We start from the raw sequence: 56,096 nt of genomic DNA, 5'->3' as shown, positions 1-56,096 counted from the left end.
GGCGGCGGCCGCCTCGACCAGCACGTTGCCGAAGCCCTCGCGCAGCGACGGGAGCAGCACGACGGCGTTCTCGTCGAAGTGGTGGAACCAGTCCTCGACCCAGCCCATGTCCTGGAAGTCCACGCCGCGCGCGGTCGCCTCCGCCTTCATGCTGCCGAGCAGCGGGCCGCCGCCGAAGGAGACGACCTTCGCGGGGATGCCGCGGCGCTCCAGCTCCTCGGCCGCGAGGATCGCGAGCTCGGGGCGCTTCTGGACGACGAGGCGGCAGGGCAGCACGATCTGCAGGCCCGCCGCGGTGCCGGGGGTGCGCGAGACCTGGCGGGAGCGGTCGACCTTGGCGGTCGCCGGGTTCGGCACGACGGTGCAGCGCTCGCCCGAGACGCCGAAGCCGGCGACGAGCTCGCCCGCGACGGGGTGCGAGATCGCGATGACGTGGTCGGCGCGTCGGTAGAGCGTCTTGGCGAGCCCGAGCTGCACCTTCTGGGTCCTCGAGAAGCCCGGGATGCCGAGCGAGACGAGGTTGCGCTCGCTCACGATGGTCTTCGGGCAGTCCGCTTTCGCGGTCATCTCGGCCGAGGCCAGGAGCACGATGTTCGGGTAGCCCTGCAGGGCGACCGCGACGTCGGGGGTGCGGCGGCGGAACAGCTCCTTGAGCATCCGCGCCTTGCCGACGTGGCCCTTGCCCTCGCCGATGCGGTGCAGCACCGCGCCCTCGGGGAGGTACTCGTCGGTGCCCTTCACCGAGGTGGTGACGACGTCGACGTGGTGGCCCTGCTCGAGGAGCCAGCCCATCCAGGTGCGGGCGACGAACTCGGCCCCGCCGCCGTGCAGCGACGTGACGACGAACATGATCCGCATGCGCGGTCCCTTCTCCTGGGCCGCGCTCATCGCACGACCTCCGCGCCGAGGCCGCGGGTGTTGAGCGCCGAGAGGCGGCGCACCTCGGGCATGGCCGCGTCGATGGTGGCGCGCACGCCGCCGTCGCCCGGCTCCGCGAGGATGCGGTCGATCACCGGGAGGACGCGGTCGGCGAAGCCGGGGATCGGCTCGACGCACAGCTGCGGCAGGCCGATGAGGCGCATGATGCCCTCGACCTTGCCCTGGGTGGCGAGGGTGATCGCGGGGACGCCGAGCGAGAGCGACATGATCGCGAGGTGCATGCGGCCGGTGACGGTCAGCAGGGCGTCCTCGGCGAGGCCGCGGATCTCTGCGGGCATGAGCACGCGGTCGACGACGGTGACGCCCTCGGACCCCACGCGCTCGGCGACCGCGCGGACGGCCACCTTGTCGTCGCCGATGGGGCGGGAGACGTGAGGGAGGAGCACGACGTGCACGCCGGCGGCGCGGAGGCGGTCGACGATGCGCTCGTACTCCGGCACCTGGTCGACCATGCCGGCGACGAGGGCGCTCGCGTTCACGAGCGCGAAGGGGACGCCCTCGGGCAGCCCCAACCCCTCGCGGAAACTGCGGTCGCGGGTGCGCGCCGAGAAGACGATGTCCGTGACCTCCTCGACGCGCTGCACGCCGATGCTCCGGGCGCGCTCCGCCGAGAGCGGGTCGCGGAGCATCGGCACGACGCCCGCGCGGGAGGCGGCGATCAGGGAGCGGCGGGCGGCGAGGCGGGCCGCCGCGTTCCAGGAGAAGCCGAGGATGCGCGTGGGCACCCCTGCCTCGGCGGCCGCCTGCGCGAGCAGGGAGCGGCGGACCGAGCCGCGGAGGCTGTACTTGCCGTCCATCATGTCGGCACCGACGACCGAGACCGAGCGGGCGCGGCGGATCAGCGCGGCGTAGGCGCGGAGGTCGGCGGCGTGCGCGTCGCCCACTCCGTAGACCAGGTGCGGGAGCTCGACGACCTCGACCCGGTCGGCCTGCTCCTCGGGGATCACGACGTCGCCGGCGTAGCGCTGGACGACCACGACGGGACCGGTGGTGTTCTCGAGGAACGCCTCCAGCATCGCCTGGTCGCCGATGTTGCCGCTGCCGGGAGCGGCGATCACGAGGTGCGACTCGGGCTCGGGTCGGAGGTCCGCGAGGGCGGCGCGGAGCACCGCCGCGTCGCGGCGGGCGGGCAGGCGGGTCGTCGTGACGAAGTCCTTCTTCCAGGACTTGACGACGCCGAGCTTGAGTTTCATCGATCTCTTTCGGTGGGGGGAACGGCGGCGGGAGGCCGCTCGGAGTCGGGGGTGCCGGCCGTGACGGCTCCGTCGACCAGCGCGCTGTCACCGGTGGGGCTGGTGGCGTCGACCGTGGCCGGGGCGGGAGCGGCGGCCGGGCGGCTGCGGCGGAAGTGGCGGCGCAGGTCGGCGAGGCCGAGGATCTGGCGGCGGAACGCGGGGAGGATCAGCATCCAGAGCCCGACCCCGACCAGGACGGCGGCACCGCCCACGAGGAGGCGGAGGACGGGCTGGTCGGCGGCGATCCAGACGGTGGAGAAGGAGGAGCCCACCGTTATCGAGCCGAACGCGATGCCGCTGCGGAGGCCGTTGGTGAACATCTCGCGGGCGGGGGCGTCGGAGGTGCGGCCGATCCAGATCAGCGCGATCGGCCAGGTGAGGGCGAGCGAGCCGGCGTACGCGACCGCGACGCCCGTCACTCCCCAGTTGGAGCCGAGCAGGATCAGGACGACCATCAGCGGGCGGGTCGCCAGGCTGTACCAGACGCTCTGGCGCACGAGGCCCTTGGAGAGGAACACCCACCAGGAGCAGTACGCCGTGGCCTGGAAGAACCCGGCCACGAGCAGGATCTGGAAGATCGGGACCGAGGCGAGCCAGCGCTCCCCCAGCAGGATCCGGATGACCGAGTCGGACTGGGAGCCGAGGACGGCGAGCACGAGGCCCATCACCGTCAGCATCGCCGACTGGCCGAAGAGGATGAACGTGCGGAACCGCTCGCGCTCGTCCTGCAGCTTGGAGAGCACGGGCAGGGCGACGCGCTGCGCCGGGGCGTTCAGCTGCTGCAGCGGCAGCATCATCAGCTGGAACGCGCGGTTGTAGAGGCCCAGGTCGACCGGGCCGAAGCGCGCGCCGATGATGACGGAGTCGACGTTCTTGCTCGCGTAGGTCAGCGCCTGGGTCGCGAAGACGCCGCCTCCGTAGCGGAGGAAGTGGCCCATCGCCTCGCCGCGGCGGTAGCGGCCGGGCCGCCAGCCCGTGATGAAGACCAGCATCAGCACGCCGATGAGCGGCTGCACGACCTGGCTCGCGGCCAGCGCCCAGTAGCCGGCGCCGCCGAGCGCCATCAGCACGCCGACCACGAGGCCCAGCACCTGGCCGACGATGTCGACCAGGGTGAGCTTCACGAAGCGGAGGTGCCGGGCGAGGTCGGCGCGGAACTGCGTCGAGATCCCGTTGAGGAGGAACGTCGAGGAGAGCACGACGGTCAGCAGCTGGAGCCGGTCGTCGCCGTAGAGGGCGGCGATCGGCCACGAGGCCGCGATGACCAGCAGGGTGAGGGTGAGGCCGATGCCCGCGTTCATCCAGAACAGGTTGCTCTTCTGGCCCGGTGTGATCTCCTTCGCCTGGATGGCGGCGGAGGAGAGGCCGAAGTCGCGGAAGATCTCGCCGATGCCGATGATCGCCGTGACCATCGCGAGCAGGCCGTAGTCGGCCGGCGCGAGCAGGCGCGCGAGGACGACGATGCTGCCCAGCTGGACGGCGATGCGGATCGCCTGCCCGCCGATCGTGACGGCGGCGCCGCGGCTCGCGGAGCGGCCGAGGCTCGGAGACGGCTTCTGCGTGGTCCCGGTCATCGGGTCGAGCCCTTCTTGGTGGCGATCGCGCCCTCGTAGGCCTTCTTGAGCTGGAGTCCGAGCACGTCCCAGTCGCGACCGGAGAGGGCGGGGAGCCCCTCCGGCGGACGGGTGCGCGTGCGCTCGAGGGCGGAGGTGATCAGCTCGGGCGTGAGATCGCCGTCGTACTCGATCACCCAGTCGCTGCCGACCTCCTCGGCCAGGGCCGTGTTGGTGGGCGTGCGCGGCACCAGGATCGGCCGGCCGAGCGAGAGGGCGACCAGGATCGAGCCGGAGTTGTGCATCTCGCGGTAGGGCAGGACGATCAGCTCGGCCCGGCCGATCTCGTCGACCATCTCGGCGTCGTCGACCCGGCGGAGCGTGGTGCGCACCCGGGTGTCGCGGGCGGCCCGCTCCTCGACCAGCTCGCGCTGGCCCGTGCTGGGGCTGCCGACCACGTGCAGGGAGAGGGAGTCGTCCTCCACGCCGCGGAACACGTCCATCAGCTCGACGACGCCCTTGTACGGGCGGATGATGCCGAAGTAGAGGACGCGGCCGTGCTCGCGCTCGGGCAGCGGGTGCTGGGCGAACTGGTCGCGGTAGTGGCCGTGCAGCACGGTGACGGCGGGCGCCCGGCCGGGAGTGACGGTCGTGGGGTTCAGGCGGACGAACAGGTCGGTCGCGCGGTCGATCCGGGCCAGCGAGCGGCGCTCGGCGGCGGGACCGAGCTCGTGCGGGTGCAGGTTGTGCACCGTGCGCACGAGCGGGATGCGCTGGAGCGCGAGGCGCACCAGCAGCACGTCGAGGGCGCGGCGGCGCAGGAAGCGGTGCAGCGGGCTGCGGCCGCGGATCATCAGCTCGGGCCAGTGCACGTGCAGCACGTCGTAGTCGGCGAGCAGGGCGCTGCGCCAGGAGAAGAACAGCAGCTCGACGCCGGGCGCCAGGCCGTCGACGATCGAGTCGACGTACTGCGTGGTCGAGTCCGGCGGCGCGAGCGACTGCTGGACGACGAGCGCGGCCGGCGACGAGTCGTTCCTGCGGGAGCGGCGGCTCACCGGTCGCCCCGCATCCCGACGGCCATCGGCGCGTCGAAGATCCGCGCCCCGAGAGGCTGGCGCATCCGGATGCCCTTGGAGAAGTCGGGGACGTGCACCGGGTTCAGGCAGATGATGACGAGGAAGCCCAGGAGCAGGTGGCTGGGGCGGACCGCGTCGATGGCGTTGTAGCCGGCGAGGCAGACCATGAAGCCGAGCAGACCCGCCGCGGGGCCGACGTCGCGACGGCTGAGCGTGGCGCCGAACATCGCGGCCACCATGATCACGAAGAACAGCAGGCCGGGGATGCCGACGCTGATCAGCAGCTGCAGGAACGAGTTCTCGATGACCACGTCCGAGAACCGCCTGCCGCTGATGCCGGACGTCGCCGCTCCGGAGCCGAGCCAGTGCGTGAGCTCGGCCGCCTTCAGCGACACGGTCACCGCGAGGTCGCGGGCGCCGGCCGAGATGGAGGCGTCGAGGTTGTTGTTGCGGGCGGTGACGGGCTCGAAGTTCAGGACTCCGACGCCCGCGATGAGGCCGGCGATCAGGATCGAGCCGGGCCGGAGCAGCGAGCGGTCCGGGTTGAGGAAGCCGACGGCGACGAGCGCGACGACGACCGCGACGGCGATGGCCGCCATCGGTCCGCGCGAGACGGTCGCGACGACACCGCCCGAGGCCAGGATGCCCAGCAGCAGGTCCGACTTGCGGGAGCCCTGGAGCCAGGAGCCGAAGGCGAGCCCGGCGCCCACGGTGAGGAAGGTGCCGGCGAGCAGCGGGTGGCCGAAGGTGATCTCGGCGCGGTAGAGCGACCAGTGCTGGTCCTGCTCGTAGCCGAGGGCGCCGTAGACGGCACCGAGGATCGGGGAGCTCTGCGCGACCAGCTCGAGGGCGGCGTAGAGGGCGAGCAGCCCGGAGAGGATCACCCACGTCTTGCGCAGCAGCACGGCCTCGCGCTGGGCGTCGAAGACGAGCATCGGCACGCCCACGCAGATCGCGAAGCTGAACAGCCACGAGACGCCCTCGCTCGCGAAGGAGCCGCGCACCGTCGCCACGGCCGACCAGAGCATGAGGGCGATGAACGCGAGGATCACCACGGCCCGCCACGGGGAGAGCACGAGCTCGCGGGTCCACGCCTTGACGGGGGCGCGCCACAGCTCGGGAGCGAGCCCGCGCCGGATCGCCCAGATCACGAGGATGACCGCCCAGAGCGTCATGCGGAACGTCAGGGTCGAGGGGGTGAGCGGCGTCGGGACGAGCGCGAAGAACGCGAGCGCCATCGCCGGCAGCCAGTGCGCGGGGACCCGCAGCAGCACGTAGGCGCCGACGATGCCGCCGACTCCGGCGGCGATCACCAGGAGGCCGGTGGCCGGCTCCCGGGTCGAGAAGATGTACCCCATCCCGAGGACGATCACCAGGGCGACCGAGAAGAGCGCGCCGACGAGGAGTCGTCGCGGGAGGATGTCGATCACGTCAGGGAGTCCTTCTGGCGTCGGAGCGGAGTGGTGGAGGAGGGGGCGGGCGGTGCGGCGCTCACGGGAGTGGTCCCGTCGGCCTCGATGAGGATCGCGATGCCCTCGCGAGCCGCCTCTCGGCGGCTGGGACGCCTGCGATGCCGTGCCCTCCTCCTCCACTGCTCGACCCTGGCGCCGACCCCCGGGGAGGAGGGGTCGCGTCGGTCCTGCCGCGGATCAGGCGGGGCCCTCCTGGAGCCAGCGGCGGAAGGTCTCGACCGAGTCCTTGTTGGTGGTGGTCGGGACGATGTGGCCGCCCTGGTAGCCGTCGCTGCTGTGGTACGCGATCGTCGCCTCCTTGGCGACGGGCAGCGCCAGGCGGCGGAGACGTCCGCCGTGGAGCTCGGCGGGAGCGAGCTGGTCGGCCGTGCCGGCGCTGACGCGCAGGCGGATGCCCTTCCACGCGTCCTGCGGCAGCCGGGCGGGGTTGGTCGCGCGCATCAGCGCCCGGTCTCCGCCGTACACCGCGAGGACGCGGTTCGGCTGGGTGTCGTCGCGCGCCGCGAGGTCCTCGACGTCGAAGACGCTGCTGGCGTGGTACGCCCCGTAGATGTTCGGCACCATCTTCTTCGCGTAGGCCCAGCACATCATCGCTCCGCCGCCGGAGTTCGAACGGAGGAAGCTCGCGCGGACGTTCCAGAGGCTCTGCACCCAGGCCGTGGCCGCCGTCTGCACGGCGAGCGCGGTGGGGTTGGTGTAGTTGCTCGGGCCGCCGAAGTCGGGGCTGATGCTGACGAAGCCCAGGTCGACGAGCGGATCCGCCGAGTAGCTGTACGCGTTGTCGAGAGCTTTGTAGCTGCTGCCGCTGGCGTGGTAGAACCAGGCGACCGGCACCGAGGAGCCTGAATTCGGCTTCGCCGAGTGCGGGACGAAGAGACGGGTGGAGTCGTTGCCGATCTTGACGTCGATGATCTCGTACGGCTTCCTGCCGTTCCTCGAGATCGCGGTGTCGAGGCGCGAGACCTCGCCCGGGAGCCTCGGGATCACGCTGTAGTTCGGCGCGGCGAGCGCCGGGGTCGCTACGAGAGCGGAGGCGGTCGCGGCGGCTCCGACAGCGGAGGCGGCGAGCAGGAGGCGGCGCGAGAGGCCGCGCGGGGTGTCAGTCATATCGAGAATCCTTCGGAGCTTTCGCCATCAGTGTCGAGTCGGCCGACCATTCCGAATTCGACGCACATGAAGTGACGTCCGGCCCCCCAACCCATTCGAGAGTGTACGGGCCGCGGATGACGCGTGGATGTCGTTCTCATCACGTCTGGTCGCTCGGGCGGGGATCAGCGGGAGGAGGGGAAGAGTCGGCGGGAGAGGCCCCAGGACTTCTCGGCCGTCTCGTGCACCACGAAGGGCACGGCGGAATCGGCGGAGACGACCCGCCTCGCCGCGGCGAGTTCGAGCGTCTCGCGGGAGAGGCCCTCGATGTCGACGGTGACCGCGAGGCCGGAGTCGGCCAGGCGGGTGGCGATCTGCACCTGGTGGTCGTCGACGTGCTCGCCGAACGAGGCGCGGCGCGGGACCAGGATCGGCACCCGGCCCTGCTCGATGGCGCTGAGCGCGGTGCCCACTCCCCCGTGCGCGATGACGACGTCGGCCGCCTTCATCGCGGCGTTGAGCTCGTCGTGCGGCACGGAGTGGCGGCCGTCGATCCCGAGCCCGGAGACGTCGTTCGCTCCGGTCTGCCAGAGCACCTCCACGCCCTCGAGCAGCGGCGCGAGCGCGGCGAAGAAGCGGGGGAACGGGTAGCCGTCCTGCGTGCCGACCGAGACCACGGCGCGGCGGATCGGCTGCGGGACGACGTCCTCGACGCGGTAGGTGTCGAAGATCGAGCCGCCGAAGCTCCAGCGGTCGTCGGCCCAGGAGCGGTACTGGGTGTAGGTCGAGACGGCGGGGACCCGGGCGAGGATCCGACCGGTCATCGACGGGCCGAGCACGCGGGCGGCGCTCTCGATGTAGTGCGCGGGAATGCCGCGCGAGGCCGCGAGCGGCAGGAAGGAGAGGGCGGGGCTGGCGCCGGTGCTGAAGACGGCGTCGAAGGACCCGCGGGCCAGCAGGGAGCGGCCGATCATCGCGTTGCGGAGCACCGGCACCACGGCGCGGGGCGGCGGATCGGCGAGGTGGGTCACGCGCCGGTCGGCGAGGAGGGTGCGGCTGAGGGCGCTGTCGACGGTCGCCCAGTGCTGCTCCTCCGGGTCGACTCCGAGGAGCCCCGAGAGGGCGAACATCTCCTTGAGATGCCCGCCGCCGGAGCAGACGAAGAGATACGAAGCCATACGCGCCTTCACTGGTGATGATCGAGATAACAGGCGTGTGGATGATCGATCGTCCGCCGAGAACGACCCCCCGGTCCCTGGTGCAGAAGTCGCCCGATCATAGCAGGGAGGGTCTCCGAGGGGCACTTCTCTGAGAGAACTGTTCACCTCGCCGGAAAGCGATAGGGGCTCATTCGACAGGCGATATCCGCTCACTTCTCCGGAGGGTGGAAAGCGATATCCGCTCGATTCGGGGATGACCGGGAACGTCGCTCGGCACCCCGATAGCGGACCGGCCGATTCCCGTCGATCACCTGCACCGCACGGGCCGCGCGCGTAGCGTCGGACCACCGGCGCAGAGGCCGGTCGACCCAGGAGGAGCGCCATGAGCGACAACGAGCAGAACAGCCCCGTGATGGACGGAGCCGAGGACGCCAGCAACGACGAGAAGCTCGGCGGCCTGATCGACCAGGTCGAGCACGACCACGGAGCCGAGGGCGCCGGCGCGATGGCCGACGCGCTCCGCGACCGCGCCGACGAGACCGACACCGAGATCACCGAGGAGTCGGACGCGTCCGGCCCGGTCGAGGACAGCGGCACCGCCCAGGTCTGAGCGACGGGGCCCGGAGGACGACTCCGGGCCCCGCTCCCTGATCGCTGGGGAGAGCGGTGGGCCCTCCGGATCGCTCGTCAGAGCGGCCCGGCGAGCGCCGCCCGATGTGCACCGGAGCGGCCCGGTGAGTGCCGCCCCACCCCCAAAGCTCTGTTTGACGGTGCGGGAGCCGCCGGTCACCATGGCCGCATGTCCTCTCTCGACGAGCTGCGCGCCACCGCGCATCCGATCCGCCTCCGCCTGCTGTCCCTGGTGACGGGAGCGGCGATGAGCGCCGCGGAGGCCGCCCGCGAGCTGCAGCTGTCGCAGGCGACGGCGAGCTACCACTTCCGCGTGCTGGAGCGCGCCGGGCTCGTGGCCGTCGTCGAGACCGTGCGCCTGCGGGGCGGCGAGGCGAAGCGGTACCGGCACGAGGCCTCCGGAAGGCCCTTCGACGTGACCGCGTCAGTGGACGCCGGGCCGGAGGAGGAGCGGGACCTGCACCTCGAGGCCCTGATCGAGGAGCTCCGGCGGCGCTCGTCGAGCCGGGCGGACGGTCCTCAGCTCTCGACGGACGCGGAGCTCTGGGTCGACCCCGAGGTCTGGCGGCGGGTGGTGCGGCACGTCGGGGAGGCGTCCGCGCTGCTGCACGCGGCGGCCCGGCCGCCGAGGACGCCCGGGACCGCGCCGGTGTCGATGACGACCGCGATGTTCCCGCTCCGCCGGCCGTGACCCGCGACGGGCGCGGGCCGCTCGCGCACGGTGCTCTCGCGCACGGCCCCTTCCGCTGGCTCCTCGCCGCCCGCACGACCGGCGTCCTCGGCAACGCCGTCGCTCCGATCGCCCTGGCCTTCGCCGTGCTGGACCTGACGGGCTCGCCGACGGACCTCGGACTCGTCGTCGCCGCGCGCTCCCTCGCCAACGTCGCCGTCCTGCTGCTCGGCGGCGTCCTCGCCGACCGGCTCCCCCGCTCCGTGATCCTCGTCGGCACCTCGCTCGCGGCGGCGGCCACTCAGGCCGCGGTCGCCGTGACGGTGATCACGGGGACAGCGACCGTCGCGGCCCTGGTCGTGCTCAGCGTGCTCAACGGCGCCGTCGCGGCGATGAGCCTGCCCGCCGCGGCCGCCCTCGTCCCCGAGACGGTGCCGGTCGGCGAGCTCCGCCCGGCCAACGCCCTGCTCCGCCTGGGCCTGAACGCCGGGAGCATCGTCGGCGCCTCGGCCGGGGCCGCGCTCGTCGCACTGGTGGGTCCCGGGTGGGGGCTGGCGGTCGACGCCGCGGGCTTCGCCCTGGCCGCGGTCCTCTACTCCCGTGTGCGGCTGCCGCGGACGGTCCGCTCGGGCCCGGGCGCCTCCGTCCTCGCCGACCTCCGCGAGGGGTGGCGGGAGTTCACGAGCCGGCGCTGGGTGTGGATCGTCGTGGCGCAGTTCACCGCCGTCAACGCCGCGTTCGTCGGCGCGACCACGGTCCTCGGCCCGGTCGTCGCCGACCGGTCCTTCGGCCGAGCGGCATGGGGACTCGTGATCGCCGCGCAGACCGTCGGCCTGGTGATCGGGGCCGTGATCGCGCTGCGCTGGCGGCCCCGCCGTGCGCTGGGGGCGGGCGTCGCCCTCATGGCGGTGACGGCCGTCCCGGTCGCCGCCCTCGGGATCCTCCCGGCGCTCCCCGCCCTCCTCCTCGCCTTCGCCCTCGGCGGAGTCGCGCTCGAGATCTTCGCCATCGCCTGGGACCAGTCGCTGCAGACCCACGTCCCCCGCGAGGCGCTCGCCCGGGTCTACTCCTACGACATGGTCGGCTCCTTCCTCGCCGTGCCGCTCGGGGAGGCGCTCGTGGGCCCGCTCGCCGACCTCGTCGGGCTCGACCGCACCCTGCTCGGCTGCGCCGCGGTCGTCCTCGTCGCCTCGCTCCTCGCGGCTTCCAGCAGGAGCGTCCGCGGGGTGGGCACGGACCGTCCGCGGCCGCAGACGCTCTAGCGCGTCACGGGAGGCGCGGGTGAGGGGACGACCGGTCGGAGGTGCCGGAGGATCGCGGCCGCGACCGCCCCGGGGGCCTCGCGCTGCACGAAGTGGCCGACGCCGTCGAGCTCGATCAGCTCCCGGCCTGCGGAGAAGTACCGGCCGTTCGCCCGCGCGAGGGCGGGCGTCTCGCAGCCGTCGGCCGTCCCGAGGAGGAAGGTCGTCGGCGCGTCGATGCGCGGCCAGACGTCGAGGGCCTCCTGCGCGGCGCGGTGCACGGCCCGGCCGGGCGCCTCCCCGGCGCCGTGCCGGTAGTAGTCGACGACCGTGTCGGCGAAGCCGCTGGTCGCCGTCGCCGCGAGGACCTCCTCCAGGGCCTCAGGCGGGAGGGAGCCCGGAGGCGACCACTCCCGCCAGGCCCAGCGGACGAGCTGCGCCGGGTCGCCCCGGAACGCCTCCGCTCCCGCGGCCGTGCAGAGCCAGTAGCGGTACCAGGCCGCGGCGGCGTAGTCGAGGACCTCGCCGCCGCTCAGCTCGCTCGACGGTCCGTACGCGGTGACTCCTGCAGCGTCCTCCAGGTCAAGCGGAACGGCTGTCCCTGCTCCATCCGCGCGCGCACCGCGATCCGCACGTGCGCGAGCGTCCGGTCCTCGAATTCGATCCGGCGCCGCCAGGCGCCGAAGATCAGCACTCCCACGGGGCTCTCCTCATCGTGTCGGTCGAGCAGCCCGCAGAACGGCGGGGGCGGCGGGCGCGAGGCTCGCAGGGCCGGACCGCCATCGGACGGTCCGGTCGTGGGGACCGGAGTAGAGGTGGGTCCGAGGCTGGTCCCTTCCCGGAGGTGTGCGGACGGAGTGCGCTCCCGCGTCAGTCGGCGAAGATCGCGCCGACCGGCTCGCGCTTCTCGGCCTGGAAGCGGTCCTCGGCGCGGCCGAGAGCCCAGTAGGCCGAGAGCGAGAGCGCCCGGCGCTCCACGCCCCACTCGTCCTGCAGGAGGGCGCGCAGCTGCTTCATCGCGGTGCGCTCGCCGTGCGCGAAGACCTCGAGCACGCCCTCGGGCCTCGGCTCGGCCCGGACGGCCGCGACCAGCGCCCGGCCGGCCTCGAGACCGCCGCGGTGCAGCCAGCGCACCTCCACTCCGGCCGGGGCGGGAAGATCGAGCTCGTCGGCGGCCGAGTCGACCTCGATCAGGACCAGGCCGCGGGCGTGCGCGGGCATCCCCTCGAGGGCGGAGGCGATCGCCGGCAGAGCGGAGTCGTCGCCGAGCAGCAGGTGCACGGCCTCGGGGTCGGCGCTCGGCGACCAGGCGCCGCCGGGCGCGGAGAGGGCGATCCGGTCGCCGGGAGCCGCGGCGAGCGCCCACGGTCCCGCCACTCCCTCGTCGCCGTGCACGACGAAGTCGACGGCGATCGAGCGCCGCTCGAGGTCGACCGAGCGGACGGTGTAGGTGCGGCGCACGGGCAGCTGCTCGGGGGCGACGCTCGCCCGGAGCGCGTCGAGGTCGAAGGGCGGCTGGAGGTCGGAGCCGCGCGGCGGGAGCAGGAGCTTCACGTAGCGGTCGGTCGCGGCGAGGCGCTCGGGGTCGGACTCGGCGAGGAACGCGTCGAGCCCGTCGCCGCCGAGGTGCACGCGGACGAGGTGGCCGGTGAGGCGCTCGGTCCGCAGCACGGTGAGCACGTGCTGGCTGCGGGCACGGCGCGGGCGGTCGGGGGACGGGGCGGCGTCGGTCATCCGTCCAGCATGCCCGGTCGTGCTCGGTGCGGGCCGAGTGCGGGCCGCTCCCGGGCGGGTGGGCGCCGAGGGGTCACGAACGGCCGCTTCGGGAGGGAGGAAGGGACCTTTCGTGACGCATCGGAGCAGGCCGGAGGCACGGCCGGGACGTCGCGGCGGCGCCGAGCGCGAGGCGGCGGCGCGGGCGCGCGTACGGACGAACGGGCGCCGAGGGGTCACGAACGGCCGCTTCGGGAGGACGGAAGGAGCCGTTCGCGACGCATCGGAGCAGGCCGAGGCGGGACCGGGACGTCGCGGCGGGGATCCGCGCGAGGCGGCGGCACGGGCGGGCGTGCGGACGAGCGGGCACCGAGGGGTCACGAACGGTCGCTTCGGGAGGACGGAAGGAGCCGTTCGTGACGCATCGGAGCAGGCCGGGGCGAGGCCGGGGCGTCGCGGCGGGGATCCGCACGAGGCGGCGGCGCGGGTGGGCGCTGATCCGTCGCTCACGGCCCGCGGAGGAGCGCAGGACGGGCCGTTCGCGACGGATCGGCGCGGGCCGGGCGCGACTGGGCGCCGCATGCGGAGCGAGCGCGGGCCTGCCGGAGGGCGCCGGGCGTCGATCCGTCACGAACGGCCCGTGCGGGAGGACGGAACGGGCCGTCAGCGACGGATCGGAGCGGGCGGCCGGAGGCCGGGCCGACCGAGCGGAGCGGACAGCAGCGCACGTCGGCGGAGCGGGCGGCGCCGCGGCCGGTCAGCGACGGGTGGGAGCGGGCCGCCGGAGGCCCGGACCGACGGAGCGGAGCGGACAGCAGCGCACGTCGGCGGAGCGGGCGGCGCCGCGGCCGCCCGTGGGCGGGGCGGCCGGCGCCGCGGCCGACGGCCCGGCGGGCGGCCGGTGGCGCGAGGTGCGCTCGCGCGGGGCGCGGCGGCGGGGGCGCGCCTACTCTCGCGGGATGACTGCGACCGCTCCGCGACTCCGGCACGACCGACTGGTCGCCCCCGACGTGCTGCGCGGAGTGGCGGTGGCGGCCATGCTCGTCGCGCACGCGATGCCGCTCGTGCCGAGCGCGCGCACGGGGGTCGTCGGGTTCCTGGCGTGGAACGTCAACGATCTCGCGTCGCCGCTGTTCGCGCTGGTGATGGGGATGTCGGCGGCCCTGGTGCTCGCGCGGCCCGGTGCCTCGCCCGGGCGGGTGCTGCTGCGGAACGCGATCCGCGGCGCGGTGCTCGTGGCACTCGGGGTCTGGCTCGAGACCTGGGGCAGCTGGATCGCGATCGTGCTGCAGTACCTCGGCGTCGTGCTCGTGCTCGGCACGCCGCTGCTCCTCCTCCGCTCCCGGACGATCGCCGCGCTGGCCGCCGTGCTCGCGCTCGCCGCCGGGCCCGTGAACGCCGCGGTCGCCGCCACCGCATCCGGCTCTCCGCTCGCCCTCTGGCTCTTCACCGGGCCGAGCTACCGCGCGACCAACCTGCTCCCCTTCTTCCTCCTCGGAGCCCTGCTGCTGCGGCACGGCGCGCAGCGCAACCGACTGCTGCCGGTGCTCGCGGCGGTCGCGGTCGTCGCGTACCCGGTGCGGCCGCTGGTCGCGCTCCTGCTCGGCGTGGAGTCGCCCTCCGGCAGCCTCCCGGACACCCTGCACGACCTCGGGCTCGTGCTCCTGGCCTACGTCGCGGTGGTGCTGCTGACCACGTCGCGCTCCACCGCTGTCCAGCGGCTGCTGGTGCCGCTCCGGGCGATCGGCACGCTCGCGCTCTCGGTCTACGTGCTGCAGGTGGCTCTCGTCGCGGCGCTCGCGCGGGCGGGCCTCGGCTACTCCGCCGACACTCCGCTCGCCGCTCTCGCCCTCGTGCTCGGGCTGTGCGCGGCCGCCGTGCTGTGGTGGCGGTTCCTCGGTGCGGGCCCCGTCGAGCGGCTGACGGCGCGGCTCTCCGGGCTCGTGCCGCGCTGAACCGCCGGCCGCCCGGCTGGGTCCGCGGCGAGGACCTGAGCCCGCTGCGGTCCGCGGCGAGCTCGCCTGAGCTCGCGTCGGCCCGCGGCGAGCTCGCCTGAGCCCGCATCGGGCCGCAGCGACCCCGGCTGATCCCTCGGAGCCCGGCAGCCCGCACACGAGCGCAGGCCGCCGGGCGTCCCCTCCCTCAGTGCGCGAGCGCCGACGCCTCCTTCGCGAGGGCCGGGCCGTGCGCCGCGAGCACCAGGTCCCGAACCGCGGTGGCCGGGAGCGACGCGGCTCCGGCCGGCAGCAGGTCCGCGTCCGAGGCCAGCACGAGCGGGGTGTCGGCCGATGAGGACGGCAGCCTCCCGTGCGTGCCGCGCACGAGCGACGCGTCCAGGGGCACCAGGTTCATCGCGTAGCGCAGCCCCAGTGCCTTCTTGGCCAGGTTGCCCGCCGCCTTCGCCTTCACCAGCGGGTCGGCCGGATCGAAGAAGAGCTCGGCCGGGTCGTAGCCGGGCTTGCGGTGGATGTCGACGCCGCGGGCGAAGTCGGGCGCGCGGTCGTCGTCGAGCCAGTAGTAGTAGGTGAACCACGCCCCCGGCCGGGCGACCACGACGAACTCGCCCGAGCGCTCGTGGTCGAGGCCGTAGCGGGCCTGCGCCTCCCGGTCGAGCACCTCGTCGACGCCGTCGAGCCCCTCGAGGATCGAGCGCACCCGCGGCAGGTCCGCCGCGTCCTGCACGTAGACGTGCGCGACCTGGTGGTCGGCGACGGCGAACGCGCGCGACGTCCACGGGTCCAGCTGCTCGCGGCCGTCCTGCACGTAGACCTCGAGCAGGCCCTCGCGGCGGAGCGCCCGGTTCACGTCGACCGGAGTGTCGGCGTCGGCGATCCCGTACTCGGCGACCACGATCACCGACGCGCCCAGCGCCTCCGCGTCGTCGAGCAGCGGAGCGAGCACCACGTCGAGCTCCGACGCGGCCCGGCGCGCCTCGGGCGAGTCCGGTCCGAAGCGCTGGAGGTCGTAGTCGAGGTGCGGCAGGTACGCCGTGGTCAGCTCGGGCGGTCCGGAGCCGTCGCCCGCCAGCACGTGCCGGGTCGCGTCGACCATCCACTGGGTCGAGCGGAGCGACGCGGTCGGCCCCCAGTACTGGAACAGCGGGAAGGCGCCGAAGCGCGAGACCAGCTCGTCGTGCAGCGCCGGCGGGCGCACGTACGCGTCCGGCGACTTGCGGCCGTCGGCGTGGTAGATCGGGCGCGGAGTGACGGTGACGTCGGTCGACGCCCCCATCGCGTACCACCAGCCGATGTTGGCCGCGCGGTACGGCTCCCCGCTCAGCCGGCGCGCGGTCTCCCAGACCTTCTCCCCCGTGACCAGGCGGTTGTGCTGGCGCCACAGGTGCACCTCGCCGAGGTCGCGGAAGTACCAGCCGTTGCCGACGATCCCGTGCTGCGCGGGCATCGAGCCGGTGAGCATGGTCGACTGCACGCTGCAGGTGACCGCGGGCAGGACCGTGTCCAGCGGCAGGCGCCCGCCCCCGCGGGCCAGCCGCGAGAGGCGGGGCATGTCGGCGAGCGCCGTCGAGGTCAGCCCGACCACGTCGAGCAGCAGCACGGGCCTCACAGCGCCGCCGCCTGCGGGAGGAGGGGCGCCAGCAGCGCCTCTCGGGAGGCGGGCGTGAGCAGGTGAGCGGCCGCCCAGGCGAGCTCGGCGCCGATGCCCGTCGAGAGGTCGCTCGGGGCGTCGGCGAGCACCGACCAGGTGTAGGTCTCGACGTCGAGGTGGATCTCGTCGTACGGCCAGGCGGCGTCGACCGCCGAGACCGCCTCCGCCAGGACCGCCGTGGTGGCCGAGAGCGGCGCCTCCGGCCGGTGGTGCAGCGGCACGTGGAAGTGCACGCGCCAGGGGCCGGTGCCGGGGAGCGTGTCCAGCGCCTCGGGCAGGTCGTCGACGCGGAGCACTCCGTCGATCCCGTTCTCGCGGGTCTGGTGCAGGTAGCGCTTCTCGACGAACGGGGTGAGCGCGGCGCGGCCCGAGGGGTCCTCCAGGTGGAGCGCGGCCGAGGCCTGCACCTTGACCACGCGCAGGCCCGCGTCGCGGATGCGGCGGACGGCCGAGACCGGGTCGGCGAAGGAGACGGCGAGGTGGCAGGTGTCGAGGCACACGCCCACGTACGCCGGGTCGACCACTCCGATCCGCGGGTGCAGCCAGTCGACGACGTCGTCCACGGTGTCGAGGATGCAGCCGGGCTCGGGCTCGATCGCCAGGCGGATCGCGTGGCCGGTGGAGCGGCGCAGGTCGCGCAGCTCCTCGACGAGCCGGGCGAGGTTCCGGCAGGCGGCCTCGTCCTGCTCCCGTCCCCAGCCCTCGCGCCAGCCCAGCGGCAGCGTCGAGATGCTGCCGTCGGCGCCGGCGGGCAGCAGGTCGGCCAGGATCCGCGCGCAGTCGATGGTGTACTGCAGGCGCTCCGGCGTGGTCCAGTCGGGGCGGTAGACGTCGAGCTTCACGACCTCGGCGTGGAACGCGGCGTACGGGAACGCGTTGAGCGTGCGCACCTCCAGGCCGTTGCGCTGCAGGGCCGCGCGGAGGACGGCGCGGTCCTCGGCGCTGGCGACCAGGCGGGCCGCGAGGTCGCGCGGGATCCACAGGCCGACTCCGACCAGGGCGAGCCCGGCGGCCACGCGCGCGGGTCCGGCGTAGACGTCGAGCTGGCGGACGACTCCGGCCAGGTCCTCGGCGGGATGGACGTTGGTGCAGTAGGAGAGGTGCATCACACGACCTCCGCCACGCGCGGCGCGCCCCGGAGCACGGAGTTGCCCTCGAAGGTGCGGCCGGCCGACTCCTGCACGTCGAAGCCCGCGACGGGCGAGAGGTCCAGGCGTCCGCTCTGCCCGTAGAACTCGACCGGGTTCTGCCAGAGCAGCCGGTCCACGTCGCCCGCGCTGAAGCCGGCGACGAGGAGGAGGCGGCCGGTCTTCGCGGTCGTGAGCGGGTCGGAGCGGCCCCAGTCGGCGGCGGAGTTGACCAGCACGCGGTCCAGCCCGATCCGCTCGACCAGCGTCACCAGGCGCGTCTCGTCCATCTTCGTGTCGGGGTAGATGGAGAAGCCCATCCAGCAGCCGGAGTCGCGGACCGCGTCGACGGTGACCTCGTTGAGGTGGTCGACGAGGACCCGCCCGGGCTCGAGCCCCGAGTCGGCGACGACCTCGAGGGTCCGGCGGGTGCCCGACTCCTTGTCGCGGTGCGGAGTGTGCACCATCGCGGGGAGGCCGTGCTCGCCGGCGAGCTCGAGCTGCTGGCGGAAGACCTGGTCCTCCTCGGGGGTGAGCGAGTCGTAGCCGGTCTCGCCGACCGCGACGACGCCGTCCTTGGCGAGGTAGCGGTCGAGCTCGGGCAGGACGGCCCGGCAGCGCGGGTCGTTCGCCTCCTTCGGGTTGAGCCCGATGGTGCAGTGGTGGCGGATGCCGAACTGCGCGGCGCGGAAGCGCTCCCAGCCGATCAGGGCGTCGAAGTAGTCCGTGAACGAGCCGACGTTCGTGCGCGGCTGGCCGAGCCAGAAGGAGGGTTCGACGACCGCGCGGACGCCGGCGTCGAACATCGCCTGGTAGTCGTCGGTGGTGCGGGAGGTCATGTGGATGTGCGGGTCGAAGATGCGCATCGTCGCGCCTTTCTCATCGGTGGTGGTGCCCCGCGGTCGGGGCGGCGTTCGGGGGCGGTCAGCTCGGCAGGAGCACCGCCAGATCGTCCGGGAGCGGGCGCCCGGCCGCGCGGCGCTCGTCGGCGAAGCGGCCGGCCATCGCGCGCAGCTCGGCGTCGCTGCGCTCCTCCAGCCCGGCGACCGCTGCGAGCGGGACGCCGAGGAAGACGAGCTTGAGCACCCCGTGCCGCCAGGCGTGCGCATCGAGGTGGCGGCGGGCGAAGGAGCCCATCGCCGCGGCGACGAGCCGGGTGTCGTTGGCGCGCAGGGCGTCGGCGGTCAGCTCGAGGCCGGCGAGGGTCGTCGCCGGTCCCGGGTCGCCGAGGGCGTTCAGCCCGGCCAGCACTCCGCGGCGCTCGGCGCCGTCCCCGCCCCGGTAGAGGCGGAGGAGGAGAGCGGCCAGGTCGTCGTCGCCGAGCGCCTGCGCGGCGGCCTGCACCAGGGCGGCGCGGGCCGCGTCGTCGTGCGTGCCGTGGACGAGGCCGTGCGGGTCCTCGGCGGGCCGGAGCGGCTCGCGTCCGGCCTCGCGGCCCGCGGCGGGGAAGAAGCGCTCGATCCGCGACGGGCGCTCGAGGACGGCGGAGCGGGCGGCCGCGGTCCACGGGTGCTCGGCGTGCGAGGAGGCGCCGCCGAGCGCCTCCTCCATCGCGGCGAGGCTCGCCACGGCCAGGCGGGGCGCGTCGTGCGAGTGCCGGGGCAGCTCGACGGCGGCGATCCCGCGGTAGCCGATCTCGGCGAGGGTCGCGAAGGCGGCCGCGAGGTCGAGCGACCCGGTGCCGAGCTCGAGGTGCTCGTGCCGCTCCGGGAGCATGTCGTCGACCTGCACGTTCAGGAGCAGGTCCCCGGCGCTGCGGAGGGCTCCGACCACGCCGTCCGGCTCCACCACGACGCAGTGGCCGAGGTCGACCGTCAGCCCGACCGACTCCGGGTCGCCGAGCTCGCGGCGCAGCAGCAGCGCGTCGGCCACCGTCTCCACCAGCATCCCCGGCTCGGGCTCGACGGCCAGCCGCACGCCGTGGCGCTCGGCCGTCGCGACGACGCCGCGCATCCGCTCGACGAGCAGCCGCCAGGCCGCGGCAGCATCGGCGCCCGCCGGCACGACCCCCGACCAGAGGGAGACGGCGTCGGCGCCCAGCAGCGCGGCGATCTCGATCGCGCGCTCGAGGAAGCGGACCCGGGGGCCGGCCTCCTCGTCGACCAGCGTGGGGCGGTGCTTCGCGAACGGGTCGAGCAGGTACCGCGCGCCCGTCTCGACGACCACGCGCAGGCCCAGCTCGTCGAGCCGCGACCGGAGCGCCAGCGTCCGCTCGCGCCAGTCGGCCGCGAAGGGATCGAGGTGCGGGTGCCCGAGGGTGAGCGCGACGGCGCGGTACCCCGCGGCGTGGATCACCGTGAGCGCGTCGTCGAGGGTGTGGTCGGCGAAGCCGTTGGTGCCGTAGCCGAGGACGGGTCCGGTGGCGCTCATGTGATGTCCGCCGTCCGCGGGCGGCGGAGCAGGAGGGAGCCGAGCGCGTCGAGCGCGAGCAGCGCCGCCCCCAGCTCGGGACGCTTCAGACCGGCGAGCGCGGCCTGCAGCGGGATCATCCCGGTGATGCCCGCGCGGGTGGCCGTCCGCGCGGCCGCGGCCGTCGGCGTTTGCACGGCCTGCAGCTGCGCGGTGAGCACGAGCAGGAGCCAGCGCCCGAGGCCCGCGGCGACGACCGCGGCGGGGGCGGCCCGGCGCTCGGCCAGAGCGCCGGCCGCGGTGGACAGCGCGATCGCCGCGGTGCCGGCCGAGACCGCTCCCGCCGCGACCGGAGTGGTGCCGTGCACCTCGCCGCGCGAGAGCACGGTGACGCCGAGCGTGTGCGCGGCCACAGCGGCGGAGGCGGGGGCCGCCGCGCGCACGCCGTCGACGCCCGCGCCGAGCAGCACGTCGAGACCGCGGCAGGCCGCCATCACGACCGGGCCCAGCGGAGTCGGCTTCGCGAGCAGGTCGTACGACCAGATCCCGGCCGCGAGCGGCAGCGAGAGCGCGAGCGAGCGCCGCCCGTCCACGACGGCCGCCACGGCGATCCCCGCCGCGGTCAGCGCGGCCGCCGTGCCCAGCGCCGCCGAGCGCCGGATGCGCCCCGAGGGGATCGGCCGCTCGGGCCGCTCCCGGGCGTCGAGCTCGGCGTCCGCGTAGTCGTTGAGCGCCATGCCCGCCGAGTAGAGCAGCGCCGACGACAGCGGGAGCGCGACCGTGCGCGCTCCCACTCCGCGGCCCGCCCAGGCTCCGCCCGCGACGGTGTCGCCGATCACGGTCAGCGCGGCCTTCGCGCGGACGAGCTCGAGGTAGTCGCGCAGCTCAGCCATCGCTCCGCGTCCCGCTCGTCACCGGGGTGCGGCGCTCGGCGACGAGCGCGCCCGTGCGGGCGGACCAGGCCACCAGCTCCGCCGTCTGCTCGGCGAAGCCGTGCACGTCGCTGCCCCACGGGTCCTTGAAGAAGAAGCCGAGCTCGCCGACGGGGCCCGAGACGCCGGCCTCGTCCGCGAGCGCCAGCAGGCGGGCGAGGTCGAGGATCAGCGGCGCCGCGAGGGCCGAGTCGTACGCCGACCAGATCGTCTGCACCGTGATCCGCGAGCCGAGGAAGCCCTCGGCGTGCACGTGGTCCCAGGCGGTCTTGACGTCGCCGAGGTCCGGGACGTTGTCGATGTGGAGCGGAGTGACGACGTCGTCGCCGAGGAGGCTGCGGAGTCCGCGGTTCTTCGAGACGAGCTTCGAGCGCACCGCCTCCGGGTCGGCGAGGGTCTGCCCGTCGCCGCCGCCGAGGAGGTTCGCGCCCGCCCACGAGAGCACGCGCATCCCGCGCGCCGTGAACATCGGCGCGAGCACGCTGCGGAGCAGGGTCTCCCCCGTCTTGCCGTCCTGGCCGGCGATCGGGATCCCGGCCTCGGCGGCCCACTCCTCCAGGGCCGGCAGAGCCAGCGCGGTCGAGGGAGTGAAGCAGGCGTAGGCCGCGCCCGCGACGACGGCCGAGAGGGCGGCGATCGAGCTCGGCGGCAGGAGGCGCTCGCCCGGACGCGCCAGGGCGGCGCGCAGAGCGGCGAGGTCGTGGAACTCGGGACGGTCGGCCGGCAGCACCTCGGTCGAGGCGACGTCGATCACGACGACGCGGGCGAGGCCGTGGCGCTCGCGGAAGGCGACGATGTCGGCGGCCCGGCGGTCGATCTCCTCCTGCTGCGACGCGGCGTCGGAGGGGGCGAGGCGGATCTCGGCGTCGGTCGCGTCGATCCGGTCGGCCACCTCGGCGACGACCGAGGTCGGGAACATGCCGCCGGCCGCGAGGCCCGTGGCCTTCTCGAGCAGCGGGGTCGGCGAGACGTCGTGGCCGCCGATGACGATGTCGGCGAACCCGGCGAGCGGGACGTCCTCGAAGGCGGGGGTCGCGGTGGCGCACCCCGAGCTGGGCGCGGCTCCGGCGGCGATGGCGTGCAGGCCCACGGCGGCCGTGGTGGCGACGCTGCCCCGGGCCCCGATCAGCCAGAGGCCGATGCGCCCGCTCGATCGGGGGGCGCCTGTGGTGGTGGTGTCGGACGAGGTCATCGTTCTCTCCTGTCTGGAAGGGCTGGCTGAGCGGCGATCGTCGGGGCGCACCCGGGCGATCGGAGTGGGGAGGGGCCGCGGCCGGGCGCGCGTCGCGCCTCCGGCCGGCCGTGTTGCGCAGGACCCGCACGCAGGGCCCGCCGAGATTGCGCGACCGTGCGTCGACTGGTTTCCTCAGGTGTGCTGTCCCCCGAACCCGTCCTCCGGGCCGAGAGAAGGAGCTGAGCGTGGCCGAGCGCGCGGGTACCGCGACCGGCGACATGCTGAGGCTGTTCGCCGACGGTCGGCCGCGCACCCGCGCCGAGCTGGTCGAGGAGACGGGCCTCGCGCGGACCGCGGTGATGACGCGCCTGGAGCAGTTCTTCGAGCTCGGACTGATCGCGCACCTCGACCGCGCTCCATCGACCGGCGGCCGCCCGTCCGCGCGCCTCGTCTTCGACCCGGCCGTCCGCTCGCTCCTGGCCATCGACCTGGGCGCGGCGCACTCGACCATCGCGCTGACCGACTTCGACGGCCGCATCATCGCCGAGCGCCGCGAGGAGCTCGACATCGCGCAGGGCCCCGTGGCGGTGCTCGGGCACGCGCTCGACGTCTGCGACGGGATCCTCGCCGCGGCCGGGGTCGACCGCTCCGCCCTCGCGGGCATCGGGGTCGGCGTGCCCGGCCCGGTGGAGCACGCGAGCGGCCGCCCGGTGCGCCCGCCGATCATGCCCGGCTGGGACGGCTTCGACATCCCCGCCTTCGTGCGTCGGCGCTACGACACCACGGTGCTCGTCGACAACGACGTGAACCTGCTGGCGCTCGGCGAGCGGGCCTCGCGGTTCCCGCACGCCCTCGACCTGATGTTCGTGAAGGTCGGCACCGGCATCGGCGCGGGCATCGTCTCGTCCGGGCTGCTCCAGCGCGGAGCCCTCGGCTCCGCCGGTGATCTCGGCCACGTCCAGGTGCCGCGCACGGCCCCGGCCGCGGCGGGCGGTCAGGAGGGGGACCTCGAGGCGGTCGCGGGCGGCTCCGCTCTGGCCGCCGGGCTCGCCCGGGCGGGCCGCGACGTGCAGTCGGTGCGCGAGCTGATCGACCTGCTGAAGGCGCGCGATCCCGAGGCCGTCGAGGCGGCGCGGATCGCGGGACTCCAGCTCGGCGAGGTGCTGGCCACCTGCGTGAGCCTGCTGAACCCCTCCGTCATCGTGCTGGGCGGCGCGGTCGCCCTCGCCAGCCCGGAGATCCTGACGGCCGTGCGCTCGGTGATCGACGAGCGCTCCCTCCCCCTCGCGACGCAGCGGCTCGACGTGGTGACCGCCGAGCTGGGCGGCAGCGGGGGCGTGCGCGGTGCCGCGCTGATGCTGCGCGGCCACCTGCTCAGCCCCGCCGTGGTGGACGGCTTCCTCGAGCAGCTGCGCGCCGAGGGGCGGGCGGTCCGCTAGAGCGGCGGCCGCGCGCCCGGAGGCGGCGGGCCGCGCCGGCGCGATCCCCCGCGGACCGCGCCGGCCGCACCCGGTCAGGAGCGGACCTCCGCGCGGTCGGCGTCCTCCGGCTGGGCGCCGAGAGCGGCGGCGACGGCGGCGTCGATGCGCGCCTGCTCCCCCGCGGCCCGGCGGCGGCGGCGGACGACGGTCAGCACGATGAGCCCGATGAGCAGGGCGAGGAGGAGCACGGCGCTCCACGGCACGGCCGCGGCCGAGGTCTCGGCGGTGGCGACCGGCACGTCGGGGACGACGACGGCGGAGTCGGCCTGCGCGGCCTGGTCGGCGGTGACGACGGTGCCCGAGAGCGCGGCGCGGGCGGTCGCGACGAAGAGCGGCCAGACTCCGGCGACGGTCACGGTGCGCGAGACGGAGGTTCCGGGGAGGAGCTCGGGCAGCGGCTCCGGGTCGGTCGCGGACACCGGCGCGAGGCCGAAGAGGCCGGCGACGCTGATCTCGGCGCCCGGCGCGATACGGGTGTTGCCCGCGTTGGTCACGGTGTAGTCGACGGTCGCGGAGCCGGGGGCGAAGGGGTTCCAGCCGCCCTGGTACGAGACGGCGAGGCCGTCGATCGACAGGCGCGGGGCGAGCTCGCCGCCGACGCGGAGGTACATGCGCGAGCCCAGGCGCCGGTCGACCGAGACTCCGGTCTCGCCCTGCACCAGGATCGAGGAGACGACGCCCGCGGCGTAGTCGCCCGGGGTCACGTCCTCGGGGACGACGACCTCGAACGGGACCTGCACGCTCTCGCCGGCGGGCACGGTGACCTCGGGCTCGGGGAACGCGATCCAGCTGCCCAGCTGCGTCGAGGGCTCCGCGGCGGGGAGCAGGTCGAGCTGGCCGGCCTCGGTGATGAAGCCGTCGGAGCCGTAGACGCGGAACGTCTGCTCCTCGTCGTCGTAGTTGGAGACGATCAGGGCGTCGCTGAGGCGTCCGCCGGGATCGAGGGCGTACGCGTAGTTCGGCCGCTCGCTGCCCTGCTCGGTGTCGGCGGGGCGCACCCCCCAGGTGACCGGCGTGGAGGCGGGGTCCGCCTCCTGGGCACCCGCCTGAGCCGAGAGGCCGCCGGCTGCGAGGAGCGTCATCAGCAGCAGGGCGGCGGTGGTGCGGGAGGTGCGTGGCATGAGCGACATCGATCAGGCTTCCGTTGCAAGGGGGGATGCCTCCCCGCGGGACGCCGCTCCGGTACACGGCACGCCGAGCGGGGCGTACCGGAGTGGCGTCTCGCAGAGAGACGGGGGGAGGGTGGGGCGGCCCGGAGGCCGCCCCACCGGTGCTAGCCGAGCGCGGTGAGCGTCAGCGTCGCGGTGTAGGTGCCGGTTCCGACCGAGAGCGGGAGCTTCAGGTCGAGGTCGGCGCCCAGGACCGAGGATCCGGTCGGGTGCTGCGCCGCGGCGGAGCCGAGGACGCGGGGCGTGGCGAGGCCGTTGCCCGAGTCGAACCCGGAGGGGACGGCTGCGCCGGCGACGGCACCGCCCGTGTTCTCCAGGACCTCGGGGGTCCAGCCGAGGTGCTTGCCCGAGAACGTCTTCTCGCCGGAGCGGAAGTCGCTCAGCTGGCCGGTGACCGACCAGGCCGGGCCGTTGAGGCGGGTGTCGGTCACGCGGACCGGCACGAGCTCACCGGAGGCGGCGAAGTGGTCGCCCTGCTCCTCGGCGACGCCGAGGTTCACCAGGTTGCTGGTGCCCTCGAGCGTCCAGGTCAGCTCGCCCTTGTTGGCCTCGGGGACGATGACGGCCACGGCCTGGTCGCCGGCCGCCGCAGCGCCCGCCGCCGTTCCCGTGAAGGTGCCGTCGACTCCGGCGGCGGTGTTGCCCGCGCCGAAGTTGACCGCCGGCGCGTTGTCGGCGAGCGCGATGCGCCCGCCGACCGTCGAGCCCGCGAGCTGGACGTTGCCGGAGTTGCCCGAGAGCGTGAGGTTCCCGCCCACCGTGTTGCCGAGGGCCGAGGCCGAGCCGTCCTCGTTCGCGCCCAGGAGGACGCCGCGCGAGGAGCCGGTGACGGCGAGCGAGCCGCCGACGATGGCGCCCTGCACGTTCACGCCGAAGTCGCTGCCGGCGAAGGTGGCGTCGCCGCCGACGCTGGTGCGGTCGACGTCGACGTAGTTCGCCGCGTCGGTGCTGACCGAGCCGTCGACCGAGAGGTCGCTGAACTCGACGTCGATCCCGCCGGCCTCGACCATGCCGCCGACCGTGAGGTCGCGCAGGTAGAGGAAGCCGTTGCGGCTGCCGTCCGAGAACGACACGACGTCTCCGCCGACGCTGGTGCCGTCGATCGAGATGCCGTACGCGTCGGTGCCGATGACGTCGCCGCCGATGGTCGCCGAGGTGGCGTCCAGCCAGGCGTCGTCGCCGACGATGACGTTGCCGGTGACGGTCACGTTGCCGAGCACGCAGGTCTGGCCCGCGCCGACGTTGAGGTCTCCGGTGATCGTCTGGTTCCCGAGCTCGGTGGTGCAGTCCGTCGTCGCCGCGAAGGCGGACGGTGCGGCGACCATCGCGAGGGAGGCGGCCGCGAGGACCGCCGTGGGCGTCTTCCACTTCATGGGGGTTCTCCTCGGTGCGCTCGTGCGCGTCGTGCTGGTGGTGGTGCTGTCGGTGCGGCGCGCGCGGCGCGGGGTGCGCTCAGCCACGGAGCGCAGCGATCGCGGAGTAGCTGCGGGAAGCGGCCTCGAGGGAGTTCCCCGTGCTCGGCGGCGTCGCCAGCGTGGGAGCGGTGTCCTGCTCCCAGACGCCGAAGCGCTGGCCGCGGTCGCGCAGCTCCGAGAGGAACGCCTGGTAGGGCAGGTTGCCCGCGCCGAACTCGACGATGTCGTAGCCGTTGGTGTTGGCGTTGTTCGTCTTGCCGTCCTTGAGGTGCAGGATCGGGTAGCGGCGCGGGTTGCGCTTGATGTAGTCGAGCGGCTCGAAGCCCGGGTAGAGCTTCTTGCCGACGTACGCCCAGTAGACGTCCATCTCGAGATACACGTGACGCGGGTCGGTGTTGTCGTAGAAGAGGTCGTACAGGCGGGTCTTGGGGTCGTCCGTGGCGAACCCGAACTCACCGGCGTGGTTGTGCTGGTAGAGCTTCATGCCCGCGGCCGAGACCTGCTGGCCCCACTTGTTCCACTCCTCCGCCGCGGCGAGGTAGCCCGCCTTGGTGTTGACGTTGGTGGGCGCGTTGCCGGTGCCGAGGTGCGGCGTGCCGAGGATCTGCGCGATCTCGATCTGCTTGCCCAGCTCCGAGCGGAGGAGGTTGGTGCCGACGTGCGAGCCGACGGCGCGGAGGCCGTTGTCGTCGAGCAGCTGGCGGATCTGCTGCGGCGTGATCGCCCCGACGTTGCCCTGGGTGTACCCGGCGAACTCGATCTCGCTGTAGCCGATGCGGCCGAGCTCCTCGAAGACGGCCCGGAAGCCGAGCGACGAGACCTTGTCGCGGACGCTGTAGAGCTGGATGCCGATGCGGTTGATCGGGACCAGGCGCGTGGATCCGGACGAGGGCGCGGGGGCGGCCGTGGCGGGCGCCGCGAGGGCTCCCGCTCCGACGCCGACCGCGACGGTCGATGCGGCCAGGGCCGTCATCAGCGAGCGCCGGCTCATCGGCTTGGCCGTGATGGATGCGTGGTGGTGGTGCATCATTTCTCCTTCGAAATGGCAGATGGTGCAGGGGGTGGGGGGCCGGCCGGCCCGGTCGAGCCGGCCGGCCCCTGCGCGGGGGCTACTGCTGGACGGTCAGGTTCAGCAGCGCCGACGCGGCGTTGGTGTCCGCCGTGGCGGTGTGGGTGACGGTCAGCTTGTAGCTGCCCGCCGCGAGCTTCGGGAGCGTCACCACGACGTGCCCGTTCTCGTCGAGGGTCCCGGTGAGCATCGCGACGGTGGAGAGGTTCCTCTTCACCATCACGCTCACCTGACCGGTGCCGGCGACACCCGTCGAGGACTTCGCGTCGACCGTGACCTGCGCGCTGGCGCCCGGCTTGACCGGGTTGGGCGAGACGGTCGCGGTGAGCTCCGAGGCGGCCTTCGAGACGATCAGGCGGGCGGTGCCCTCCGAGGCCTTGAAGGTGGCGTCCGAGCCGTACGCCGCACGGAGGGTGTGGGTGCCGGCGCCGAGGGTCTTCGGCAGGGCGAAGGTCGCCTTGCCGTCCTTCAGCGTCGCGCGGCCCAGCTCGGTGGCGCCCTCGTAGAGGACGACCTCTCCGCCGGGGTTCCCACCCTGACCGGTGACCGTGACGGTCGCCTCGCCCGGTGCCCCGAAGGTCACGCGGGGAGCCGAGAGCGCCACGGTGGTGGTCGACGCGGCGGTCGGGGCGTTCGCCGCGGCCAGGTCGATCGTGAACTTCACCGTGCCGACCGCCGAGACGTTGCCGCCGGTGTCGGTGGCGCGGTACTGGATCGTCCGGGCGCCGTTCGTGGTGAACGGGACCGTGTACGCGCCGTTGACGGCGCGGACCGTGGTCCACGTCGTGCCGTTGTCGGCGGAGTACTGGACGGTGGAGAGCGCTCCGTTGTCCGTGGCGGTGAGGCCGAGGGTCACGGGCTTGTTGTAGACGCCGCCGACGCCCGCAGGCGCTGCCGGGTCGAGGGTCGCCGCGACCGTCGGAGCCGTCTTGTCACCGGCGCCGACACCCTGGAAGGTGAGGGAGTCGAGCGACAGGCCGCTGGGCGAGGTCACGTAGAGCGAGCCGGTGCCGCGGGGGACGTTGGTGCCGAAGGGGACGAGGACGTCCTTCCAGCCGGCTCCCGCGGGGATGGTCGCCGTTCCGAAGGGCGCTGCGTCGGCAGCGTTCCAGCGGAGGTCGACGGTGCCCTCACCGGTGGCGCGGACCACGACGCCGGTCAGGTTGGCGAAGTTCACCGGGTCCCAGCGCAGGAAGGATCCCGCACCGAGTCCGCTGACGGCGTTGCCGCCGCTGGCGGTGGTGTCCGCGTAGGGCAGGACGCCCTCACGGGCGGCGTGCTCCGCCTCCTGCGTCTTCGGGTTCAGCCGCAGCGTCGCCTCGGCCGCAGCCGGGGGCAGGCCGTTGAAGCCGCCGTCCGTGTAGGTCACGACGACGGTGCCGTACAGCAGCGCGCCGGGGCCGTGCTCGGGCGAGTCCTTGGACGTCGGGAACGCTCCCTTGGCACCGGTGCCGGTGACCTCGGGGTGGGCGTGCTCGTCGTGGCCGAGGCCGTAGGTCCAGCCCACGCGGCTGCTGACGATCTGGTCGCCGTCCTCAGCGTCCTTGCCGGTCACCTGGTAGGGGATCGCGTCGCCCCAGCTGAAGAACGAGCCGTTGCCGGGCGTCTGGATCTGGATCTGCGGCGCCTGGTTGCCGACCGAGATGACCCGCGAGGTCAGGCTGAACTTGCCCTTGGCGTCGGTGACGCGCAGACGGGCCGTGAACTGTCCGAGCTCGGTGTAGGTCTTCTTGACGGTCACTCCGGTGGCGTCGAAGGTGCCGTCGCCGTCGAAGTCCCAGTCGTAGGTGAGCGCGTCGCCCTCGGGGTCGGTCGATCCCTTGGCGTCGAACGTGACCTCGAGCGGGGTCTGCGAGGCGGACAGGGGGGTCGCGGTGAAGCGGGCCTGCGGCGCCTTGTTGCCCTCGGCGTAGTCGATCCGGTACAGGCCCGCGTCGGGGTTGGCGCGGAAGAATCCGTCGCCGTACTCGATCACGTACATCGACCCGTCGGGGCCGAACTCCATGTCCATCGGGTTGTCGTGGATCGGCTGCGCGGCCTGGCTGAGCGCCGCGTTGGGGAGGAAGTCCTCGATGTGCGTGACCGCGCGGTCCTCATCGAGCGTGAACGCCGCGATGTAGTCCTGCGAGAACTCGCCGAAGAAGGTCTTCTTGTCCCAGTACTCCGGGAACTTCGACGTCGAGGTGTTGTCCGCGTCGAAGTGGTACACCGGTCCGCCCATGGGGCCCTGGCCGGTGCTGGTCCCGAAGTTGACGAGCTCGTCGAACGGCTGGTCGCCGGGGTTGTCGCCGTAGTAGACGGTCGCCGCCTTGGCGTCCGGGATGTCGACGAGGCCGGTGTTCCAGCGCGAGTTGTTCTTCAGGTTCTCCGGGTCGAAGAAGCCGCGGGGCGTCGACGTCTCGAAGTTCCACTCGTTGTACGGCGCGTTGGGTCCGTGGACGTAGGGCCAGCCGGAGTTGTGCGGCTCGTCCAGTCCGGTCGCGTTCCACTCGACGAGGCCCATCGGGCCGCGGACGCCGTCGGCCGCAGCGGCCTTCGTGGCGTCGGGGCCGTAGTCGCCCCAGGAGAGGGTGTTCGTCTCGGCGTCGACGTCGATCTTGAACGGGTTGCGGACGCCCATCACGAAGATCTCGGGGCGGGTCTTCTCGGTTCCCACCGGGAAGAGGTTGCCCTCGGGGATCGTGTACGAGCCGTCCTCCTGCACGGTGATCCGGAGGATCTTGCCGCGGAGGTCGTTCGTGTTGCCGGCGCCGCGACGCGAGTCGAAGCCCGGGTTCATGCGGGGCGCGTCGTTGTTCGGCGCGAAGCCCGCGGCACCCGGAGCGCTCGCCGGCGTGTTGTCGCCGGTGGAGAGGTACAGGTTGCCGTCGGCGTCCCAGTCGAAGTCGGCACCCACGTGGCAGCACTGCCCGCGCTGGGTCTCGATGTCGATGATCTTCTGCTCGCTCGCGAGATCGAGGCCCGAGCCGGTCCACTTGAACCGGGAGAGGCGGTTGATGCCCTTCCACTGGTCCCAGTAGCTGTCGGTCGCGCCCTCGGGCAGCATGTTCGGGGCCGCGCCGGTCGGGGTGTTCCCGGGGGGCGCGTAGACGAGGTAGACCCACTTGTTCTCGGCGAAGTCGGGGTCGATGCCGACGGACTGCAGTCCGTCCTCCGAGTTCTGGTACACGGGGATCGTGTTGACGACACGGGTGGTGCCGGTCTTGGGGTCGGTGTGGCGGATCTCGCCGTTCCGAGCGGTGTGGAGGACCGACTTGTCCGGGAGGACGGCCAGGTCGAGGGGCTCGCCGACGTTCTTCGTCAGCAGGACCTTCTCGTAGTTGCTCCAGTCGAGAGCGGATGCTCCGCCCTCGGAACCGTGGTCCACTCCGTCGTGGGCCGAGGCGGGCAGGCCGAGGGCGGTGAGTCCGGAGACCGTCACCATCCCGGCGATGCCGAGTGCGAGAAGACGCCTGATGCTTCTTCTCGAGGATCGCTTACCATTCATGCGTGATGTGATTCCTTCAATGAGGTGTTCATCGCAGAGGCCGGATCCGTCGCTGTCCGCACGACTGAGCGGATCCGGTCTCCTCCTGTCCGGCCCTGGGGCCGGTGTCTTGCACTCCTCCTCCTCTCGCGGATGCCGGTGGCGCTGCGCTGCGGGTCGTCAGTGATCCCGGGGCGGCGCCGAGGTGGGGGCCGGCGCGGGATGGTTCCCGCGCCGACCCGGGCTGGTGGGGCCGATCAGGACTCGAAGGCCGAGGGCAGGTACTCGGAGACGTTGTCCTTGGTGACGACCGGCGCGAAGAGCTGGATCTGGCGCGGGACGCCGAGCGAGCTGGTGTCGGCCATCGACTTGTTCTGCTCGACGAGGCGGGCGAGCTTGATGCCGTCCGCGGCCTGGGTCGAGGGGTAGACGACCGTGGCCTTGACGACGGAGTCGTCGGCCTCGATCGCGCGCATCACGTTGGCCGAGCCGGCGCCGCCGACGAAGAGGAACTCGTCGCGTCCGGCGGTGTCGATCGCCGCGAGGACGCCGACGCCCTGGTCGTCGTCGTGGTTCCAGATGGCGTCGATCTTCGGCGCGGCCTGGAGGAGGTTGGCCGCGGCCTGCTCTCCGCCCTGGACGGTGAAGTCGGCGGCGACGCGGTTGTCCACGTCGAGGCCGCAGCCCTCGAGCGCGTCCGAGAAGCCCTGGCTGCGCTCCTGGGTCAGCGGGAGGGAGTCGATGCCGGCGATCTCGGCGACGACGGCGTCGGGGTTGTCGCCGAGCTCCTCGCAGATGTAGGTGCCGGCGCTGACGCCCATGCCGTAGTTGTCGCCGAGGATGGTCGACCGGGCGGCGAAGGGGCTGGAGAACTCGCGGTCCACGTTGATGACGGTGATGCCCGCCTCCATCGCCTGGGTGGCGACCTGCGTGAGCGCCGCTCCGTCGATCGGCAGGAGCACGATCGCGTCGACGCCGTCGTTGATGAAGGTCTCGACCTGGCTGATCTGGAGGTTGACGTCGTTGGTGCCCTCCGCGGTGCGGAGCTCCACGTCGTCGTACTTCTCGGCCTCGGCGATGGCGGCGCGGCTGACCGCGCCCATCCAGCCGTGGTCGGCGGCGGGAGCGGTGAAGCCGATGACGACGTTGTCGCCGGAGGCGTCGTTGTCCGAGGCGGCCACGGCGGCGGCGGTCCCGCCGGAGGCGGCGTTGCCGGTCTCGACCGGGGCGTTCGAGATGCAGCCGGTGAGCATCAGCGCGACGGCGCCGAAGGCGACGCCGGCCGAGCCGAGTCGGGCGGTGCGGGAGAGGCGGCTGCGGGTGAAGGGGCGTGCGGGCATGGAAGTGATCTCCTTCGATCGATCCGAGGGGTCCGAGGGCACACGTGTCCTCGGAGAGGTGACCTGAGTGGTCGGGTGGGTTGCTGTGTGTGGAGGAGCGGGGCCGGAGCCCCGGGGTCAGGACTTCCTGCCTCGGGCGGCGAACCGCTGCTGCAGCAGGACGGCGGCGACGATGATCGCGCCCTTCGCGACGGCCTGAGTCGAGGTCGACATGTTGTTCTGCGTGAACACGTTGGTCAGGGTCGTGAAGATGAGGACGCCGAACACGGTGCCGACGATGGTGCCGCGGCCGCCGGCCAGCAGCGTGCCTCCGACGACGACCGCCGCGATGGCGTCGAGCTCGTAGAGGAGGCCGTTGGTCGAGCTTCCGGCGGTGGTGCGGGCGAGCATCATGACGGCGGCGATGCCGGCGGTGAGCCCGGCGAGGCCGTAGACGTACATGGTGTGGCGGCGGACCTTGATGCCGGCGAGGCGGGCCGCCTCCGGGTTGCCGCCGACCGCGATGGTGCGGCGGCCGAAGGTGGTGCGGTTGAGCAGGATCCAGCCGGCGACGGCGACGACCACGAAGATCAGCACGAGCACCGGGATGCCGAGCACGTCGGCGCGGAAGAAGTCGAGGAACGGCGTGACCGTGACGACCTGCGTCTGGCGGTTCGAGATCAGCTCGGCGAAGCCGCGGGCGGCGACGAGCATCGCCAGGGTCGCCATGAAGGCGACGACCCGGCCGTAGGCGATCAGCGCGCCGTTGATCAGGCCGCAGACGAGGCCGACGACGACCGCGGTGAGCACGATCACCAGCCAGGAGGTGTTGGCCGCGTAGTACTGGGTCGAGACCGTGCTCGCCCAGACCGTCGCGAGCCCCATCACGGAGCCGACCGAGAGGTCGATGCCGCCGGAGGTGATGACGAAGGTCATGCCGATGCTCAGCACGCCGATGACGGCGGCGAGGCGGAGGATCGTGAGCACGTTGTCGACGCTGGCGAAGCGCTCCCCCGCGGTCGCGAATCCGACGATGCAGAGGATCACCAGCGCGAGCAGCAGCCCGACGTTGCGGCCGAGGGAGCCCTGCATGAGGCGGGCGATCCCGGAGCGGGAGTCCTTCGAGGGCACGCCCCCGGAGGAGCCTCCCGTCGCGGCCGACGCGTGACGGGCGGCGTCCTCCTGCGGACCGCCGATCGACGGCGACGCGGTGTCGAGCTGTCCGCTCACGCTGCACTTCCTTCCATGACGAGATCGAGCACGCGGTGCTCGTCGATCGAATCGGCCGGGCCCTCGTGGACCACGGCGCCGTCGGAGATCACGAGCACTCGGTCGGAGAGTCCGAGGACCTCGCCGATCTCGCTGGAGACCACGAGCACGGCGGCGCCGTTGGTCGCGAGGTCCCTGATCAGGGTGTAGATCTCGGCCCGTGCGCCGACGTCGACCCCGCGGGTCGGCTCGTCGAGCAGCAGGACGCGGCAGCCGCGCACGAGCCAGCGGGCGAGGAGCGCCTTCTGCTGGTTGCCTCCGGAGAGGGTGCGGGCGTCGCGGTCGACCCCGGAGGGCCGCAGGTCGAGGGAGACCGCCTGCTCGGCCGCCGCCGCGCGCTCGGAGCGCTCGTCGAGGAAGCCGCGCTTGGCGAAGCGGTCGAAGGTCGAGAGGGTGATGTTGCGGTAGACCGGCTCGTCCAGGAGCAGGCCCTGGCTCTTGCGCTCCTCCGGGCAGAGGCCGATGCCGGCGTCGACCGCCGAGGTGACGGAGCCGGCGCGCAGGCGCTTGCCCGCCACGCTGACCGTCCCGGTGCTGGCGCGGCGCGCCCCGTAGATGGTCTCGAGGATCTCGGAGCGGCCGGAGCCGACCAGCCCCGCGAGGCCGACGACCTCGCCGGCGCGGATCTCGAGGGAGACGTCCGAGAAGGAGCCCTGCAGGCCCAGCTTCTCGACCTTCAGCAGCGTCTCGGCCTCGACGTCGAGCTCCTGGCGGTCCGGGAAGACGTACTCGACGGCGCGGCCGGTCATCAGGGTGATGAGCTTCGAGGTGGGGGTGTCGGCGACCGCGAGGTTCTGCGCGACGGTCGCGCCGTCCTTGATCACGGTGATCCGGTCGCCGATGGCGCGGATCTCGTCGAGGCGGTGCGAGATGTAGACGATGGCGACGCCGGAGGCGGTGAGCTGGCGCACCACGTGGAAGAGGTTCTCCACCTCCTCGGAGTCGAGCACCGCGGAGGGCTCGTCCATGATGATGACCCGCGCGTCGTGCGAGAGGGCGCGGGCCATCTGCACGATCTGCTTGCCGGCGGCGGAGAGCGTGCCGACCTCGCGGTTCGGCGAGATCTCGGAGTGGCCGAGGCGCTCCATCAGCTCGCGGGTGATCCTCGTGGCCTTCGCCCGAGCGGTGAAGCCGCCGCGGGAGAGCTCGTGGCCGAGGAAGATGTTCTCGGCGACGGAGAGGCCGTCGACGACGTCGAGCTCCTGGTACATCGTCGCGATGCCCAGGGCGAGGGCCGCCGTCGGGGACGGGATCGTGACGACGTTCCCGTCGACGAGGATCTCGCCCTCGGTGGGCTGGTGGGCCCCGGCGAGGGTCTTGATGAGGGTGGACTTGCCGGCGCCGTTCTGGCCGAGGAGGCAGTGCACCTCACCGGGTCGGACATCGAGGTCGACGCCGTCGAGAGCACGGGCGCCGGGGAAGACCTTCACGATGCCGCGCATCTGCAGAAGCAGCTGCTGAGACTCGTCGGAGGTGCGGGGAAGAGGCTGTGCAGCAGTGCTGCGGGGGTCTGCGGTGACCATGCGGATGAAGCTACTTCCACTTACGTCGCGGGTCAAGCAAAAGTTCTGAACCGATTCGAAGGCGGTTCGGGTGATCGCCCAGTCGCCCGGAGGGCTTCCTGCTACCGCGTCAGGGCAGGGATCCGCGGGATTACGCGACATCTGACGGCGGCTGTTGAGACATTCCGTCTGTGATAGAGCGCTCTCCGAACCCTATGAACGTGCTCATGTCCGTGCAGCCCGGGCGCGTCGCCCCGGAGGCGGTCTCGCCGAGCGCGGTAGCGCCCGCGCCCCGACCCGTGGCAGGGTCGTACGGCCGACGAAAGGACGACGATGTCGAACGACCGAGCCCTGCGCGTCGCGATGGTGGGGACCGCCTTCATGGGCCGCACCCACTCGCACGCCTGGCGCACCGCCTCCCGCTTCTTCCCCCTCCCCCTCCGCCCCGAGCTCGCCGTGCTCGTGGGGAGCAACCCCGACTCGACCGCGGAGCGCGCCGAGCGGCTGGGCTGGAGCGAGGCCTCCACCGACTGGCGGGCCGTCATCGCCCGCGACGACATCGACCTCGTCGACATCTGCACCCCCGGCGACACCCACGCCGAGATCGCCATCGCGGCCCTCGAGGCCGGCAAGCACGTGCTGTGCGAGAAGCCCCTCGCCAACTCCGTCGAGGAGGCGGAGCGGATGGTCGCCGCGGCCGCCGCTTCCGGGAAGGTGGCGATGTGCGGCTTCAGCTACCGCCGCACCCCGGCCCTCGCCCTCGCCAAGCGCTTCATCGAGGAGGGCCGCCTCGGCGACATCCGCCACGTGCGCGCCCAGTACCTGCAGGACTGGCTGTCCGACTCCGAGGCGCCGCTGACCTGGCGCCTGCAGAAGGAGCGCGCCGGCTCGGGCGCCCTCGGCGACATCGGCGCGCACAGCATCGACACCGCCCAGTGGCTGACCGGCCGCGGCATCACCTCGGTCTCGGCGACGCTGCGCACCTTCACCACCGAGCGCCCCGTGCTCAGCGAGCAGATCGGCCTCGGCGGCCGTGCCGGTGCCGACGCCCCGCGCGGCGCCGTGACCGTCGACGACGCCGCGGCCTTCACCGCCGCCTTCGAGGGCGGCGCCCTGGGCGTCTTCGAGGCGACCCGCGTCGCGACCGGCCGCCGCAACGCCAACCGGATCGAGGTGAACGGCGAGCTCGGCTCGATCGCGTTCGACTTCGAGCGGATGAACGAGCTCGAGTACTACGACGCCCGCGACCCCGAGGAGGCGCAGGGCTTCCGGCGCATCCAGGTCACCGAGCCGGCGCACCCGTACATGTCCGCCTGGTGGCCGACCGGGCACGGCATCGGCTACGAGCACCTCTTCACGCACCAGGTCGTCGATCTCGTCGAGGCGATCGCCGGCGGCACGGCGGTCACGCCCACCTTCGCCGACGCCCTCGACGTGCAGCGAGTCCTCGACGCGGTGGCCACCAGCGCCGGCGCGTCGTCCGTCTCCACGCCGGTCGCCCGCTGACCCGCCCGTCCCCTCCCCGCGAGATGCCGCTCCGGTACGCCTCCCCTGCGTGTCGCGTACCCGAGCGGCCTCTCGCGAAGGGGGACGGAGGGCTGGTGCGGGACGCGTTCGGCGCCGTGCGCCGATCCTGCGCCATAATGCGCCTATGAGCAAGAAGATTGACGCCGCGCATCGCGCGCTGGTAGACGCCCTCGACAAGCACGCCCGACTCGTCTCGGACAAGGAGTCGAAGCCGCGGAAGGTCGAACGGGCGGGAGCCGAGCTCCGCGCCGCGACGAAGGCGTACGCCGCGCTCGTGTCCGCGCGCACCGGCGCCGCGAGCCCCTTCGCCGACCTGGCCGACCCCCGCCTGGACAAGCCGACCATCGCGTCGCTCCGGGCCGAGCGCGACGCGATCGCGAAGCGGATCGCCAAGCACGAGGCGTCGGCGGGCGAGGACGGCGCGCTCGCGAGCTGAGCGGCCGCCATGGCGCGCTCAGGCTCTGAGCAGCAGCCCCAGCGCTCTCGAGAGCTCGTGCGCGCGGCACGGCGAGATCCCGCGCTGAGCGGCCGCCACGGCGCGCTCAGGCGGTGAGCGCGCGCCTCCGCTGCCTCCGAGTCGCCGTGTTACGCGCGGGTTCCGCGCGGGTCCGGCCGCCTTCGTAAGGTGATCCCCGGGATCCGCGCAGTCGCGGCGCCGAGCGACCGGAGGCCGGTCGCAGCGCCGGCGGTGACCAGCACCGCCCGGTCGGCGCCGAGTGCCCGGATCCTCTCCACGGAAGGATCCCCACAGCCATGACCCTGCGCACCCGACTCCTCGCGACCTCCGCGATCGCCGCCTCCGCCGCCCTCCTCCTCGCCGGCTGCTCCGGCGCGGGCGGCGGCGACGACACCGTCCGCATCGGCGTGGTCGGCGCGAGCGACCCCTACTGGGCCACCTACGAGAAGGCCGCCGCCGACGCCGGGATCGACGTCGAGATCGTCGACTTCAGCGACTACAACCAGCCCAACCCCGCCCTCACCGAGGGCGAGATCGACCTCAACCAGTTCCAGCACATCGCCTACCTGGCGCAGTACAACACCTCGGCCGACGCCGACCTCGTGCCGATCGGCGCGACCGCGATCTACCCGCTCGGCCTCTACTCCTCGAAGTACGACGACGTCGCGGACATCCCCGCCGGCTCCACCGTCGCGATCCCCAACGACGAGACGAATCAGGCGCGCGCGCTGCTGGTGCTGCAGTCGGCCGGGCTCGTCGAGCTGAAGGACGGCGGCGGAGTGCTCTCGAACGTCGACGACGTCGAGTCCTCCTCGAAGGTGGAGGTCACCGCGCTGGAGGCCTCCCTCACCCCGACGTCGCTCCCGGACGTGGCCGCCGCGATCATCAACAACGACTTCATCGAGAACGCGGGCCTGAAGGCCTCGGACGCGATCGCCCAGGACGACCCGAGCGACCCCGCCTCCCTGCTCTACACGAACATCTTCGCCGCCCGGGCCGACGACGCCGAGAACGAGACCTACACGAAGCTCGTCTCGATCTACCAGGACAGCCAGGACGTGCTCGACGGCGTCTCGGAGCAGTCCGGCGGCACCGCGGTCTTCCTGAAGACGCCCGCCTCCGAGCTGGAGACCTCGCTCGAGTCCGCCGAGACCGACATCTCCGCCGCCTCCTGACTCCGGCACCCGCGGCACCGCGCCGGTCGGATCCTCCGCTCGCGGAGCTACCCACCGGCGCGGTCCCGCGCCTCCCCCGCAACAGAAAGGGCGCCCTGTGCCGCTCATCCGCATGACCGACGTGCGCAAGGTCTACCCCGGCGCAGGGCGCGGCGCCGCCCCGACCGCGGCCGTCGACGGCGTGAGCCTCGAGATCGACGCGGGCGACGTCTACGGAGTGATCGGCTACTCCGGCGCCGGCAAGAGCACGCTCGCGCGCCTCGTCAACGCCCTCGAGCCCGCGACCAGCGGCAGCATCGAGATCGACGGCCGCGAGACCGTGGGCCTGCCCGAGCGCGAGCTGCGCCGGCTGCGCCTGGGCATCGGGATGATCTTCCAGCAGTTCAACCTGTTCGGCTCGAAGACCGTGGGGCAGAACGTCGCCTACCCGCTGCAGGTCGCGGGCGTCCCGCGCAGGGAGCAGCGCGCCCGCGTCGACGAGATGCTCCGCTTCGTCGGCCTGAGCGACAAGGCGCGCAGCCACCCGGAGCAGCTCTCGGGCGGGCAGAAGCAGCGCGTCGGCATCGCCCGCGCCCTCGCCGCCTCCCCGCGCATCCTGCTGGCCGACGAGGCCACCAGCGCGCTCGACCCGGACACCACCGGCGAGGTGCTCGCCCTCCTCCGCCGCATCAACGAGGAGCTGGGCGTCACCATCGTCGTGATCACCCACGAGATGGACGTGGTCCAGCAGCTCGCGACGAAGGTCGCGGTGATGGAGTCGGGCCGGATCGTGGAGCGCGGGCCCGTCTTCGACGTGTTCTCGGCCCCGCGCGAGCCGGTCACCCGCCGCTTCGTCTCCACGGTCGTCCGCTCGGTGCCCTCGCCCGCGGAGGCGGCCGTGCTGCGTACGCGCCACCGCGGCCGGCTGGTCACGCTCTCGTTCTCGGACGACTCCGCCTCCCAGGGCGACGTCTTCGCCGAGGTCGCGGCCGCCGGCGTGCCGCTCGAGCTCGTCTACGGCGGCATCACCGACGTCCGCGGGCGGGCCTTCGGCCACCTCACGGTCGCCCTCGACGCGCCGGACGGCGTCGTCGATTCCCTCCTCGCCCGCCTCGGCGGACGCGTCGCCCTCACGGAGGTGCCCCGATGAACGAGCTGATCCCGCTCCTGCCCAAGCTCGTCCAGGCGACCGGCGAGACGCTCTACATCGTCGCGCTGAGCCTCCTCTTCGGCGGGCTCGGCGGACTGCTGATCGGGCTGGGCCTGGCGCTGACCCGCGGCGGCGCCCTCTACGCGAACCGGGTGGTCCACGGACTGCTCAACGTGATCGTGAACGTGTTCCGGCCGATCCCGTTCATCATCTTCATCGCCGCGGCCCAGCCGCTGGCCCGGCTGGTGGTCGGCTCCGGCATCGGCACGGACGCGATCGTCTTCACCCTCTCGCTCGGCGCCGCCTTCGGCATCGGGCGGATCGTGGAGCAGAACCTGCTGACCGTGCAGCCCGGCGTGATCGAGGCGGCGCGGTCGGTCGGAGCGAGCCGGTTCCGGATCGTCCGCACGGTGCTGCTGCCGGAGGCGCTCGGTCCGCTGATCCTCGGCTACACGTTCGTGTTCGTCGCCGTGATCGACATGTCGGCGGTCGCCGGATACATCGGCGCCGGCGGGCTCGGCAACTTCGCGATCCAGTACGGCTACCGGCAGTTCGAGCCGGTCGTCACCTGGGCCGCGGTGCTCGTGATCATCGTGATCGTGCAGCTGGTGCAGCTGCTCGGCAACGTGCTGGCCCGGCGCGTCCTGCGCCGCTGAGCCCCCCCCCCCCCGCACGAACGCGAGACGCCACTCCGGTTCGCGACACGCAAGGGTCGCTGTACCGGAGTGGCGTCTCGTGGAGGGACGTCCGCAGAGGCGGGAGCCGTCAGTAGCGCGGCTTGCGCTCCGGGCGCTCGCTCGAGCGGCTCGGGCCGCTGGGGCGTGCGCCGCGGTCGGCGCCGGCGCGGCTCGGACGGCGGTCCGGCTTCAGCTCGATCAGCTGCCCGCTGATGCGGGTGTCGGCGAGGCGGTCGAGCACGTCCTGGGGCAGGTCGGCCGGCAGCTCCACGATCGAGAAGTCCGGGCGGATGTCGATGTGCCCGAAGTCGCCCCGGTTGAGGCCGCCCTCGTTCGCGAGCGCGCCCACGATCTGGCGGGGCTCGACGCGCTGGCGGCGGCCGACCTCGATCCGGTACGAGGCGAGGTTGCTGTTCGCCGGGCGCTGACGGCGCTCGGGACGCTCGCCCCGGTCGCCGCCGCGGTCGAAGCGGTCGCCGCGCTCGGGGCGGTCGCCCCGGTCGGGCCGGGAGTCGCGGTCCTCGCGCTCGCGACGGGCGAAGCGGGGGTCGTCGGGCGAGAGCAGCAGCGGCTCCTCGCCCTGCGCGACGATGGCCAGCGCGGCGGCGACGTCCGACTCGACCACGTCGTGGTGCTCGACGTAGTGGCCGATGATGTCGCGGAAGCGCTGCAGGCGCTCGGTGTCGGCGAGCGCCGCGGTGATCGCGTCGTCGAATCGCGAGAGGCGGGTGACGTTGACGTCCTCGACGCTCGGCATCCGCATCTCGGTCAGCGGCTGGCGGGTGGCCTTCTCGATGGCGGCGAGGAGGCGGCGCTCGCGCGGCGTGACGAAGCTGATCGCCGCTCCGCTGCGCCCCGCGCGACCGGTGCGGCCGATGCGGTGGACGTACGACTCGGTGTCGATCGGGATGTCGTAGTTGACGACGTGGCTGATGCGCTCGACGTCGAGGCCGCGGGCGGCGACGTCGGTCGCGACGAGGATGTCGAGCTTGCCGGACTTCAGCTGCTCGACCGTGCGCTCGCGCTGGGCCTGGGCCACGTCTCCGCTGATCGCCGCCGCGGTGTAGCCGCGAGCGCGCAGCTTCTCGGCCAGCGTCTCCGTCTCGCTCTTCGTGCGGACGAACACGATCATGCCCTCGAAGTTCTCGACCTCGAGGATGCGGGTGAGGGCGTCGACCTTCTGCGGGTACGACACCATCAGGTAGCGCTGCGTGGTGTTGACGGAGGTCGTGGTCTTGTTCTTGACCGTGATCTCCTCCGGCTCCTTCAGGTACTTGCCCGAGATGCGGCGGATCTGCGCGGGCATCGTGGCCGAGAACAGCGCGATCTGCTTCTCGACGGGGGTGTCGGCGAGGATCGTCTCGACGTCCTCCGCGAAGCCCATCTTGAGCATCTCGTCGGCCTCGTCGAGAACCAGGAACTTCAGCTGCGAGAGGTCGAGGGTGCCCTTCTCGAGGTGGTCCATGATGCGGCCGGGCGTGCCGACGACGACGTGGACGCCGCGGCGGAGCGCGGAGAGCTGGGTGCCGTAGCCCTGGCCGCCGTAGACGGGGAGGACGTGGACGCCGCGGAGGCCGGACGCGTAGCGCTCGAACGCCTCGCAGACCTGCAGCGCGAGCTCGCGGGTCGGGGCCAGCACGAGGGCCTGCGGCGTCTTCTGCGAGACGTCGAGGCGCGAGAGGATCGGCAGCGCGAACGCCGCGGTCTTGCCGGTGCCGGTCTGGGCGACGCCGAGGACGTCGCGGCCGGAGAGGAGGGACGGGATCGTCGCGGCCTGGATGGCCGAGGGCGTCTCGTAGCCGACCTCCTTGAGGGCCTTGAGGACCGGGTCGGAGAGACCGAGGTCGGAGAAGGTGAGCGTGGGGGCGCTCTCGGAAGCGGTGTCGGCTTCGGGGGCGGAATCGGGGGTATCGGTGGACGCCATGGTGCAACGGTAGTGCTCCGGCGGCGCCGCCGTCCGAGGGAACCCCGAACGCTCGGGCGATCCCGACCCTCCGGAGGCGCCTCGAGCGCCCGTCACGGGGTGAAGTCGAGCAGCACCTTGCTCGAGCGCGAGGCGTCGCGGGCGAGCTCGAAGGCCTCGAGCGCGCGCTCCAGCGGCACCACCTGCGTGACCACCGGCGCCACCGCGAGGCTTCCGTCGGCGAGCGCCGCCAGCACCTCGTCGATCTCGTCGACGAAGCGGAAGGAGCCGATCAGGCGCAGCTCCCGGGTGATCGCGAGCGAGATCAGGGCCGGCTGCTCGCCCGAGGGGAGGAGTCCCACCATCACGACGGTGCCGCCGCGGGCGGCGCCCCGGACGGCCGAGGCGAGGCCGCGCGGGCTGCCCGAGGACTCGAAGACGACGTCGGCCGCGACCTCGGCGATCGCGTCGGCGTCGGTCGCGCGGATCGTCCGGGTCGCGCCGACCGCGCGGGCGATCGCGAGGGGCTCCTCGGCCAGGTCGACCGCGACGATCTCGGCCGCCCCCGCCCGCTTCAGCACGGCGACGATCAGCGCTCCGATCGGGCCGCTGCCGATCACCAGCGCGCGCCGTCCCGACACCTCCCCCGCGCGGGACACCGCGTGCCAGGCGACGCCCGCCGGCTCCGCGAGCGCCGCCTCCCGGAGCCCGAGACCGGCGGGCAGCTCGCGGAGCATGCGCGCCGGCAGCACCGCGTGGCGGGCGAACGCGCCCTGGGTGTGCGGCATCCGCGCGGCGCTGCCCAGGTAGGTGCCCTCGGTCGCGAGGTTCGGGCGCCCGTCTGGCCACTCGCCGCGCGCGGTCGCGGGGTGCACGGCGACGGCCGCGCCGACCGGGGGTCCGGAGCCGTCCGCCGCTGCCTCGACGACCGTGCCGACCACCTCGTGGCCGAGCGTCAGCGGCTCGCGGAGGATCGACTCGCCCGCGGCGCCGTGCGTCCAGTAGTGCAGATCGGAGCCGCAGATCCCGCCGTACGCGACGGCGACGAGGGCCTCGCCGGGGCCGCGCGGCGCGAGCGGCGCGTCCTCGACGCGGAGGTCGCCGGCGGCGTGGACGACGACGCGGGTGGTGGAGGCGGGGACGAGCGCGGTCATGCGGGTTCCGTTCGGTGGGTCGAGGGGTGGCTCAGACGACGACGGTCATGCCGCCGTCGATGAAGACGACCTGCCCGTTGACGTAGTCCGAGCCGTCGGAGGCGAGCCAGACGGCAGGGCCGATCAGGTCTTCGACGCGGCCCCAGCGCGCGGCGGGCGTGCGGCCGAGGATCCAGCTGTCGAACGCCTCGTCGTCGACGAGGCCCTGCGTCATCTCGGTGTGGATGTAGCCCGGCGCGATCGCGTTGACCTGGATGCCGTGCTGCGCCCACTCCGCCGTCATCGCGCGGGTGAGGTTGCGGATCCCGCCCTTCGAGGCGGTGTAGGGCGCGATCGTCGGCCGCGCGAGATCGGCCTGCACCGAGGCGACGTTGACGATCTTCCCGGCGCCGCGCGGGATCATCCGCTTCGCCGCCGCCCGGCCGACCACGAAGGCGCTGGTGAGGTTCGTGCGCAGCACCCGCTCCCAGTCGGCGACCTCGAGCTCGAGCAGGGGCACGCGGTGCTGGACGCCGGCGTTGTTGACCAGGATGCGCAGCGGGCCCACCGCCTCCTCGATCCACGCGACGCCCGCCTCGGCGGCCGCGTCATCGGTGACGTCGAAGGCGCGGGCGTGGATCCGCGGGCGGTCGTCGGTGCCGGCGAACCGCTCCGCGAGCTCGGCTCGGGCGGCCTCGAGGCGCTCGGGGTCGAGGCCGTTCAGGACGACGGTGGCGCCCGCCTCGGCGAGGCCGGTGGCGACGGCGCGGCCGATGCCGCGGCTGGATCCGGTGACGAGCGCCACGCGGTCGGTCAGGTCGAAGAGCACGGTTCCTCCAGAGGGTCGGAGCGGATGTCAGGGCTGCGGAGGCGCCGCGCGCGGAGGGCCCGCGACAGTGCGGCTCGCGAGCGCGCCGATCCCGTCGAGGGCGATCAGCACCTCCTGGCCGGGCCCGACCTCGACGGCCGTGCCGGGCGAGCCGGTGAGGACGACGTCTCCCGGGTGGAGCGTGAGGTGGGAGGTGAGGTGCACCAGGATCTCGGCGGCGCGCCAGCCGAGGCGGTCGGTCGAGGAGACGGCCCGCACCTCCCCGTCGACGCTCACCGTGATGCCGACCGCGTCGACGTCGACTCCGGTCTCGATCCACGGTCCGAGCGGCGTCCAGCCGTCGCCGTTCTTGCCCTGGAGGAAGAGGCCGTCGGCGGCGATCATCCCGGGAGCGGTGACGTCGTTCGCGACCGTCGCTCCGAGCACGTGCGCGAGCGCGTCCTCGGGAGTGAGGTGCCGCGCGGTGCGGCCGATGACCAGGGCGAGCTCGCCCTCGACGACCACCGGGCCGATGCCCTCGTCGAGGACGATCGGATCGCCGGGCCCGGCCAGCGTGTGCGCGGTCTTGTGGAAGGCCTGCGGCGGCAGCAGCCGGTCGGCCGCGGAGCCGTTGTGCGCCATGCCGAGGATGACGCGGGGCTCCACCGGGGCCAGCAGCTGCGCGCCCTCGACGGGCCAGCGGCGGCCCGTCTCGACCGGCTCCGCGGCGAAGGCGTCCTCGATCTCGCGCCACTCCCCCGCGACCTGGAGGACGACGGCCGGTCCGTCCTCGGCCCGGATTCGCGCGAGGCGCATCAGCGGACGCCCCTCGGCTCGACGCCGCTCGTGCTGGTGCTGCTGGTCGCCACGGTGCCTCGCTCACTCCGGCCCGCGGAGGCGGGATGGGCCGAGCGTAACAGCCCAGTGAACGGCATTCAACAGAATGGACAGCGAGGCGTCAGGCGGGTGCTCCGGCGACGAGGGGCGGGCGGCCGAGCGCCGCGGCGGCCTCGCGGAGGGCCGCGACGACCTCCTCCTGATCGTCGGCGATCGGCCGGACCAGCGAGACGCCGACCGCGACCGAGAGATCGGAGCGGGTGGCGGCCGGGACCGCGACGGCGACGCCCAGGACGCTGGGGTGCAGCTCGCCGTCGTCGATCGCGTAGCCGCGCACGCGCGCCGCGGCGACCTTGCGGAGCAGCTCGCGGGTCGAGGACGTGGACCGGTCGGTGAAGACGACGATGTCGCGGTCGTCGGCGAAGCGCTCGGCGATCTCGCTGTCGTCGAGCTCGGCCAGGAGCGCCGTTCCGACGGCCGTGGCGGAGGCGGGGTACCGGTCGCCGACGCTCGCGGAGAGCGCGAACCGCTCCCGCCCCTCGTGCACCGCCAGGTAGAGGACCCGCGTGCCGTCGAGCAGCGCGATCTGCACCAGCTGACGCGAGAGCACCGGCGACTCCTCGCAGAGCCGGTAGAACTCGCGCACCGGGTCGAAGCCGGCGAGGTAGTGGCTGCCGAGCTCGACGGTGCGCCGACCGAGGAGGAAGCCGGAGCCGACGCGGCGGATGAGCCGGCCCTCCTCGAGTGCGGCGCAGAGGTTCGAGGTCGACGACTTGGCGATCCCGAGCTCGCGGGCGATGTCCGTCAGCGTGCGCGGGCCGCCCGCGTCGGCCAGGAGGTCGAGGATCCGCATGGCGCGCGACACGGCGGGGGCGCCCGAGCCCCTGTCGGAGTCGACCGTCGTCGGGGGCGCATCGGGGCGGGCCATGGCGTCCTCTTCCGGGGGCGGGGTCAGTAGAACTCCACCGTATCGACTCGGTTGATCAGGGGCTCCCCGTCGAGGAAGCGGGTGGCGTTGCGCGCGAAGAGCTCGGCGATCAGGCGGTCCTCCGCGACGTTCAGCGCCGCGGTGTGGGGGCTGATCAGGACGCTCGGGTGGCTCCAGAGCGGGCTGCTCTGCTCGAGCGGCTCCTCCGCCACCACGTCAAGCGCGGCGAAGCCGACGCGGCCGTCGTCGAGCGCGGCGAGCAGCGCCTCCTCGTCGACGACCGTCCCGCGCCCGACGCTGACGAACGAGGCGCCGGGGCGCAGTGCGGCGAAGAACTCGGAGCCGACCAGCTTCTCGGTGGCGGCGGTGCCGGGGAGCGTGACGACGACCCCGTCGATCCGGCCCGCCACCTCCGCGATCGCGTCGGGGGCGACGATCTCGTCGACGTGCTCCACCTCGGTCTCGTGGCGGCTCGTGCCGATCACGCGGGCGCCGAGCTGCTGGAGCTTGCGGGCGGTTGCGCGCCCGATCGTGCCGAGCCCCACGATCAGGACCGTCTGCTCCGAGATCAGCCCCATCGTCCACCGGCCGCCCCAGACGCGCTCGCACTGGAGGGATTGGAGGCGCGGGAGGGACTTGGCGCCGGCCAGGAGTCCGAAGACCCCGAACTCGGCGAGCGGCTCGGAGTGGACTCCCGCGGAGGTCGAGAACGCGATGCGCTCGAGCTGCGCGTCGTCGAGCCCCGCGGCCCGCACCTGCGCGCCTCCGCCCGCGGGCATCGTCTGCACCCAGCGGAGGCGCGGATTCGCGGCCGCCGTGCGCGCGAGCGCGGCGGGGGTCTCGTCCGGCACGCCGTAGAGCACGTCCGCGGAGTCGACGAGCTCGTCGAAGGCGCGCTGCTGCTCCGGGGTGCGCCGGAAGGAGGGGTCTCCGCCGTGGTCGCCGGGGTGGCGCATCGGAGGGAGGAGGCTCTGGTCGGCGACGACGTCGAGGCGCGGCTCGAGCTCGACGATGCGGGCGATCAGCTCGGAGCTGAGCGGCGAGGCGATGACGACGCGGAGGCGATCGGTCACGGGTGTCCCTTCGCGGGACGGTGCGGGAGACTCTCCCCCGGATCGGCCCGCGCCCACCCTACTTCACTCCTGTGAACCCTGTTCGATATGCTGGGCGCATGCCGGACACCACGACCGCCGCCCTCCCCCCCGCGCGCACCGGCTTCGTCGGGCTCGGGAGCATGGGCGCCCCGATGGCCCGGCGCCTCGTCGCCGCCGGCGTCCCGCTCGGGATCACCGCGCGCCCCGCGTCCGCCGACCGCGCCCGCCGCGCCGTCCCCGGGGCGCAGTGGCACGACTCCGCCCGCTCGCTCGCCGCCGCCTCGGAGGTGCTGATCGTGATGGTGCCGGACCTGCCGCAGCTCGAGGAGGTGCTCGAAGGAGAGGAGGGAGTGCTCGCCGCGGGGTCGGACCTCGTGCTCGTCGTCTGCTCCAGCGTGTCCGCCTCCGGCCTGCGCGAGCTGGCGGGGCGCCACCCGCGGCTCCGCCTCGTCGACGCCCCGGTCAGCGGCGGCACCGAGGGCGCCGAGGCGGGGACCCTCTCGATCATGGTCGGCGGGGCGGAGGAGGACGTCGCCCGGGCGCTGCCCGTGCTGTCCGCCTGCGGGACCGCCGTCCGCCTCGGGCCGCTCGGCGCCGGCGAGGTGGCGAAGGCCTGCAACCAGCTCGTCGTCGCCGCGACCATGACCGCGATCGCGGAGGCCGCCGTCATCGCCGAGCGCTCCGGCCTCGACCTCGACACGCTGCTCGCCCTACTGCAGGGCGGCTACGCGGGCAGCCGCGTGCTCGAGACCAAGCGCGCCGCCCTGGTCGCCCGCGACTACACGCCGACCGGCGTCGCCTCCTTCATGGACAAGGATCTGCGGGCCGCGGCCGACGAGGCGGAGGCGACGGGCACCTCCGCTCCGCTGCTCGGCACGCTCCGCACCGTGTTCCGCGACCTGGTCGACGCCGGCCTCGGCGACGAGGACCTCGCGGTGGTGCACCGCTTCGTCGCCGAGCGCTGAGGCGGGGAGCGTTCGCGAGGAGGCCGGGCGGAGACGCTCCGCTGCGCGCCGAGACGCCGGCGAGGGGCGGTGTCTCGGCGGAGAGGCGCCGCGCGAGAGCAGCCTCCGCGCGTCGGCGCAAGGGCCCCCGCTCCGGGCGTCCCCGACCTAGCGTCGGTGGAACGGCATCATCGAGCGAAGGAGCACGACATGGCATCAGGAGTCGCAACGGTCTGGGTCCCCGTCACGGACATGGAGCGGGCGGTCGCGTTCTACCGCGACACGCTCGGCCTCGAGGTCAAGGACACCTCGGACGACTGGTCGGAGCTGGACGCCGGCGGGCTGATGATCGGCCTGAACGCCCGCGAGTCGGCCACGGTCGCGGAGCAGGGCGGGGCGGTCATCTCGTTCCAGCCCGAGGGCTCGATCGAGGACGAGCTGGAGCGCCTCACGGCGCGGGGCGCGTCGATCGAGGGCGAGATCAGCGACCACGAGTGGGGCCGCATCCTCCCCTTCAAGGACTCGGAGGGCAACGACCTCCAGTTCTACTCGCCGCCGCAGAGCTGAACGGAGGGCCGCCGTCGAGGCGGCCGCGACGAGCGGCGGGCGGGCCGGAGCCGGAGGGCTGCGGTCCGCCCGCCGCTGTGCGTCGCGCGGGCAGTCGTTCCCCGCGCAGGTGCGTCGCCCGGCCGGTCCGGTCCTCGGATCGTCTCTCCGCCGTATGTGAAGCCCCACTTACAGCCCTTCTCCGCACCTGGGGTCTTAGGATCAGCTGTCCGCCGCATCTGCGGACTCCTGATCCGGAGGTCCCCGTGCGTCGTCGACTGCTCCCCCTCGTCCCGGCCGCTGCCGCGCTCCTCCTGCTCGCGGGCTGCTCCGCTCCGTCGACCCCCGCCGGCGATGCGGCCACCGGCGGCGCGACGTCCTCGGCCGGCGGCTCCATCACGGTCTTCGCCGCCGCCTCGCTGAAGGGCGCGTTCACCGAGCTCGCCACGGGGTTCGAGGCCGCCGAGCCCGGAGCCGAGGTCGAGCTCTCCTTCGCCGGCTCCTCCGATCTCGCGACGCAGATCGTCAACGGCGCCCCGGCCGACGTCTTCGCCTCCGCCGACGAGCGCACGATGTCCACCGTCGCCGAGGCCGGGCTCGTCGACGGGGACCCGGTCGACATCGCCACGAACACGCTCGAGATCGCCGTGCCCCCCGGCAACCCGGCGCAGGTCGCCTCGCTCGCCGACCTCGCCCGGCCCGGGACCGCCACCGTCGTCTGCGCGCCGCAGGTGCCGTGCGGAGCAGCGGCCGCCGCGGTCGAGCAGGCCGCCGGGGTCGACATCTCCCCCGTGAGCGAGGAGTCGTCGGTCACCGACGTGCTCGGCAAGGTGTCCTCGGGCGAGGCGGACGCCGGGCTCGTCTACGCGACCGACGTCCGCGGGGCTGCGGGCTCGGTCACCGGCATCCCCTTCGCCGAGGCCTCGGAGGCGGTGAACACGTACCCGATCGCGGCGCTGACCGGAGCGGGCGACCCGGCCACGGCGGCGGCCTTCGTCGCGTACGTCGCCTCCGACGCCGGACGCGCGGCGCTCGCGGCGGCCGGGTTCGGAGCGCCGTGAGAGGCGTCGCGGCGTCGGAGGAGGCCTGCAGGGCGGTCGGCGGGTCGGTCATAGGAGGGTCGTAGGACGGTCATCGGAGGCGCAGAGCCCCGGCGGCCAGGGTTGCTCGCGACGGACACCACGATCGACGAGGAGCACGACCATGACCCGCATCCCGGAGCCCCGCAGCACGCCCGACGGACCGGCCTACGAGGGCCGCCGCCTCGACCGCCCCGAGGAGGAGGTGGTCGACCAGGGCCTCCCGTTCGACGTGGGGACCCTCTTCTCACGGCGCGGCGTGCTGACGCTGGTCGGCGCGGGGGCGGCGACCCTCGGGCTCGCGGCGTGCGCCACCGGAGGATCGGGATCCGCCTCCTCCGCCGCCGCGACCGCCGCCGCGACTCCCACCGCGACCGCCACGGCCGGGACCGCCACCGCGGTCGCCGGCGAGATCCCCGACGAGACCGCCGGCCCCTACCCGGGCGACGGCTCGAACGGGGTCGACGTCCTCGAGCGCTCCGGGATCGTCCGCAGCGACCTGCGGACCAGCGTCGGCGGCGGCGCGACGGCCGACGGGGTCCCCCTGGCGCTCACTCTGACGATCCTCGACGCGGCGAACGGGGGCGTGCCGTTCGCCGGAGCCGCCGTGTACGTCTGGCACTGCGACGCGCACGGGGACTACTCGATGTACTCCAGCGGCGTCGAGGACGAGACGTACCTCCGCGGCGTGCAGGTCGCCGACGCGTCGGGCGTCGTCTCCTTCGCCTCGATCGTCCCGGCCTGCTACTCCGGCCGCTGGCCGCACATCCACTTCGAGGTGTACCCGGGAGTGGACTCGATCACCGACGCGTCGAACGCGATCGCGACCTCGCAGGTCGCCCTGCAGGAGGAGGCGTGCACCGCTGTCTACGCCCTCGACGCGTACGCGGGCTCGGCCGCGAACCTCGCCCGGGTCGGCCTGGACACCGACTCCGTCTTCGGCGACGACGACGGAGCCCTGCAGCTCGCGACGATGTCCGGCAGCCCGGCGTCCGGCTACTCCGCGGCACTCACGGCGAGCGTCGACACCCGCACCGCGCCGACCGCGGGCGCCGCGCCCCGCAGCCGCTGAACCCCCGTCCTCCTCCGCGAGACGCCGCTCCGGTCCGCGACACGCCGACGGCGGCGTACCGGAGCGGCCTCTCGCGAGAGGGGAACGGGCGTCAGCGCAGGAGGCGGCGGGCGACGGCCACGGCGCCGAGGGCGGCGAGGACCCAGGGGCCGCCGACGAGCAGCGGGTCGAGGATCTGGTGGCGCACGTCGGTCCGGCCGCGGCGCGAGGCGATCGGGTGCGCGTGCACCTCGGCGAGCACGCCGGTCTCGGTGATCGGATCGTCCGGCCGTGTCGTGAGCAGCGAGCGGAGGTGCGCCCCGGTCGACTCCACCCGGTCGCCCAGCACGAGCAGCAGCCAGTGCGCGTGGCGCCCCTCGCTGAACCGGTCGTAGGCGTAGCGGCGGATCGCGCCCGAGAGGCCGTGGAGGGGCTGCGCCGTGCCGAAGACGGCGGGCAGCTCGAGGTGCTCGATGCTCTTCTCGCGACGGCCGTGCGTCCGCATCCTCTCCGGGCGCTCCCAGTGCGCGCCCGAGACGAGGTCGCTGCGCTCGCGGGGGAAGGCGGGCCGGTCGGCGGGGTCGAGGTCGGCGCCCCAGCCCGGGATGCGGGCGCGCAACTCCTCGGCGGTCGGCACGCGGACGGGGCGGTCGGCGGTGTACGGCACGGGATCCTCCTACGGGACGACGACGGTCTTGATGCAGCCGTCGAGCTTGGACGAGAACAGGTGGTACCCCTCGGCGATGTGCTCGAGCGGGATGCGGTGCGTGATCAGGTCGCTGGGCGTGATGTGCCCGGCCCGGATGTGCTCGAACAGGCGCGGCCACTGCCGGGTGACGGGGGCCTGGTTCATCCGCAGGGTGAGGCCTTTGTTGACGGCGTCGCCGAACTTGACGGCGCTCGCGAGCGGACCGTAGGCGCCCATCACCGAGACGGTGCCGCCCTTGCGGACGCCGTCGATCGCCCAGTTGAGCGCGATCGGCGAGCCGCCCTGCAGCTTGAGCTTGGCGCCGGTGACGTGCTGGAGGAGGTTCCCGTCGGCCTCCGCCCCGACCGCGTCGATCACGACGTCGGCGCCGAGACCGCCGGTGGTCTTCTTGAGGGTGACGACGAGGTCGTCCTCCTCGGTGTAGTCGATCGTCTCCGCGAAGGCGAACTCGCGGGCCTTGGCGAGCCGGTAGTCGATCTGGTCGACGACGATGACGCGGCCGGCGCCCATCAGCCAGGCGGACCGCGCGGCGGCCAGGCCGACCGGTCCGGCTCCGAGCACCACGACCGTGTCGCCCTCGACGATGTCGCCGAGCTGCGCCCCGAAGTAGCCGGTCGAGAAGGCGTCGGTGAGCATCAGGGCGTCCTCGTGCGGCAGCCACTCGGGGATCCTCGTCGGGCCCACGTCGGCGAACGGGACGCGCACGTACTCCGCCTGCCCGCCGTCGTAGCCGCCCGCCGAGTGCGAGTAGCCGTAGATGCCGCCGATCGCGGTGGCGTTCGGATTCACGTTGTGGCAGTTGGAGTAGAGGCCGCGGGAGCAGAACCAGCAGGAGCCGCAGTAGATGGTGAAGGGGACCATCACCGTGTCGCCGACGCTGAGGTTCTGCACCGACGAGCCGACCTCGTCGACCACGCCGATGAACTCGTGGCCGAAGGTGTGGCCGATCCGGGTGTCCGGGAGCAGCCCGTGGTAGAGGTGCAGATCGGATCCGCAGATCGCCGCCATCGTCACCCGGACGATCGCGTCGTTCGGGTGCTCGATCCTCGGCCGGTCCTTCTCCTCCACGCGGACCTTGTAGGGGCCCCGGTAGACCATCGCGCGCATGCCGCCTCCTGTGTCGTCGTCCCTTCAGCGTGCGTCGTGCTCCTGCCGGTCCTCCAGGGGGTTGCGCGCGGGGCCCGGGACCCCCAGAGCCCGTTCCTCCGCGTTCCGCTCCTCCCTCTCCGCGAGATGCCACCCGGATGCGCGGCACGCCGCAGGAGGCGTACCGCAGCGGCATCTCGTGGGGAGGAGACGGACACGGCACGGGCTCAGCCGCGGACGTAGGATCGACTCCATGCCGCAGATACGGATCAGGGACGCCGCCGCCGCGCTCGGCGTGAGCGACGACACGCTGCGGCGCTGGATCGAGAACGGGACGCTCGAGAGCGCGAAGGACGCGTCCGGGAGACGCGTCGTCGACGGCCTCGAGGTCGCCCGGCTCGCCCGCGCGAACGCCGTGCTGCCGGAGGATCCGTCCCCGGTCGCGCGCTCGGCCCGCAACCGCTTCGTCGGGATCGTCACCGGCATCGTGATGGACACCGTGATGGCGCAGGTCGAGCTGCAGTGCGGTCCGCACCGCGTGGTCTCGCTGATGAGCAGCGAAGCGGTCCGCGAGCTCGGGCTCGAGCCCGGGTCTCCCGCGGTGGCGGTGGTCAAGGCGACCACGGTCATCGTCGAGACGCCGCTCGCCCGCGGCTGATGCGCACCGGGTCCGGCCTGCCGCGCTGGGTCGTGGCCGTCGCCGCGCTCGGCGCCCTGCTGGTGCTGCTCCCGCTCGCCGCGATCCTCGCCCGCGTCGACTGGCCGCAGTTCCTGCCGCTGATCACCTCCGACTCCTCCGTCGCCGCGCTCCTGCTGAGCCTGCGCACCTCCGCCGTCGCGACCCTGCTGTGCCTGCTGCTCGGCACCCCGATGGCCCTCGTGCTCGCCCGCACGGCCTTCCCCGGCCAGCGCCTGCTCCGCTCGCTGGTGCTGCTGCCGCTGGTGCTGCCGCCGGTGGTCGGCGGGCTGGCGCTGCTCTTCACCTTCGGTCGGATGGGCCTGCTCGGCGGCGCACTGGAGGCCCTCGGCGTCCGCATCGCGTTCTCGACCACCGCCGTCGTGATCGCGCAGACCTTCGTGGCCCTGCCGTTCCTGGTGCTGACGCTCGAGGGCGCGCTGCGCAGCGCCGGCGCGCGGTACGAGTCGGTCGCCGCGACACTCGGCGCCTCCCCCGGTACGGTGCTCCGGCGGATCACGCTGCCGCTGATCCTGCCGGGCCTCGCCTCGGGCGCGATCCTCTCGTTCGCGCGGGCGCTCGGCGAGTTCGGGGCGACGCTGACCTTCGCCGGCAGCCTCGAGGGCACGACGCGCACCCTCCCGCTCGAGATCTACCTGCAGCGGGAGAGCGATCCGGACGCGGCGGTCGCCCTCGCGCTGGTGCTCGTGGTGGTCGCGGTGCTCGTGATCGGTCTCGCGCACGGCCGCTCAGCCCGGGGGGTGCCGCGGTGAGCCTGCTGCTGGAGGCGCGGCTCGCGGCGCGCGGGATCGACGTGCGGATCGACGTGGCCGAGGGCGAGACGATCGCGCTGCTCGGGCCCAACGGCGCGGGCAAGTCGACCGTGCTCGAGCTGATCGCCGGCCTCGTCCGTGCCGACTCCGGGCGGGCGACCGCCGGCGGCGCGCTGCTCTTCGACGACCGCCGCTGGACTCCTCCGCACCGCCGCCCCGTCGCCCTGCTGGCGCAGGACCCGCTGCTGTTCCCGCACCTCAGCGTGCGCGAGAACGCGGCGTTCGGTCCGCGCAGCGCCGGCGCCGGACGGGCGCGGTCCCGCGAGCGGGCCGAGCGCGAGCTGGCCGCCGCGGGCGTGGCCGACCTGGCCGACCGGCGCCCGGGGAGCCTCTCCGGCGGCCAGGCTCAGCGGGTCGCCCTCGCCCGGGCCCTCGCGACCGACCCGCGCCTCCTGCTGCTCGACGAGCCGCTGGCCGCGGTCGACGCCCGGACCGCCCCCGTCCTCCGCCGGATGCTCCGCGAGGTGCTCGCCGACCGCTCGGCGATCGTGGTCACCCACGACGTGCTCGACGCCTGGACCCTCGCCGACCGGGTTCTGGTGCTGCACGGCGGCCGGGTGGTCGAGGAGGGGCCGACCGCCCGCGTCCTCACGCGCCCGCGCACCGCATTCACCGCCGAGCTCGCCGGGCTCGAGCTGCTCGAGGGCGTCCGCACCGCGACGGGTCTGCGCACCGCCGACGGGCACGAGCTGTCCGGAGTCGCGGCCGAGCCGGTCGCGGTCGGCGCCGCGGTGCTCGCCGCGGTCCGCCCCTCCGCCGTCTCCGTCGGAGAGGGAGGCCTCCGCGCCGTGATCACCGATGTGGAGCAGCGGGGAGACGCGGTGCGGGTGCGCAGCGCGCTCCTGACCGCCGACGTCCCGGCGGCCGACGCGGCGCGCCTCGACCTCGCGCCCGGACGCGAGGCAGGCTTCACCGTCGCTCCGGAGGATCTGCTGGTCTACCCGGCGTGAGGGGCCGGCACGAGGAGACGGCTCGCCATCCGGCGTGAATCCGCCCCTCGGACCGCCCTGTGCTCGACGCGAGGGACGGCGCGAGCGCCCGTCCCGTTACTCCGCCCCGCCGCCGTCCGCGTCGGACAGCGGGAGCCGCGCCCTCAGCCGCGCCCCCGCCAGCACGGGCGAGTCCGAGAGCTCCAACGAGCCCCCGTAGACCGCGAGCTGCCGCTCCAGCCGCGCCAGGCCCGAGCGCGTCGACCCCTCGACGAGTCCGCGGCCGTCGTCGTCGAGGGTGAGCACCACGACGCCCGCCTCCTCGTCGCCGCGCACCCGCAGCGAGGAGGCGCCGCCGTGCTTCAGCGCGTTGGTGACCGCCTCCTCCAGGAACCGGACCAGGAGCATCCGCTGGTCGAGCGGCGGCTCGGCGCCCTCGGCGGCGAGCGCCGGGATGCGGCCGAGGTCGAGGTCGACGGCGATCTCGGGAGGGAGGCGCGCGACGAGGTCGCGGACGGCGGGGACCAGGCCGTGGTCGATCTCGACCGGGTAGAGGGCGTGGCCGACCGCGCGCACCTCGTCCTCGCGGAGCCGGTCGAGCCGGGCGGCGATGGCGAGCAGCCGCTCCGAGGCCGCCTCGTCGGATGTCCTCGCGACCGCGTGCAGCTCGGCGGTCAGCACCACGAGTCCGTTCTGGAGGCCGCCGTGCAGGCTCTGCGCGACGTCGCGCCGCACCCGCAGCTCCTCCCGCTGCAGGGCCTGCACCGCCTCGAGCGCTTGCACGGAGGCCCGGGCGTGCTCCCGCTCCTTCTCGCGCACGCGCCGTGCCGCGCGCACGAGCAGGTAGCCGTAGGCGGTGATCAGCGCGATCACCGTGGATCCGACGACCAGCTCGACCGCGAGAGCGGGGAGGGCCGAGAGCGGGTAGACGCCGGTCAGCACCTGGAGGCAGCAGCGGACCAGGCCCATCCCCACGGCGATGACCGCCGTCCGGGCCACCCGGCCGCCGCCGGTCGAGCGCTCGGGACGCAGCACCGCGACCAGGGCGATCGCGAGCCCGATCGTCGACACGTTGACCAGGACGCGCGTCGTCACGTCGAGCAGCGGCCCCGGATCGACGCCCCGCAGCGTCCGCGACAGCATCCCGAGCGCGAAAACGGCCTGGAGCGCGGCCAGCAGCGAGAGGACGCCGCCCAGGAGGGCCATCGCTCCGAGGACGATGCGGTTGTCCTCGCGCGCGTCGCGCGGGCCGGCGCTCATCCGGTGTGCTCGAGGAAGAGGAGCGTCGCGTCGACCCGCGGGTTGCGCTCGCCGTCCGAGCGGACGCCGAGGGACGCGTAGACGGCGTTGACGTGGTTGTCGACCGAGCGGACCGCGATGCCGAGGCGCTCGCCGATCGCGGCGTTGGTCAGCCCCGATGCGAGACCCGAGAGCACCTCGTACTGGCGCGGGCTCAGCGCGGCGACCGGGGAGTCTCGGCGGGCCGCGCGGGCGGCGACCAGCGCCGGATCGAGCACGGTGCGGCCGTCCGCCGTCGCGCGGACGGAGGCGAGCAGGGCGGGGGCGGAGAGGGAGGAGGTCTTCGAGAGGTAGCTCCAGCCGCGGGCCTCGGCGCGGTCGAGGCGGAGGAAGCGGTGCATCGCGTCGACGGCCGAGAGCAGGACGATGCCCAGCTCGGGCGCGGTGGACCGCAGCCGGCGCCCGAGCTCGATGCCGTCCCCGTCGCCGAGCTCGATGTCGAGGATCGCCACGTCGAGCTCCGCGGGCCGCAGCACCGACCGCGCCTCCGTGGCGGATCCGGCCTCCACGACGCTCCGCACGCCCGGCACCGCGCGCAGCAGCGAGGACAGCATGTGCCGGTAGAGGGGCTGGTCGTCGACGACGGCCAGCCCCTCTACCGGCACATGCTGTCCTCGCTGCTG

50 protein-coding genes (1 of these 50 running past the window's edge) are annotated in these 56,096 nt (G+C 73.6%); 17 read left to right on the top strand and 33 right to left on the bottom strand.

The window, feature by feature from the left end; all coding sequences use genetic code 11:
• From C5C39_RS12200 to C5C39_RS12170, 7 genes are all read right to left on the bottom strand, one after another.
• On the bottom strand, positions 1-888 hold the 5' portion of the coding sequence (locus C5C39_RS12200; RefSeq protein WP_104353480.1) for a glycosyltransferase. It extends 231 nt beyond the left edge of the window; only the first 888 of its 1,119 coding nucleotides appear in the window; the start codon lies at positions 886-888; its stop codon lies beyond the left edge, outside the window.
• Positions 885-2,132, bottom strand: coding sequence for a polysaccharide pyruvyl transferase family protein (locus tag C5C39_RS12195; protein ID WP_104353479.1), 1,248 nt, complete (start codon positions 2,130-2,132; stop codon positions 885-887). Before C5C39_RS12195 ends, C5C39_RS12200 begins: the two co-directional genes overlap by 4 nt.
• Complete coding sequence (locus C5C39_RS12190) at positions 2,129-3,748, bottom strand: lipopolysaccharide biosynthesis protein (protein WP_104237959.1); 1,620 nt, start codon at positions 3,746-3,748, stop codon at positions 2,129-2,131. The genes C5C39_RS12195 and C5C39_RS12190 overlap by 4 nt, the downstream gene beginning before the upstream one ends.
• Positions 3,745-4,782: a glycosyltransferase gene (locus C5C39_RS12185; protein WP_104249973.1), complete on the bottom strand. Its 1,038-nt coding sequence runs from the start codon at positions 4,780-4,782 to the stop codon at positions 3,745-3,747. Before C5C39_RS12185 ends, C5C39_RS12190 begins: the two co-directional genes overlap by 4 nt.
• Positions 4,779-6,233 carry an O-antigen ligase gene (locus C5C39_RS12180; protein WP_104249974.1) on the bottom strand — a complete coding sequence of 485 codons (1,455 nt, stop codon included), beginning with the start codon at positions 6,231-6,233 and terminating at the stop codon, positions 4,779-4,781. The genes C5C39_RS12185 and C5C39_RS12180 overlap by 4 nt, the downstream gene beginning before the upstream one ends.
• A 219-nt stretch (positions 6,234-6,452) precedes the next feature.
• Complete coding sequence (locus C5C39_RS12175; protein WP_104329468.1) at positions 6,453-7,382, bottom strand: S9 family peptidase; 930 nt, start codon at positions 7,380-7,382, stop codon at positions 6,453-6,455.
• A gap of 164 nt (positions 7,383-7,546) precedes the next feature.
• On the bottom strand, positions 7,547-8,539 hold the full coding sequence (locus C5C39_RS12170; protein ID WP_181136374.1) for a glycosyltransferase: 993 nt from the start codon (positions 8,537-8,539) through the stop codon (positions 7,547-7,549).
• 364 nt (positions 8,540-8,903) lie between these two features.
• Here C5C39_RS12170 and C5C39_RS12165 point away from each other — a divergent pair, with 364 nt between their 5' ends.
• The 3 genes from C5C39_RS12165 to C5C39_RS12155 all read left to right on the top strand — a co-directional run bounded on the left by C5C39_RS12165 (position 8,904) and on the right by C5C39_RS12155 (position 11,083).
• A complete protein-coding gene (locus tag C5C39_RS12165) occupies positions 8,904-9,131 on the top strand; it encodes a hypothetical protein (protein ID WP_104222474.1) in 228 nt (75 codons plus the stop codon).
• A gap of 189 nt (positions 9,132-9,320) precedes the next feature.
• Positions 9,321-9,842 carry a helix-turn-helix domain-containing protein gene (locus C5C39_RS12160; RefSeq protein WP_104222473.1) on the top strand — a complete coding sequence of 174 codons (522 nt, stop codon included), beginning with the start codon at positions 9,321-9,323 and terminating at the stop codon, positions 9,840-9,842.
• Positions 9,839-11,083: an MFS transporter gene (locus tag C5C39_RS12155; protein ID WP_104353477.1), complete on the top strand. Its 1,245-nt coding sequence runs from the start codon at positions 9,839-9,841 to the stop codon at positions 11,081-11,083. Before C5C39_RS12160 ends, C5C39_RS12155 begins: the two co-directional genes overlap by 4 nt.
• Here the strand turns inward: C5C39_RS12155 and C5C39_RS12150 are convergent.
• From C5C39_RS12150 to C5C39_RS12145, 3 genes are all read right to left on the bottom strand, one after another.
• Positions 11,080-11,343 carry an alpha/beta fold hydrolase gene (locus tag C5C39_RS12150; RefSeq protein ID WP_104353476.1) on the bottom strand — a complete coding sequence of 88 codons (264 nt, stop codon included), beginning with the start codon at positions 11,341-11,343 and terminating at the stop codon, positions 11,080-11,082. The genes C5C39_RS12155 and C5C39_RS12150 overlap by 4 nt on opposite strands.
• A 251-nt stretch (positions 11,344-11,594) precedes the next feature.
• Positions 11,595-11,756: a hypothetical protein gene (locus C5C39_RS17525; RefSeq protein ID WP_181136373.1), complete on the bottom strand. Its 162-nt coding sequence runs from the start codon at positions 11,754-11,756 to the stop codon at positions 11,595-11,597.
• Positions 11,757-11,932: 176 nt separating this feature from the next.
• Complete coding sequence (locus tag C5C39_RS12145) at positions 11,933-12,796, bottom strand: siderophore-interacting protein (RefSeq protein WP_104255864.1); 864 nt, start codon at positions 12,794-12,796, stop codon at positions 11,933-11,935.
• A 938-nt stretch (positions 12,797-13,734) separates the two neighbouring features.
• Here C5C39_RS12145 and C5C39_RS12140 point away from each other — a divergent pair.
• A complete protein-coding gene (locus tag C5C39_RS12140; protein WP_146083928.1) occupies positions 13,735-14,730 on the top strand; it encodes an acyltransferase family protein in 996 nt (331 codons plus the stop codon).
• Positions 14,731-14,917: 187 nt separating this feature from the next.
• Here C5C39_RS12140 and C5C39_RS12135 read toward each other — a convergent pair whose 3' ends face one another.
• Genes C5C39_RS12135 through C5C39_RS12110 form a run of 6 tightly spaced genes read right to left on the bottom strand, consistent with a single transcriptional unit; the run spans position 14,918 to position 21,981 of the window.
• Positions 14,918-16,339 (bottom strand): alkaline phosphatase family protein, encoded by a 1,422-nt coding sequence (locus tag C5C39_RS12135; protein ID WP_104353474.1) that lies wholly within the window; start codon positions 16,337-16,339, stop codon positions 14,918-14,920.
• A complete protein-coding gene (gene eboE, locus C5C39_RS12130) occupies positions 16,336-17,487 on the bottom strand; it encodes a metabolite traffic protein EboE (protein ID WP_104222467.1) in 1,152 nt (383 codons plus the stop codon). The genes C5C39_RS12135 and eboE overlap by 4 nt, the downstream gene beginning before the upstream one ends.
• The gene (locus tag C5C39_RS12125; protein WP_104222466.1) at positions 17,487-18,374 is read right to left on the bottom strand and encodes a TatD family hydrolase; all 888 of its coding nucleotides are present in this window, start codon (positions 18,372-18,374) and stop codon (positions 17,487-17,489) included. Before C5C39_RS12125 ends, eboE begins: the two co-directional genes overlap by 1 nt.
• Before the next feature lie 58 nt (positions 18,375-18,432).
• Complete coding sequence (locus C5C39_RS17885) at positions 18,433-19,878, bottom strand: EboA domain-containing protein (RefSeq protein ID WP_104222465.1); 1,446 nt, start codon at positions 19,876-19,878, stop codon at positions 18,433-18,435.
• The gene (locus tag C5C39_RS12115; protein ID WP_219813336.1) at positions 19,875-20,750 is read right to left on the bottom strand and encodes an SCO3242 family prenyltransferase; all 876 of its coding nucleotides are present in this window, start codon (positions 20,748-20,750) and stop codon (positions 19,875-19,877) included. The genes C5C39_RS17885 and C5C39_RS12115 overlap by 4 nt, the downstream gene beginning before the upstream one ends.
• The gene (locus C5C39_RS12110) at positions 20,743-21,981 is read right to left on the bottom strand and encodes an inositol-3-phosphate synthase (protein WP_104226602.1); all 1,239 of its coding nucleotides are present in this window, start codon (positions 21,979-21,981) and stop codon (positions 20,743-20,745) included. The genes C5C39_RS12115 and C5C39_RS12110 overlap by 8 nt, the downstream gene beginning before the upstream one ends.
• A gap of 227 nt (positions 21,982-22,208) precedes the next feature.
• Here C5C39_RS12110 and C5C39_RS12105 point away from each other — a divergent pair, with 227 nt between their 5' ends.
• On the top strand, positions 22,209-23,402 hold the full coding sequence (locus C5C39_RS12105; RefSeq protein WP_244229502.1) for an ROK family protein: 1,194 nt from the start codon (positions 22,209-22,211) through the stop codon (positions 23,400-23,402).
• Positions 23,403-23,476: 74 nt separating this feature from the next.
• Here C5C39_RS12105 and C5C39_RS12100 read toward each other — a convergent pair whose 3' ends face one another.
• The 7 genes from C5C39_RS12100 to C5C39_RS12070 form a co-directional block, all read right to left on the bottom strand.
• Complete coding sequence (locus C5C39_RS12100) at positions 23,477-24,565, bottom strand: hypothetical protein (protein WP_146081490.1); 1,089 nt, start codon at positions 24,563-24,565, stop codon at positions 23,477-23,479.
• A gap of 152 nt (positions 24,566-24,717) precedes the next feature.
• Positions 24,718-25,986, bottom strand: coding sequence for a hypothetical protein (locus C5C39_RS12095; RefSeq protein WP_104226600.1), 1,269 nt, complete (start codon positions 25,984-25,986; stop codon positions 24,718-24,720).
• Positions 25,987-26,065: 79 nt separating this feature from the next.
• Positions 26,066-27,055: a sugar phosphate isomerase/epimerase gene (locus tag C5C39_RS12090; RefSeq protein WP_219813126.1), complete on the bottom strand. Its 990-nt coding sequence runs from the start codon at positions 27,053-27,055 to the stop codon at positions 26,066-26,068.
• Positions 27,056-27,137: 82 nt separating this feature from the next.
• The gene (locus C5C39_RS12085) at positions 27,138-30,584 is read right to left on the bottom strand and encodes a PQQ-dependent sugar dehydrogenase (protein ID WP_146083623.1); all 3,447 of its coding nucleotides are present in this window, start codon (positions 30,582-30,584) and stop codon (positions 27,138-27,140) included.
• 236 nt (positions 30,585-30,820) lie between these two features.
• The gene (locus tag C5C39_RS12080; RefSeq protein ID WP_104222461.1) at positions 30,821-31,903 is read right to left on the bottom strand and encodes a substrate-binding domain-containing protein; all 1,083 of its coding nucleotides are present in this window, start codon (positions 31,901-31,903) and stop codon (positions 30,821-30,823) included.
• Between the two features lie 117 nt (positions 31,904-32,020).
• Positions 32,021-32,974 (bottom strand): ABC transporter permease, encoded by a 954-nt coding sequence (locus tag C5C39_RS12075; protein ID WP_068256795.1) that lies wholly within the window; start codon positions 32,972-32,974, stop codon positions 32,021-32,023.
• A gap of 134 nt (positions 32,975-33,108) precedes the next feature.
• Positions 33,109-34,593 carry a sugar ABC transporter ATP-binding protein gene (locus tag C5C39_RS12070; protein WP_208543410.1) on the bottom strand — a complete coding sequence of 495 codons (1,485 nt, stop codon included), beginning with the start codon at positions 34,591-34,593 and terminating at the stop codon, positions 33,109-33,111.
• Positions 34,594-34,986: 393 nt separating this feature from the next.
• Between C5C39_RS12070 and C5C39_RS12065 the strand changes: the two genes are divergently transcribed.
• The 5 genes from C5C39_RS12065 to C5C39_RS12045 all read left to right on the top strand — a co-directional run bounded on the left by C5C39_RS12065 (position 34,987) and on the right by C5C39_RS12045 (position 39,597).
• Positions 34,987-36,159 (top strand): Gfo/Idh/MocA family protein, encoded by a 1,173-nt coding sequence (locus C5C39_RS12065; protein ID WP_104353473.1) that lies wholly within the window; start codon positions 34,987-34,989, stop codon positions 36,157-36,159.
• 145 nt (positions 36,160-36,304) lie between these two features.
• The gene (locus C5C39_RS12060) at positions 36,305-36,616 is read left to right on the top strand and encodes a hypothetical protein (RefSeq protein ID WP_104233529.1); all 312 of its coding nucleotides are present in this window, start codon (positions 36,305-36,307) and stop codon (positions 36,614-36,616) included.
• A gap of 317 nt (positions 36,617-36,933) precedes the next feature.
• Complete coding sequence (locus C5C39_RS12055) at positions 36,934-37,812, top strand: MetQ/NlpA family ABC transporter substrate-binding protein (RefSeq protein WP_104353472.1); 879 nt, start codon at positions 36,934-36,936, stop codon at positions 37,810-37,812.
• Positions 37,813-37,924: 112 nt separating this feature from the next.
• Complete coding sequence (locus C5C39_RS12050) at positions 37,925-38,941, top strand: methionine ABC transporter ATP-binding protein (RefSeq protein WP_104353484.1); 1,017 nt, start codon at positions 37,925-37,927, stop codon at positions 38,939-38,941.
• The gene (locus tag C5C39_RS12045) at positions 38,938-39,597 is read left to right on the top strand and encodes a methionine ABC transporter permease (RefSeq protein WP_104233527.1); all 660 of its coding nucleotides are present in this window, start codon (positions 38,938-38,940) and stop codon (positions 39,595-39,597) included. Before C5C39_RS12050 ends, C5C39_RS12045 begins: the two co-directional genes overlap by 4 nt.
• A 109-nt stretch (positions 39,598-39,706) precedes the next feature.
• On the opposite strand, the gene C5C39_RS12040 is transcribed toward C5C39_RS12045, so the two are convergent.
• From C5C39_RS12040 to C5C39_RS12015, 6 genes are all read right to left on the bottom strand, one after another.
• On the bottom strand, positions 39,707-41,542 hold the full coding sequence (locus tag C5C39_RS12040) for a DEAD/DEAH box helicase (RefSeq protein ID WP_104237941.1): 1,836 nt from the start codon (positions 41,540-41,542) through the stop codon (positions 39,707-39,709).
• 92 nt (positions 41,543-41,634) lie between these two features.
• Positions 41,635-42,675 (bottom strand): L-idonate 5-dehydrogenase, encoded by a 1,041-nt coding sequence (locus C5C39_RS12035; protein ID WP_104237940.1) that lies wholly within the window; start codon positions 42,673-42,675, stop codon positions 41,635-41,637.
• A gap of 31 nt (positions 42,676-42,706) precedes the next feature.
• On the bottom strand, positions 42,707-43,483 hold the full coding sequence (locus tag C5C39_RS12030; protein ID WP_104353471.1) for an SDR family oxidoreductase: 777 nt from the start codon (positions 43,481-43,483) through the stop codon (positions 42,707-42,709).
• Between the two features lie 27 nt (positions 43,484-43,510).
• Positions 43,511-44,278, bottom strand: coding sequence for a fumarylacetoacetate hydrolase family protein (locus tag C5C39_RS12025; protein ID WP_104296006.1), 768 nt, complete (start codon positions 44,276-44,278; stop codon positions 43,511-43,513).
• Between the two features lie 142 nt (positions 44,279-44,420).
• Complete coding sequence (locus C5C39_RS12020) at positions 44,421-45,227, bottom strand: IclR family transcriptional regulator (protein ID WP_104353470.1); 807 nt, start codon at positions 45,225-45,227, stop codon at positions 44,421-44,423.
• A 23-nt stretch (positions 45,228-45,250) separates the two neighbouring features.
• A complete protein-coding gene (locus C5C39_RS12015) occupies positions 45,251-46,300 on the bottom strand; it encodes a D-2-hydroxyacid dehydrogenase (protein ID WP_258062498.1) in 1,050 nt (349 codons plus the stop codon).
• Between the two features lie 98 nt (positions 46,301-46,398).
• Between C5C39_RS12015 and C5C39_RS12010 the strand changes: the two genes are divergently transcribed.
• From C5C39_RS12010 to C5C39_RS11995, 4 genes are all read left to right on the top strand, one after another.
• Positions 46,399-47,286, top strand: a complete 888-nt coding sequence (locus C5C39_RS12010; protein WP_104353468.1) for an NAD(P)-dependent oxidoreductase — start codon at positions 46,399-46,401, stop codon at positions 47,284-47,286.
• A 189-nt stretch (positions 47,287-47,475) separates the two neighbouring features.
• A complete protein-coding gene (locus C5C39_RS12005) occupies positions 47,476-47,832 on the top strand; it encodes a VOC family protein (RefSeq protein WP_104226592.1) in 357 nt (118 codons plus the stop codon).
• Positions 47,833-48,077: 245 nt separating this feature from the next.
• Entirely contained in the window at positions 48,078-48,872 is a 795-nt protein-coding gene (gene modA / locus C5C39_RS12000; protein WP_104353467.1) for a molybdate ABC transporter substrate-binding protein, read from the top strand.
• Positions 48,873-49,014: 142 nt separating this feature from the next.
• A complete protein-coding gene (locus C5C39_RS11995) occupies positions 49,015-49,962 on the top strand; it encodes an intradiol ring-cleavage dioxygenase (RefSeq protein WP_104353466.1) in 948 nt (315 codons plus the stop codon).
• Between the two features lie 91 nt (positions 49,963-50,053).
• On the opposite strand, the gene C5C39_RS11990 is transcribed toward C5C39_RS11995, so the two are convergent.
• Positions 50,054-50,608: a hypothetical protein gene (locus C5C39_RS11990; protein ID WP_104353465.1), complete on the bottom strand. Its 555-nt coding sequence runs from the start codon at positions 50,606-50,608 to the stop codon at positions 50,054-50,056.
• A gap of 9 nt (positions 50,609-50,617) precedes the next feature.
• Entirely contained in the window at positions 50,618-51,757 is a 1,140-nt protein-coding gene (locus tag C5C39_RS11985; RefSeq protein ID WP_104353464.1) for a zinc-dependent alcohol dehydrogenase, read from the bottom strand.
• A gap of 232 nt (positions 51,758-51,989) precedes the next feature.
• Here C5C39_RS11985 and C5C39_RS11980 point away from each other — a divergent pair, with 232 nt between their 5' ends.
• Genes C5C39_RS11980 through C5C39_RS11970 form a run of 3 tightly spaced genes read left to right on the top strand, consistent with a single transcriptional unit; the run spans position 51,990 to position 54,195 of the window.
• The gene (locus C5C39_RS11980; protein ID WP_104222447.1) at positions 51,990-52,394 is read left to right on the top strand and encodes a molybdopterin-binding protein; all 405 of its coding nucleotides are present in this window, start codon (positions 51,990-51,992) and stop codon (positions 52,392-52,394) included.
• On the top strand, positions 52,394-53,185 hold the full coding sequence (locus C5C39_RS11975; protein ID WP_104222446.1) for an ABC transporter permease: 792 nt from the start codon (positions 52,394-52,396) through the stop codon (positions 53,183-53,185). Before C5C39_RS11980 ends, C5C39_RS11975 begins: the two co-directional genes overlap by 1 nt.
• Complete coding sequence (locus tag C5C39_RS11970) at positions 53,182-54,195, top strand: sulfate/molybdate ABC transporter ATP-binding protein (protein ID WP_104353463.1); 1,014 nt, start codon at positions 53,182-53,184, stop codon at positions 54,193-54,195. Before C5C39_RS11975 ends, C5C39_RS11970 begins: the two co-directional genes overlap by 4 nt.
• A 96-nt stretch (positions 54,196-54,291) precedes the next feature.
• Here the strand turns inward: C5C39_RS11970 and C5C39_RS11965 are convergent, their stop codons facing one another.
• Positions 54,292-55,434, bottom strand: a complete 1,143-nt coding sequence (locus C5C39_RS11965) for a sensor histidine kinase (RefSeq protein WP_104353462.1) — start codon at positions 55,432-55,434, stop codon at positions 54,292-54,294.
• Positions 55,431-56,096, bottom strand: a 666-nt coding sequence (locus C5C39_RS11960) for a response regulator transcription factor (protein WP_308471214.1), incomplete at its 5' end; no start/stop codon positions are given. The genes C5C39_RS11960 and C5C39_RS11965, both read right to left, overlap by 4 nt.

The organism is Rathayibacter sp. AY1F3 (genome assembly GCF_002931975.1).
Lineage (GTDB): Bacteria > Actinomycetota > Actinomycetes > Actinomycetales > Microbacteriaceae > Rathayibacter.
This window is presented reverse-complemented; position numbering and strand designations above follow the sequence as displayed.

What these genes read in the sequence shown, in the direction of transcription:
- C5C39_RS12140 (WP_146083928.1), top strand. Translation starts at nt 13,735, where the DNA reads ATGACTGCGACCGCTCCGCGACTCCGGCACGACCGACTGGTCGCCCCC.
- C5C39_RS12170 (WP_181136374.1), bottom strand. Translation starts at nt 8,539, where the DNA reads ATGGCTTCGTATCTCTTCGTCTGCTCCGGCGGCGGGCATCTCAAGGAG.
- C5C39_RS12100 (WP_146081490.1), bottom strand. Translation starts at nt 24,565, where the DNA reads ATGCCACGCACCTCCCGCACCACCGCCGCCCTGCTGCTGATGACGCTC.
- C5C39_RS12115 (WP_219813336.1), bottom strand. Translation starts at nt 20,750, where the DNA reads ATGGCTGAGCTGCGCGACTACCTCGAGCTCGTCCGCGCGAAGGCCGCG.
- C5C39_RS12195 (WP_104353479.1), bottom strand. Translation starts at nt 2,132, where the DNA reads ATGAAACTCAAGCTCGGCGTCGTCAAGTCCTGGAAGAAGGACTTCGTC.
- C5C39_RS12085 (WP_146083623.1), bottom strand. Translation starts at nt 30,584, where the DNA reads ATGAATGGTAAGCGATCCTCGAGAAGAAGCATCAGGCGTCTTCTCGCA.
- C5C39_RS12190 (WP_104237959.1), bottom strand. Translation starts at nt 3,748, where the DNA reads ATGACCGGGACCACGCAGAAGCCGTCTCCGAGCCTCGGCCGCTCCGCG.
- C5C39_RS12040 (WP_104237941.1), bottom strand. Translation starts at nt 41,542, where the DNA reads ATGGCGTCCACCGATACCCCCGATTCCGCCCCCGAAGCCGACACCGCT.
- C5C39_RS11985 (WP_104353464.1), bottom strand. Translation starts at nt 51,757, where the DNA reads ATGCGCGCGATGGTCTACCGGGGCCCCTACAAGGTCCGCGTGGAGGAG.
- C5C39_RS12145 (WP_104255864.1), bottom strand. Translation starts at nt 12,796, where the DNA reads ATGACCGACGCCGCCCCGTCCCCCGACCGCCCGCGCCGTGCCCGCAGC.
- C5C39_RS12175 (WP_104329468.1), bottom strand. Translation starts at nt 7,382, where the DNA reads ATGACTGACACCCCGCGCGGCCTCTCGCGCCGCCTCCTGCTCGCCGCC.
- C5C39_RS12065 (WP_104353473.1), top strand. Translation starts at nt 34,987, where the DNA reads ATGTCGAACGACCGAGCCCTGCGCGTCGCGATGGTGGGGACCGCCTTC.
- C5C39_RS12075 (WP_068256795.1), bottom strand. Translation starts at nt 32,974, where the DNA reads ATGCAGGGCTCCCTCGGCCGCAACGTCGGGCTGCTGCTCGCGCTGGTG.
- C5C39_RS12070 (WP_208543410.1), bottom strand. Translation starts at nt 34,593, where the DNA reads ATGCGCGGCATCGTGAAGGTCTTCCCCGGCGCCCGTGCTCTCGACGGC.
- C5C39_RS12045 (WP_104233527.1), top strand. Translation starts at nt 38,938, where the DNA reads ATGAACGAGCTGATCCCGCTCCTGCCCAAGCTCGTCCAGGCGACCGGC.
- C5C39_RS12025 (WP_104296006.1), bottom strand. Translation starts at nt 44,278, where the DNA reads ATGCGCCTCGCGCGAATCCGGGCCGAGGACGGACCGGCCGTCGTCCTC.
- C5C39_RS12160 (WP_104222473.1), top strand. Translation starts at nt 9,321, where the DNA reads ATGTCCTCTCTCGACGAGCTGCGCGCCACCGCGCATCCGATCCGCCTC.
- C5C39_RS12050 (WP_104353484.1), top strand. Translation starts at nt 37,925, where the DNA reads ATGACCGACGTGCGCAAGGTCTACCCCGGCGCAGGGCGCGGCGCCGCC.
- C5C39_RS11965 (WP_104353462.1), bottom strand. Translation starts at nt 55,434, where the DNA reads ATGAGCGCCGGCCCGCGCGACGCGCGCGAGGACAACCGCATCGTCCTC.
- C5C39_RS12090 (WP_219813126.1), bottom strand. Translation starts at nt 27,055, where the DNA reads ATGCACCACCACCACGCATCCATCACGGCCAAGCCGATGAGCCGGCGC.
- C5C39_RS12080 (WP_104222461.1), bottom strand. Translation starts at nt 31,903, where the DNA reads ATGCCCGCACGCCCCTTCACCCGCAGCCGCCTCTCCCGCACCGCCCGA.
- C5C39_RS12110 (WP_104226602.1), bottom strand. Translation starts at nt 21,981, where the DNA reads ATGACCTCGTCCGACACCACCACCACAGGCGCCCCCCGATCGAGCGGG.
- C5C39_RS12035 (WP_104237940.1), bottom strand. Translation starts at nt 42,675, where the DNA reads ATGACCGCGCTCGTCCCCGCCTCCACCACCCGCGTCGTCGTCCACGCC.
- C5C39_RS11975 (WP_104222446.1), top strand. Translation starts at nt 52,394, where the DNA reads ATGCGCACCGGGTCCGGCCTGCCGCGCTGGGTCGTGGCCGTCGCCGCG.
- C5C39_RS12020 (WP_104353470.1), bottom strand. Translation starts at nt 45,227, where the DNA reads ATGGCCCGCCCCGATGCGCCCCCGACGACGGTCGACTCCGACAGGGGC.
- C5C39_RS12165 (WP_104222474.1), top strand. Translation starts at nt 8,904, where the DNA reads ATGAGCGACAACGAGCAGAACAGCCCCGTGATGGACGGAGCCGAGGAC.
- C5C39_RS12060 (WP_104233529.1), top strand. Translation starts at nt 36,305, where the DNA reads ATGAGCAAGAAGATTGACGCCGCGCATCGCGCGCTGGTAGACGCCCTC.
- C5C39_RS11995 (WP_104353466.1), top strand. Translation starts at nt 49,015, where the DNA reads ATGACCCGCATCCCGGAGCCCCGCAGCACGCCCGACGGACCGGCCTAC.
- C5C39_RS12095 (WP_104226600.1), bottom strand. Translation starts at nt 25,986, where the DNA reads ATGAAGTGGAAGACGCCCACGGCGGTCCTCGCGGCCGCCTCCCTCGCG.
- C5C39_RS12055 (WP_104353472.1), top strand. Translation starts at nt 36,934, where the DNA reads ATGACCCTGCGCACCCGACTCCTCGCGACCTCCGCGATCGCCGCCTCC.
- C5C39_RS12005 (WP_104226592.1), top strand. Translation starts at nt 47,476, where the DNA reads ATGGCATCAGGAGTCGCAACGGTCTGGGTCCCCGTCACGGACATGGAG.
- C5C39_RS11980 (WP_104222447.1), top strand. Translation starts at nt 51,990, where the DNA reads ATGCCGCAGATACGGATCAGGGACGCCGCCGCCGCGCTCGGCGTGAGC.
- C5C39_RS12125 (WP_104222466.1), bottom strand. Translation starts at nt 18,374, where the DNA reads ATGCGCATCTTCGACCCGCACATCCACATGACCTCCCGCACCACCGAC.
- C5C39_RS12010 (WP_104353468.1), top strand. Translation starts at nt 46,399, where the DNA reads ATGCCGGACACCACGACCGCCGCCCTCCCCCCCGCGCGCACCGGCTTC.
- C5C39_RS17885 (WP_104222465.1), bottom strand. Translation starts at nt 19,878, where the DNA reads ATGAGCGCCACCGGACCCGTCCTCGGCTACGGCACCAACGGCTTCGCC.
- eboE (WP_104222467.1), bottom strand. Translation starts at nt 17,487, where the DNA reads ATGCACCTCTCCTACTGCACCAACGTCCATCCCGCCGAGGACCTGGCC.